The sequence below is a fragment of the Deinococcus aquiradiocola genome (assembly GCF_014646915.1).
Lineage (GTDB): Bacteria > Deinococcota > Deinococci > Deinococcales > Deinococcaceae > Deinococcus > Deinococcus aquiradiocola.
The window spans coordinates 57,672-112,361 of record NZ_BMOE01000012.1 but is presented as its reverse complement, the minus strand read 5'-3'; the positions used below and the strand labels follow the sequence as shown (position 1 = coordinate 112,361).

Sequence of the window (54,690 nt, the reverse complement as noted above, 5' to 3'; positions counted from 1 at the left end):
TCGTGCCGACGCTGGAAGCGTATTTCGCCCGCTGAGCGGCCTGAGGGCGTGAACCCCGACGTGCTGGCGTGGCTGTTCGCCCGTCAGCGCTTCGGGGTTCATCCTGGCCTGGAGCGCGTGCGCGATCTGCTGAGGCGTCTGGGTGACCCGCAGATCGCATTCCGGACGGTGCTGGTCGGCGGCACGAACGGGAAGGGCAGCGCGTCCGCCTCACTGGCGGGCATGTTCCGGGCGGGCGGTGTGCGTGCGGGCCTGTTCACCAGTCCGCACCTGACGCGCTTCTCGGAACGGTTCGTGGTGGACGGACGGGAACTGGACGGCGCCACGGTGGAGGCGGCCCTGGCGCGCGTCCGGCCGCACGCGGAGGCGGTGCAGGCGAGCTTCTTCGAGATCGTGACGGCCACCGGCTGCCTGCTGTTCGCGGAGGCGGGCGTGACGTGGGCCGTGATGGAGGTGGGGCTGGGCGGACGACTGGACGCCACGAACGCGCTGCAGCCGCACCTGAGCGTCGTCACGAACGTCGGCCTGGACCACACGGCCATCCTGGGCGGCACGCGGGAGGAGATCGCGGCGGAGAAGTCCGGCATCCTGCGGGCGGGCCTTCCGGCCGTGACGGGGGTGAGTGCTGCGCTGCTGCCCATCCTGGACGCGGTGGGTGCGGACCTGTGGGCGCTGGACCGGGAGTTCGCGGTGCGGGCCGAGCCGCTCGGCTGGGACGGCTGGGACGTGCACCTGAGGTCCCCGCTGGGAGAGCTGAGCCTGCGTACCCCGCTGCTCGGTACGCACGGTGCAGGCAACGCGGCCCTGGCGGCCCTGGCAGCCCTGCGCCTCGGCCTGCCCGAGCAGGCCGTGGTGACGGGCGCGGCAGGCGTGCGGTGGCCTGGACGGCTGGAGCGGGTGGCGTGGCGGGGCGGGACGGTGCTGCTCGACGGGGCGCACAACCCGGACGGCACGAAGGCCCTGCGTGACGCGCTGCGCGGCCTGGGGGTGGAGCGTGTGCCGGTGGTGTTCGGCGCGGCGCAGGACAAGGACGCGGGCGAGATGCTGCGCGACCTGACGCCCGTGATGTCGTCGCTGATCCTGACGCGCGCCGCCCTCAGCCCGCGTGCGGCCCTGCCGGACGACCTGCTCGCGCACCTGAAGCCCGGCCTGCCCGTCATCGTGACCGACTCGCCCGCCGAGGCGCTCGCCCGGCTGCCGGACGGCGCCCTGAGCGTCGTGTGTGGCAGCCTCTACCTGATCGGCGAGGTGCGCCCGCTGCTGCTCGGCGAGGCGGGCGAGACGCACGAACGCTGGCAGTGACGCCCGACGCCCGTTGCCGGAGCAGTCCGGACGGAATCCGTATCAGGCGCTAGGCTGAAGGCATGACCTCCACACCGGACCCGAAGGCGACTCCCGGCGACCTCACCGAACTGAAACGCGTGCTGCATCAGGTCTCGGACCTGAATGCTGCCGCGAGCCTGATGTCCTGGGATCAGGAGACGCAGATGCCGCCCGACGCGGCCCGCGTGCGCGGCCTGCAGATGTCCACCCTGGCGGGCCTCAGCCACGAGCTGTTCACCGCGCCGCGCGTCGCCGAGCTGCTGGACGCGGCGGCCGACCCTGCGGACGAGACGGACGCGGCCCTCGTGCGCGTCACGCGCCGCGACCATGCCAAGGCGACGCGCCTCCCGACCGAGTTCGTGGAGGAACAGTCCCGCGCGGCCAGCGAGGCGCACCACGCCTGGATCGAGGCGCGGCAGACCGGGAGCTTCGCGACGTTCGCGCCGCACCTGGAACGCATGATGGACCTCGCGCGCCGCTACGCCGACCACCAGGGCTACGACGAGCACCCGTACGACGCGCTGCTCGACGACTACGAGCCGGGCATGAAGGTCGGACAGGTGCGCGCCACCTTCACGGATTTGCGCGACCGCACGCTGCCGCTGCTGCGCCGCATCGTGGCGGCCGGGGACGCCACCGACTACAGCGTCCTGACGCGGCCCTTCCCGGTGGACGCGCAGCGCCGCTTCGCGCTCAGGATCGCGGAGGAGGCCTTCGGCCTGAACCCCGGCTTCTCGCGGCTCGACGAGTCCGCGCACCCCTTCCAGACGAACTTCAGCCGCGACGACATCCGCGTCACGACCCGCTTCGACGAGCGGTACTTCCCGATGAGTCTGTTCGGGACGTGGCACGAGACGGGGCACGCCATGTACGAGCACGGCGTGGCGGCCCGCCTGGAACGCACGCCGCTGTCGCGCGGCGCGAGCCTCGGCGTGCACGAGAGCCAGTCGCGGATGTTCGAGAACCTGCTGGGCCGCAGCCGTCCCTTCTGGGAGCGGTACTTCGGCGTCTTCGCGCAGGCGGCGCCGGACGTGGCGGCCGGTCAGGACGCCCTGAGCCTGTACCGCGCCGTGAACCGCGTGCAGCCGGACCTGATCCGCGTCGAGGCGGACGAGGTGACGTACAACTTCCACATCATGCTGCGCTTCGAGCTGGAACTCGCGCTGCTGGAAGGGACGCTGCAGGTGCGTGACCTGCCGGACGCCTGGAACGCCCGCATGCAGGAATTCCTGGGCGTCACGCCGCCCGACGACGCGCAGGGCGTGCTGCAGGACATCCACTGGTCGGCGGGCCTGATCGGGTACTTCCCGACGTACACGCTCGGGAACCTGCTGAGCGTGCAGCTGCTGGACGCGGCCCGTCAGGACCCCGTGATCGCGCAGGAGGTGGACCGCGCCGAGTACGGTCGCCTGCGCGAGTGGCTGGTGCAGCACGTTCACCAGTACGGCCGCAGCCGCACGCCCGCCGAGATCACGCTCGCCGCGACCGGGAAGCCCCTGAGCGCCGACGCGTACGTGGCGTACCTGGAAGGCAAGTACGGCGAGATCTACGGCCTGAACTGAAACGGCACACGCGAGCGGCCCGGACCTCACCTCGGGGTCCGGGCCGCTTCTGCGTTCAGGTCAGGCGACGCGTTTCAGTTCGGCCTGCGCGATCAGGTAGGCGCGCGTGGCGTTCAGCCAGGCCTGCGCGAGGCCGCTGTGCGGGTGGGCGCGGGCGGCGAGGGCGGGGGCGCTCATGCTCAGCTGCCGTTCGATCCGGCGGACGGTGCCGAGTCCGCCGGCGTTCTCTGCTTCGATCAGGGTGTTGAGGACCGTGGTGGGGTGGGCGTGCCCCACGCGGATGCTTTCGGCGATGGTGCCCATGATCGTTTCGAGTACGCGCATACCTGCCTCCAGAACAAGGAATCTGTCTAAAATGCTCTCTTGATTACGAAGATAGCGTAGATCTTCCTGAAAATCAAGAAGTGGAGACCTGTATTCTGTATTGACCAGAGCGGAAGCGGGTGCTACACTCCGAACACATGACCGGGATTCTGCCACCAGACAAGCCGACCCCCCGGGCCGCAACGCCACGGACCGGAGTCATCTGGCGCTGGGACTTGTCTTGTAATTCACAGAACAGGAGGTGGAGATGAAATTACACGAACGGTTGCGCGAACTGCGCAGTGAACGGGGTCTGCGGCTCAAAGACATCGCCGAGACGGCCGGGATCAGCGTCCCGTACCTCTCCGACCTGGAGCGCGGACGCACCAACCCCAGCCTGGACACCCTCCAGACCCTGGCCGGTGCCTACAGCATCTCGGTGCACGACCTGCTCGAAGGCGTGGAATTCTACGGCCAGAACAGCGAAGGCGCCATGCCCAAAGGCCTGTCGGACCTCGTCGCAGACCCCGTCCTCGGCGCGCAGATCACGCCGGACTGGGTCCGGACCCTCTCGCGCATCGAACTGCGAGGCAAACGCCCCCGCGACAAAGGTGACTGGTACGAAATCTACCTGCACCTGAAACGCATCCTGGACTGAACACCACGGTCCGCCCCAGAAGCCCCGTCCCCGGACGGGGTTTTCTGCTGCTCCCTGAAGCACGACAGATGAGGCCCGGCGATCCGCCAGGATGTGCTATGCCTGAGAGCGACATGAAGCACCTTCACCTGCCCCTGCTCCTGACCCTCGGCCTCACCCTCGCCGCCTGCGCGCCCACCGTGCGCGGTGCGGACACCTACGCGCCCCTGCTCGCCACCTCGGCCTTCTCACCGGCGGAAGTTGCCGTGGGCAAGACCACGTACGTGCGGTACACCTACCCGCAGAGCTACGTCGGGGTGAGTGACGAGCGGTTCGACGCGCTCACGATCGATTTCGACAAGCGCAACGTGACCGGCGACGTCAGCTCCAGCAGCATCGACGCGCCCTGGCTGAAGATGAACGTCAAGGACGCCCCGAACGGCTGGACCGTGGAACTCGCCCGCGCGGAACTCGCCAAGGACATCGTCAGGACCACCGAGAAGAGCGCCAGCATCAACGTGTCGTACTACGACCGCGTGCGCGTCACGTACCGCATCACTGCCGCGCCGGGCGCGCGGAGCGGGACCGCTCACCTGCAGTTCCTCGACAACGGCGCGCCGCTGGAAGACGTGTCCCTGATGCTCATGGCGAAATGACGGGAGGTCCGGCGTCCGGCCGGACAGGGGAGGGGGCAGCCACGCACGCGGCCGCCCCCTCTGCCGTTCACATGATCTGCTGGCCGAGCAGGCTGGCGGCCATGCCGACCATGACGTCGGCGGTGGTGTTGCGCGTGTCGAGGGTGGGGTTGACCTCCACGATGTCCATGCTGGTCACGCGGCGCGACTCGGCGAGCAGTTCCATGAGCAGGTGGCCTTCGCGGTAACTGAGGCCGCCCAGCACGGGGGTGCCCACGCCGGGGCAGAGGGAGGGGTCGAGGGCGTCCGCGTCGAAGGAGACGTGCAGGCGCTGCACGCCGCTCAGGCGCTCCATGGCCTCCTCGGTGATGCGGGAGATGCCGAGCGTGTCCACGTCCTTCATGGTGTACACCTTGATGCCCGCTTCCTTCACGAGGTCGCGTTCGGCCGCGTCGACGCTGCGGATGCCGATCATCACGATGTCTTCGGGCCGCACGCGCCAGTCCTGGCCGCCGATGCGGCTGAGGTCAGGGTCGCCGAGGCCCGTGAGGTGCGCGACGGGCATGCCGTGAATGTTGCCGGAGGGGCTGCTGCCGGGCGTGTTGTAGTCGGTGTGCGCGTCCACCCAGATCAGGCCGGTGCGCTGGCCCTGCGAGGCGCCCGCGACGGTGCCCATGCTGACGCTGTGGTCCCCGCCGATGCTGATGGGGAAGGTGTCGGGACTCAGGGCGCTGAGGCGCCGGTACGCTTCGCGGCAGGCGTCGAGGATGCTGTCCCGGAAGATCAGGCCGCCCTGTTCGAGCTTGTCGATGGTTTCGGGAATGGTGACGGGCACGTCGCCGAGGTCGGTGACGTGGTGCCCGAGGCCGCGCAGCGTGGCGTTGAGGCGGGCGTTGCGGAGCGCGCCGGGGCCCATGTCCACGCCGCGGCGGCCTGCGCCGAGATCCATCGGGATGCCCAGAATAGAGATGTCCATGGTGTCCAGCGTAGTGCGTGAGGCGGGGTATGCCTCAGCCGCTCATCAAGTTGCACGGCAGGGCGCGGCGGGCCGGTGCGGCGGCTGGGCGGCACGTCAGGGGCCGGTCAGCCGCGTGCATAATGCCGTGAATATTCACACCTGCGGTGCATACCGGGCCGGTATGGTGACCTCCGGCCGGTGCGGGCGGTGTCAGCGCCCTATCATGGACGCATGAACGACGATGCCCCACGCATTCACCTCGGCAGCCTGCTGCGCGCGCCCGGCGATGTCAGCACCAGCGGCGAGGTGACCGAACTGCACTACGAACAGGCCGGCCGCCCGCAAGTCCTGCGTTTCGCGGAACCCGCCCCCTACGAGATCGACGTCAACAGCCTCGAAGGCAACGAATTCTGGCTCCAGGGGTACTTCGAACCCGTGCTGGAACAGGAATGCTCCCGCTGCCTGCGGCCCGTCACGGTCCCGCTGGAACTGAAGCTCGGCACCCTCATGCAGTACCGCCCGGCCGTCCCGGAATCCTTCCTGGAGGAGGCCGACACCGGCGAGGAACTGCTGGTGTTCGGGAACCCCGACCTGAACCTCTCGCACTACCTCGCGGAAGTCACGCTGCTCAGCTCGCCCCTCAGCGTGCTGCACGACCCGAACTGCAAGGGCCTGTGCCAGGTGTGCGGCCACGACCTGAACGACGGCCCCTGCGAGCACAGCGCCGCCGTGCCCATCGAGGACGAGACCTCGCTGCACCTCGGCGTGCAGGAGGGCAGCCAGCACGCCCGGCAGAATCCCTTCGCGGCCCTGGGCGGCCTGAACCTCCCGGAAGACTGAGCCGTGCCGGACACCCCCACCCTCACGCACTTTCAGGACGGGCAGCCGCGCATGGTGGACGTGAGCGCCAAGACCCCCACCATGCGCGCCGCGACCGCCGAAGGCTGGGTGCTGCTCCCGCCCGAGGCGCGCGCCGCCCTGGAAGGCGGCCGGAACGCCAAGGGCGACCCGCTCACCGTGGCGCGCCTGTCCGGCATCCTGGGCGCCAAACGCACGAGCGACCTCGTGCTGCTGTGCCACCCGCTCCCCATCAGCGGCGTGGACCTGGAGGTGGACCTGATGCCGCGCGGCGTGCGCGTGCGCGCCACCGTCCGCACCGCCGGACCGACCGGCGTGGAGATGGAAGCGCTGACGGCCGTGACGGTCGCCGCCCTCAACGTGTACGACATGCTGAAGGCCGCCAGCAAGGCCATCGAGATCACGGACGTGCGCCTCCTCGCCAAGAGCGGCGGCAAGAGCGGCGACTACAGCGCCCCGACCCGCGAAGACTGAGCGCCGCTGGACCCGAACGCCAGGCGGACAGCCGGGCGGCACGCGCCGCCACCGCCCGGCCGCGAGCCCCGGACCGGTGACGCGGACTCCGGGTGCGGGACCGACCGGACGCGCCCCGCCGGGAGGGGTCTCATTTCTCCCGCTCCGGACCTGTAGACTGTCCGGGTGAAGGTTGGCCTGATTGGAATGTCCGGCGCGCGCCCCCTGCAGTTCTGGGAGGCGTTTCTGCGCGAACTGGGGGTAGAGGTGGCGTTGCCCACCCTGCCGCCGCAAGAACTTTATGCCCTGGGCCGCGAGAGCCTGCCGACCGAGGCGGCCCACATCCAGTACCTGCTGGGCCGCGTGCTGGAACTGCAGCGCAGCGACCTGATCCTGCTGCCGCGCCCCCTGCCGGTCGCGCAGGACGCTTGGGGCGAGGCGCTCGACGAACTGCTGCCGCGCCGCATCAGCGGCCTTCCGGCCCTGCAGCTCATCCCGGACGACGGGGCGGCCGCCCTGGCGAGCGCCGCGGAACTCGGGCAGCGGCTCACGCACAACCCCGGCCTCGTACGCCTCGCGCTGGACCGCGTGCGCCCCCTGAGCGCGCCGCTCAAGGAAGCGATGCCGCGCCTGAACGTCGCGTCGCGCCCCACCGTCGCGGTCCTCGGGCCGCCCGCGCTGCTCGCCGACCCCTTCCTGAGCGGCCCGCTGCGCGAACGGCTCGACGCGCTCGAACTGAACGGCGTGTTCGGCACGGACCTGCCCGCCTCGCAGGTCACGGAACGCGCCGAGCGCTTCGGTGACGCGCCCGCCGGACAACGCTGGCTGAACGGCACCCAGGGCCTGCTGGAAGGCAAGAGCGCCGTCGCGGGCCTGCTGTACGTGCACCCCGAACGGGACGTGGCGTGGCAGCAGGCCCTCAGCCGCATGGCCCGCAAGGCCCGCAAACCCGCCGCCGTGCAGGGCATCGAACCCGGACAGGACCACTGGACGGCCCTGGATGACCTGCAGCGCCGCCTGACCGCCCCCACCCCCGCCGCCCGCGCCCGCGACGCCCAGCCGGGCAGCGACGAGGACACCGGGAGCGACGCGTGAACGTCTGGCGCTGGCTGACCACGCCCGACCCCACGCCCGGCTACCCGCCCCGCAAGATCGCGCGGATCGCGGCGCGCTTCCTGCTGTTCCTGCTCGTCGTGACGCTCGTGCAGACCCTGCTCGGCGCGACCCCCCTGCGGCCCTTCGTGGCGAGCTTCTGGGGCAGCGCCGTCGTGGTGTTCCTGCTGTACATCCCCTTCGCGCGCATCCTGATCCTCGACACGCCCGGCGCGTCCCGCCAGGGCCAGGGCCTGCTCGGCGGCCAGCAGAAACCCAGCGCGAGCGCCGTGCGCCGCAAGGAACGCAACCGCTACGCCGGCGTCAAGAAAGGCCCGCCCGGCGGTGGGCGCGGCGGCCGCCGCTGACCCGACCATCCGCCCTCCCCCCACGCGCCTGCGCGGCAGGTGTGCTATCATTCCCCCTGTTGCCTCGCTTCAGGCTCCAGCCGGAGTAGAGCGTAGACGCCCGCAGGGCCAGCCGAACCCTCTTCAGGACTCAGCCGGACCATGCTGGAGCGCACAGGAGAACCCACATGTCCAAGCACCCCGTCCCCAAGAAGAAGACCAGCAAGAGCAAGCGCGACATGCGCCGCAGCCACCACGCCCTCACCGCCCCCAACCTGGTCGAGTGCCCCCACTGCCACGCCAAGAAGCTCCAGCACCACGTCTGTGGCAGCTGCGGCTACTACGACGGGCGCCAGGTCCTGGAAGTCGCCAGCGACTGAGCCGTACCCCCACCCTGCAGGCCGGACCGCGAACAGCGTCCGGCCTGCAACTTTTGCGCCCCCCACACCGCACCCCCTGACCGGGCGCGGGCCGTGACCCGTGCAGGCCCGGCCACTCGGGTATCATGACCGCATGTCCATCCTTGCCCGTATCGTGGCGCTCCTCGGCCTGATCCTGATCGTGGTGGCCGCCGTGTTCCTGGCGAAGACCGTGATCGACATCAACCAGCTGCACGCCGTGGCCTCCGCCAACCGCAGCACGAACTTCTTCAACCCCGTGTACAACGTCGTCTGGACGGCAGGCATCGCTGCCCTCGGCGGCCTGCTCGCCGGCGCGGGCCTCGGCATGACGACGCGCCGTCGCCAGCCCACCCTGCCCCGCTGAACGCCCCCAGCAGACGCGCGCCCCGGAACCTGTCTCCGGGGCGCGCGTCTGTTCAGGTGGGACGACCGGAACCCGGCTCATACGGTGTTGATCCGATTCCAGGGATGACGGAAACAGCACCGACATCCTTTCTTGGGCAGAACAGCGCCCATGAGGACGCTTGCCCGCTTCTTGGGCAGAACGGACGCCCTGCAGGACGCCTGCCCGCTTCCATCTCCTCAACACCGTACTTGTTGGCACTCGCTTCGCTCGGCTGAACTCCAGAAGTTCAGCTCAACACCGGATCAGATCTCCTGCAGTTCCCGCTCGGCCAGCCACGCGGGCACCTCGTCCGGCGCGAACGTCTCGAAGTACAGTTCCTTCAGGCTCAGCAGCGGGTACCCCGAGAGCGGCCCCGGCACCTCGCGCCGGTCGATGATCACCGCGACGCCCAGGCACGCCGCACCGTACCGCTCGGTGGCCCGCACGGCCTTCAGAACGCTGCCGCCTGTCGTGAGGACGTCCTCCACCGCCACGAACGACTGCCCCTCGCGCACCGTGAACGCCTCACGGATCTTCATGCCGCCCTGCCCGTCCTTCTCCGCGAAGATCGCGCGCACGTCCGGCAGCGTCCCCACCAGGTTCCGCGCCACCTCGTACGCCAGCACCACGCCGCCCATCGCGGGCCCGATCACGAAATCCGGACGCAGGCCCGCCTCCAGCACCTTCTGAGCGAGCGCCGCCCCGATCTGCTGCATGGCGGCCGGATGCTGCAGCAGCGTCGTGGACTGCAGGAACTTCGGCGAGTGACGGCCCGACGCGAGCAGAAAGTGCCCCTCGTGATACGCGCCCGCCTGCTGGTAAAGGGAAAGAACATCCATGAGGTCAGTATAGAAGGATAGGTGATTGTGCCCATGTCCCGCGCGGCCCGCTGACCTATGCTGCTGCACATGAACCACGCGTACGTGGACGGCAGTTACAGCGCCCCGCAGGACGCGAACGGCCCGGACCCCCTGCCGCTCGGCGCGGGCTGGGGCATGGTGTTCCTGCAGCCCGGCCACCCGCCACGGCGCCTGCAGGGCCGCATCGACCCCGGCAGCACGCCCGGCCCCAGCGGCGCCGAGGACAACAACGCCGCCGAACTGCGCGCCGTGCTCGAAGCGCTGAGGCACGCGCCGCCCGGCGAGCCGCTCACCGTGCACTCCGACAACACCAGCACCCTGCGCAGCATCCGCCTCGGGAGCCTCAGCGCCCCGCAGGACAACCTCGCGGCCCGCATCCGGCAGGAAGCGCAGGCGCGCGGCACGGCCCTGCACCTCGTGCGCGAACGGCGCGACCGCAGGCACATGCGCGCCGCGCACGACCTCGCCAACGAAGCGCGCCGCGCCCCGCCCGGCACGCCCCTCCCACCGGAAGGAACCGTGCAGATCAGCGCGGAAGCCGTCATCACGCAGGCGCACTGGCGGGCCGAGGCGACCATCCACCTGCGGCGCGCCGGGGAACGCGTGCGCCTCGACCTGCCGCTCGACCCGGCCGCGCCGCTCCCCCCGAGCGCACAGGCGCTGCTCGGCGCGGTCAGCCTCGCGCAGCAGGACGAGGTGCTGCTCCTGCGCCGCGCGTCCGCCGTCGCGCAGGCCATCTGGACGAAACCCCTCCGCGCCCTGGAAGGCGAGGCGCGCGACGCCGTGCAGGCCGCCCGGCAGGCCGCGCAGGCGCTCAACGTCACCGTCCTCTTCGACGCCGTCTGAGCCGGACGCCACACCAACCACACGCGGCGGGGCGGGCCTGGGACACACTCCAGGCCCGCCCCCGTACTCACCGCCTTCCTCAGCTGCCGTTCTTGCTCAGGATCCGCACGCTCAGGATCTTGTCGGGCGTCGCCCCCTCGATCGGCACCTCCTGCCCCGTGCTCTGATCCGGGTTCGCGGTCCGCGTCAGCTTCGCCAGCACGTCTTCACCCTTCACGACCTTCCCGAACAGGTTGTACTTCCCGTCCAGGAAATCCGCAGGCGCGAACGTGATGAAGAACTGCGACCCGTTCGTGTTCGGCCCGCTGTTCGCCATGGCCAGCTCACCCGGCGCGTCGAACTTCAGGCTCTGCCGGATCTCGTCCGGGAAGCTGTACCCCGGCCCGCCCTGCCCCCACGTCTCCTTCTTTGCGGCGTCCAGCGTGTTCGGGTCGCCCGTCTGCCCCATGAACCCGTCCAGCACCCGGTGGAACAGAATCCCGTCGTAGTAGTGGTTGCGGGCCAGCGTCACGAAATTGTTCACCGTGACGGGCGTCTTGCCCTCGTACAGGTCCGTCAGGATCTGCCCCTTGCTCGTATCGATCAGCGCGTAGTAATCCACGCCGTCCTTCAGGGTCCGCGCGGGCTCCGACGTGAACTTGTGCACCGGCTGCGCACTCACGAACGGCACCAGCGTGAACCCGGCCGGAATCGCGCCCGGCGTGCTCACGGTCGCCGCTGCGGGCTTCGCGGGCGTGGCCGCCGCATCGGCGGGCTTGGAGGTGTCGGCGGCAACGGCATCCTTCTTGCATGCCACCAGAGAGAGGGTCAGGACGGCCATGAGGGCAGTGACAGCGGCAGGTTTCACGCCCCCCAGTCTAGCGAACTCCGGTGAGCGTTCACCCGCGCCGCCCGCACCCCCCCACCCGACAGAAACACCCCGCCAGGGACGGGGTGGAAGGTGGTGCACCCTGCAGGATTCGAACCTGCGACCGACCGCTTAGAAGGCGGTTGCTCTATCCAGCTGAGCTAAGGGTGCGGGGTGGGCCGGGTGGCCGTGAGCATGCTAGCAGGTGGGGGCGGGGGTGAAAATGGAGCGGGCCTCCGGGTGGAGGCCGCTGCTGGAGCGAGATCACGGATTCGAACCGAGGCCAGAAGCTTGGAAGGCTGCTGTGCTACCACTACACCAATCTCGCGGGTTGTGTCCGGGGCGCGGGTGCGTCCGGGTGGGTTGTTGTGGTCGAGGCGACTGGATTCGAACCAGCGACCCCTTGGTCCCAAACCAAGTGCGCTACCAAACTGCGCTACGCCTCGCCTTGCAGTGCAGCCGTCACACGCCGGTCCAGTATAGGCGAAGTGGGGGGTGCTGGCAAGCTCGGGTGTTCAGCGGCGGCGGGTGCGGGCGCTGCCGTAGCGGTTCAGGAGGTCGCTGCGGGTCATCCAGATGATTTCGGGTTCGCGGACGTGTTCGCCGGCGTTCTTGGCGCCGTACAGGATGCGGAGCAGGTTGAAGAACACGGCCATCACGCGGGCCTGGCGGCGGTCGGGGAGCGGCTGGCTGCGGAAGCCGAGCGGGCCGAGCACGCCTGCGAAGATGGTGAGGGCGTACACGAGTTGCGCGTCCCGGTAGTCGGGGTGCGTTTCGAGGGTGTGTGCGACGTCGTGCAGGGAGGTCTGCACGGCGCGCAGGCCGGTCAGGGCGCTCAGTTCGGCGATCGCGACGAGGCGTTTGCTGTAGATGTGCAGTTCGGCGGCGGGCGTGCCGGGCGGGATGGCGGGCGCTTCGGGCCGCTGGATGGCGGGGCCGTCGTAGGGTCTGGCGCTGACTCGGAAGAGCGCGCGGGGGCGTTGCGTGAGGGGGAGGGTGTGGTGCTGCCGGTCGAAGTGCGCGTCGAAGGTGCGGCGGTACAGGCGTTGCAGCAGGCCGCGCGGCGTTTCGCTGCGCAGGGCGTTCAGGTCGCTGATGGGGGAGGGCTGGTACCCGCGGGCGCGCAGTTCGGTGGTCAGGGCGCGGACCTGGTCGGGCATGAGGCCGTCGAGGTTCAGGAGGCCGCCCGGTTCGGCCGCGGCGAGCAGGTCGTCTGGCGTGCCGGTCGGGCCGCGCCATACGGGCCGGAGCTGGGCGTGGCGGGCGCGGCGGGCGGTGGTGGGCGTGTAGGTGTCCGGCCGCAGCAGCGTGACGGGCCGGTCCGGTGAGCGCTGCTGGAGGGCGTGCCGGGCGCGTGGCAGGTCATGCCGGGCGGGCGCGCCGAGCGCCAGTTCGTGCGGGGTGCCGGGCCGGGGGTGGGCCTGCAGGGCGCTCAGGTCGCGGGTGTGCACGAACAGCGTGACGGGCGTGCCGTCCAGTGCCGCGAGCAGCGCCTCGCGGGCGGCGGGCGCGGCGGGCAGGGTGACGCCCAGCCCGATCTTCACCTGCCCGCCCTGTCCCTCGCGGAGCACGCCGAAGTGCGCGCGGCTCTGCGCGGTCACGGCGAGCTGCCACGCGAGCCACGTGCCCACGCCCAGCAGCGGCAGGGTGAGGACGCGCAGGGGATGGCGGGACGCTGACAAAACAGCCGGAGTATAGAGCGGCACGCCCCGGCCCGCGCGGGGTGAGACTTCTCATGTTGGCCTGCGAGACTGGGCCAGGAGCGATGCACTGTCCGTCCCCACCCCCCATCATGACCCGCCTGACGTTCCTTCCCGTGGTCGGCCTGCCGCTGCAGGCGGGGCCGCGCCTGCCCGCCGGGACGGGCCGGGAACGCCTGCGCGTGCAGGTCCGGTGCCGGAACCTGTATTCTGGGGGCCTGTGTTGATGTCGCGCCGACTTGATGTTCTGCCGGTCCCAGTGTGGGAGGACCGTGGCCCGGCCGGAAGTGCCCCGGCCCGGCCGGCCCTGCAGGGCCGCGCCTCCAGGAGGACCGCCATGGGAAGTGCAGCATGAGAAGCCTCCGGATCGGCCTGCTGACGGACGTGTTCCTGCCGGACCCGAACGGCGTGTCCACCAGCGTGCTGCTGCTTCAGCGCGAGCTGCGCCGACGCGGGCACCGTGCGGTGATCGTCGCGCCGAGATTCCCGGATTACCTCGACCCGGAGACGCTGCACGGCGTGGTCCGGCTGCCGAGCATGGTGAATCCCGCCCTGCCGCGCCAGCGCCTCGCCTTCCCGACGCGGCGCCGCCTGTCCGGGCAGTTCGATCTGGTGCACACGCACACGCCCGGCGCGATCGGATTCTGGGGCGCGCGGCTCGCGAAACGCTGGGACATCCCGCACATCTCGACCTTCCACACGCACCTGGAGCATTACGCGCACTACATTCCCGGCATGAGCACGCTGGAGCGGCACGCGGGCGTGCTGACGCGCATCGTGCGGCGCTTCTACGAGAAGGCGGACCTGGTGGTGGCGCCCACCGAGGCGAGCCGCGACATGCTGCCCAGTTACGGCATCTACCGCCCGAGCGTGGTCCTGCCGACCGGCATCGACGAGTCGCTGCTGCAGGACGCGCCGGACGTGGCGTCGCCCTGGCCGGCCGGGAAGCGGCGCCTGCTGAGCATCGGGCGGCTCGGTTTCGAGAAGCGGCACGAGCTGGTGTTCCAGGCGCTCGCGCGGGTGCGGGAGCAGCACGACGCGCACCTCGTCCTGATCGGTGAGGGGCCGCAGCTGGAGTACCTGCGCGAGCAGGCGCGCGGCCTGGGGCTGGCGGAGCACGTCACGTTCTACGGGCCGGTGCCGCTCGCGACGATCGGCGCGTACTACCGGCAGGCGGAACTGTTCCTGTTCGGGTCCGACACGGAAACGCAGGGGCTGGTGCTGGCCGAGGCGCAGACGATGGGCGTGCCGGTCGTCGCGGTGGGCGCCGAGGGCACGCTGGGCGGCGTGGAGCCGGGCGTCAGCGGGCAGCTCGTCGCGAGCGGCGACTGGGCGGCCCTCGCGGCGCACACGTCTGCGCTGCTCGCGGACCCGGCGGCCCTGGCGACCATGTCGGCGGGCGCGCGGCAGTTCGCGCGGCGCTTCAGCTCCAGCAAGATGGCCGAGCAGATGCTCGACATCTACCTGCAGTCGCTGTCGCAGCAGGGCTGGCGTTCGGCCGGCGCGGATTACGGCGGGCTGCTGGTGCCGGACGGCACGTACGCTAAGGCGAACGGTCGAAATACCCGGAAGTACGGCCTGCGAGGTTTCTGATGTGCTGCCACAGGAACGCCGCCCAGCCGCGACTCAGGCGACGGGCCGACGTGTGAACCCACGCACCCGCCACGTACTCCACCCGTCCCAGCCGCTTCAACGCCAGCCCCAGCAGGATGTCCTCGCGCGCCTCGACGGCCGGGTACCCGCCCGCGAGCAGCGCGGCCTCCCGCGTGAACGCCATGTTCGCCCCGCCGCAGTTCGGCTGCCCCAGCAGCGACATCACCCGCAGGAACGCCCGGTACCCCACGCCGCTCAGGCGGGCGGCGCGCACGCTGACGCGCCCCGGCAACGGCAGGAACTGCATCGGGCCGTACAGCGCCACCGTGCCGGGCCGCACCGCCGCGTCCAGCGTCGCCAGCCACGCCGCGTCCGGTTCGGAGTCCGCGTCGGTCGTCGCGACCCACTCGCCATGCGCGGCCTCCAGCCCCGCCTGCCGCGCGAACGCCACGCCGGGCCGCGCGCAGTGCAGCACGCGCGCCCCGTGACGGGCGGCCACGTCGGCCGTGCCGTCGGTGCTGCCGTTGTCCACCACGATCACCTCGTCGGGCGGGAACGTCTGCCGCTGAAGGGCCGCCAGCAGGGCGGGCAGCACCTCCTGCTCGTTGCGGGCGGGAATCACGACCGTCCATCTGCGCTTCACGCGGTCAGGGTAGCGCGCCCGCACGGCACCGGAGCGCCACGGTGCTGAAGCGCCTGCAGGCGAGCCTCCCGTGGGGGCCGGGCCGCAACGGCCTGATGCTGCGCGCCCTGCTGCTGCTCGGCCTGTGCGAACTCGTCCGTACGGGCCTGTACGTGGGGTTCCTGCCGCAGCAGCTCGCCGCCGAGAAGCTGCCGCTCACGGCGGCGGGCCTCGCGTGGACGGTGCACTACGGCGCGGACACCCTGTGCCGCTCGCCGGGCGGGCACCTCGTGGAACGCTTCGGGCTGCGGCCCGTGCTGGCCGTCGGGGCGCTCGTGAGTGTCCTGACGGTGTTCGCCATGCCGTTCGCGCCGACCACGCTGGCCCTCGTGGCGCTCGCGGCGCTGCACGGCGCGGCCATCAGCCCGCTGTGGCCCGCCGTGATGACGCTCTCCAGCGTCCTCGCGCCGGAGGACGCGCAGCCGCGCGCCGTGTCGCTCGTGAGCGTCGCGGCTGGCCCCTTCACCGGCATCGGCTTCCTGGGGATCGGCGCGCTCGCCAGCGTGCACTTCGCGGACAGCAACTCCGCGTCGCGGCTGCACGACATCGGCGGGTGGCCGCTCGCGGTGCTGCTCGCCGTGCAGGGCCTCGCGTTCCTGCTGAGCTTCACCCTGAAGGCCGGACCGCTGCGGCCCGACACGCCGCGCCGCGCGGCCGCGCCCGTCAGTCTGCGCCGCACGCTCGCCTTCCTGATCCCGGCGGCCCTCGTGCAGACGCTCGCGCTGAGCCTGCTGGGGCCCGTCATCACGCCGTTCACGGAACACATGGGGCTCGGGCAGTGGGGGCTGGGCGGCCTGCTGGTGGCCGGGGCGGGCACCGCGTACGCGCTGCTGGGCGTCACGGGCCGCCTCACCACGCGCTACGGGGCGCGCCCCATGTTGACCCTGGGCCTGCTGCTCGCCGCCGCCGGACTGGCCCTGATGGCGACCATGCCGCCCCTGTGGATGTACTTCGTGCTGGCCGCCGTGCTCGGCGTGGGGTACGCGTGCCTGCTGCCCGGCTGGGGCGGCCTCGTCGCGGGCCTGCTGCCGCAGGAGGGACGCGCGGCCAGCTGGGGCGTCGTGATGACGGCCGAGAACGTCGGCATGGCGAGCGGACCGCTGCTCGGCACCTTCGCCTGGGACCGCCTCGGGATGAGCGCGCCGTTCCTGGTGGGCGCGGGCCTGTTCGTGCTGACGGCCAGCGTGTACCTGTGGCCGCGCCGCGCGGCGGCCCCGGAGTGACGCGCCGCGCGGCCGCGTGGGGCCTGCTCGGCCTGCTGGGCGGCAGCGTCCTTGCCGCCGACCTGCTCGGACGGCAGCTGGGCCTCGGCGCGCTCGGTGCACGCCCGGAGCCGGGCGCGCCGCGCGTCGCCCTGACCTTCGACGACGGCCCCAGCCCCTTCACGCCCGACCTGCTCGACCTGCTCGCCCGGCACGGCACGCAGGCCACCTTCTTCCTGACCGGCGAGCGCGTCCGCCGCGACCCGCACGCCCTGCAGGCCATGCGGGACGCCGGGCACCAGCTGGAATCGCACGGCCTCACGCACCGCCACGCCCTGACCCTCACGCCCTGGCAGGAGGCGCGGCACGTCTCGTGGCACCCCGACCCCGCCCGGCCCGGCCGACTGTACCGGCCCCCCTGGGGCGGGCACTCGCCGTTCACGCGCCTCCTCACGCGCCTCGCCGGGGCGCGCGTCGCCCTGTGGAGCGCCGAGTCCCGCGACTGGCTCCCGCAGGACGGCCACACGCTCGCCCTCGACCTGCTCCGCACCGTCCGGGCGGGCGACGTGATCCTGCTGCACGACGGCCCGGACGCCGGACGCGCCGAACGCACCCGCGCGCTCCTCGTGACGCTGCTGCCTGCCCTGCAGGAACGCGGCCTGCGGCCCGTCCTGCTGAACGACCTCCCGCCCGGCCGTATCGGCCTGCGGGACGGCTGGCGGCGCCTGCACGCCATGTGGCGCGCCCCCACCTCACGCTGACACGCCCGCCGCCACCAGGGCACAGCGGGGAAGCGAGCGGGACGCGCCGGAAGGTGTTAGCATCCCCCTGAACACCCGTTCCCGCACCGGGACTGCCCCGGCAGGCCCCACCCCACCACTCGGCGTCCCGTGACGCAGGAGGTTCCCATCAGCGTTCCAGCCAGCAGCGAGACGACCCCCACGGCCGAGGACCACCAGACGGCCGGGCCGCACGAGACGATCTTCACCATCGAGGCGACCCCCGTCAAGTTCGGGGCGGGCGCCGCCCACGACGCCGGATGGGAACTGCGGCGGCTCGGCGTGACGCGCGCCTTCGTGGTCGTGGACCCCGAAGTGCGCGCGCGCGGCGTGGCCGACCCCATCCTGCAGCGCATGCGGGACGCGGGCGTCGACCTCGTCGAGTACGACGACGTGGACACCGAACCCAGCATCCACGCCTTCGCGCGCGCCGTGCACGCTGCCCGCGAGGCCCGCGTGGACGGCTTCGCGGCCATCGGCGGTGGGAGCGCCATCGACACCGCGAAGGTCGCGAACCTCGTCAGCACGCACGGCGGCGAGATCATGGACTACGTGAACCCCCCGGTCGGCGGGGGCCGCAAACCGCCCTCCGCGCTGCGGCCCCTGCTCGCCATTCCCACCACGCCCGGCAGCGGCAGCGAGGCCACCACCGTCGCCATCCTCGACATTCCCGAACTGCACCTCAAGACCGGCATCAGCCACCGCACCATGCGGCCCGCGCAGGCCATCGTGGACCCCGAACTGACGCGCACCGCGCCCTCCGCCGTGATCGCCTCGGCGGGCCTGGACGTGGTGTGCCACGCCGCAGAGAGCTTCCTGAGCCGCCCGTACACCACCCGCCCCCGCCCCGCCACGCCCGACGACCGACCCCCCTATCAGGGCAGCAACCCCGTCGCGGACCTGTGGTCCAGTCAGGCGCTCCGCTACGGCGGGCAGTACCTGCGGCGCGCCGTCGCCAGCGACGACGACGTGGAGGCGCGCGGCTTCATGATGCTGAGTGCCACCATGGCCGGCGTCGGCTTCGGCTCGGCCGGCGTGCACATCCCGCACAGCTGCGCGTACCCCATCGCGGGCCTGCGGCACACGTACCGCCATCCCGGCTACCCCGGCACGAAGCTGTTCGTCCCGCACGGCTTCTCCGTGATCGTGACGGCGCCCGCCAGCTTCCGTTTCACCTTCGACGCCGCGCCCGAACGGCACCTGCAGGCCGCGACCTGCCTGACCGGCGAGACGTACGCGCCCGGCGACCGCGACGCCCTCCCGAACGCATTGATCGCCCTGATGCGCGACATCGGCGCGCCGAGCGGCGTGGCGGAACTCGGGTACGGCGAGGACGACCTGCCCGCCCTAGTCGAGGGGGCCCTCAAGCAGCAGCGTCTGCTGGCCGTCGCCCCGAAGATGCCGACCGCGCAGGACCTGGAAGGCATCCTGCGCGACTCCATGCACAACTGGTGATCCGACCTGCGCTGCCGGGCGGTGGGGTGTGGTCCCCGCCCGGCACGTCTGCGAGCGGGGAAGAGGCGATCAACAAGAAGGGCCGGAATCCATGATTCCGGCCCTTCTTCTTCTTGGTGGAGCCAAGCGGGATCGAACCGCTGACCTTCTGAATGCCATTCAGACGCGCTCCCAGCTGCGCCATGGCCCCGCTCAAGCTCAGATAGAGTATCAGCGCTTCCCTGTTCTGTCAACTGCCCGCGTGTGCTGCACGCGTCCCATGACCTGCCGCGCGGCCCACAGCAGCACCGGCAGCAGCGCCAGCGGCCACCAGCCGCCCATCAGCCGCAGCGGTCCACTCGGCGCGAAGCGTGCCTCGCCGCGCAGGTAGGCCGCCAGTGCCCGCTCGTCCTCCCGCCACGCCGGGTCATCCATGCCCCCCTGCGGCAGCGAGGCGGGCGGCGGGGGAGGGGACGGCAGGTGCAGGTCGGCGTGCAGCACGCCCGTCACGTACCCGTTCTCACGCGCGTCGCCGCTCCCGGCCCGCAACCGCTTCCCCAGCGCCCGCAGCGCGTCCCGCGGCCCGTCCGGCGTCACCCACGGCATGAGCGCCAGGAACCCGGGCCGGGGCGGCGTCATCACGTACCCGCGCGCGGCGGGCGCCTCGTCGGCCGGGCCGGTGATGGCGCTCTGCCCGTCGAAGGTCAGGTCCAGCAGGTTCCCGACCACCATCGGATTCACCGCGTACCGGATCTGCCGGGACGTGGCCGTCACCTGCCAGGCGCTCTCCAGCCACGCGAGCGGCTGATCGCGCGGCGCCTGCCCCTCCGGGTAGATGCCTTCCAGGCCCGTCCACGGGCTGCCGTTCGCGTCCGGCTGCAGCAGCACCGTGCACCCCAGCCGCTCCAGCCGCGAGATCACGTCCGCGCGGAACGCGTCCAGGCTGATCGCCACGCCCAGCTCGCCCGCCGGGGTGCCGTACACGCGCACGTCCTCCAGACGGCCGGGCGACAGGTCCACCCCGCCGCCCTCCTCGTCCGGCGTGAGGTGCACCTTGCTCGTCGCGCCGACCAGTGACCCGTCCGGCGCGAGCATCACCGTCTGGTTGCGCAGCGCCGACCCCGCCCGCCGCACCCGCCCGCCCCGCACGCGGTACTCCGGCATGGGGACGCTGCCGCACACGAGATACACGCCGTACTCGCGCGCCAGGTCCCGGCAGGTGTCGAGGTACAGGGCGACGTTCGCGTCCGCGCCCGCCAGCTGCAGGGCCCGCACGGGCGACACCCGTTCCCGCAGCATGAGGGGCAGCACGCTCGGCAGGTGATGCACGAACAGCAGCGCGGCCGCCCACTCGAAGCGGCCCGTGCGTGCCGCCAGCCACCCGCCGCGCAGCACCAGCGGCAGGCCGTTCAGTTCCGTCAGCACCACCAGGTTCGTCCCGCCCGGCCGCAGGTGAGGGCGCGCCGCCACCAGCTGCCCGGACATCCACGCCCGGAACCGCGCGCCCGTCAGGAACGCGTCCGCGCTCCACTTCGGCTGTACCGCCACCGCCCGCACCTGCCGCGTCCCGCCGCCCGCCGAGTCAGAAGTCACGCCCAGAGCGTACCCGACACCACGCCACAAAAAACACCACCCCCGGAGGAGTGGTGCGGGCAGAACCTGTCCGGACGACCTGAGGTCGCGGTGGGGTTACTTGACGATGCGCTGGCCGCGGCGGATGGAGAGCTTGTCCGTCAGGGCGATGTAGCCGTCGTAGTCGGTGCGCTCCATGTACTTCAGCAGACGGCGGCGCTGGCCGTTCATCAGCTGCAGGCCGCGCTGGCCGTGCTTGTCCTTCTTGTTGGTGCCCAGGTGACGGGCGAGGTTCTGGATGCGCTCGGTGAGGAGGGCGATCTGCACGGCGGTGCTGCCGGTGTCGCTGTTGCCCTTGGCGTGCTCCTTGATGATGCCGCCCTTCTTGTCCTGGTATCCCTGGTTGTAGCTCATGTTGTGCCTCTCGTGTTGCGTAGTCTCGCGCGCCAGAGCCAGAGAAGACCTCGACCCTCGGCGGCGGCAAGAGGAAGTGTACCACCCGCGACCCGGTCAGGGCAATTGACAAAACGCCCGACCGACCCTAAACTTTTCTGGCCCTCTTACCAGGGGCCGCGCGCCGGAAGGTGCTGCGGGTGTGCTGAGGTGGCGGAATTGGTAGACGCACTAGCTTGAGGTGCTAGCGCCGCGAGGCGTGTGGGTTCAAGTCCCATCTTCAGCACCACACCACGATTGCAGGGTCACGGCTTCGGCAGTGACCCTGTAATCGTCTTGTTTCCCCGCCCATAGGTCCGGGCTGCCGCGCATTCTTGTACCGGGTCCACCGGGCCGGGGTACACTCCGGGTATGAACTTCGAGACGCTCCGTCTCACCCGCGAGGGTGAGGTGGCCACCCTGACCATCGTGTCCAAGAAAGGCAGCATGGGCCCCACCTTCTGGCCCGAACTGCAGCGCGCCACCGCCGCCCTCGGGGACGCCCGCGTCCTCATCCTGCGCGGGCAGGAACTCTTCAGCGCGGGCCTGGACGTCAAGGCGTCCGCCGCCGGGCTCGGCGAGGCGCTCGGGAACCGCGACCTGTTCCGCGCGCAGGTGGCCCCCATGCACGCCGCCTTCGAGGGCGTCGCCGCGCTCCCCATCCCGGTCATCGCGGCCGTGCACGGCTGGTGCATCGGGGCGGGCACGGAACTCATCAGTGCCGCCGACATCCGCCTGTGCAGCGAGGACGCCCGCTTCAGCCTGCCGGAAGTGCGCCTCGGGATCGCCGCCGACCTGGGCGGCCTGCAGCGCCTGCCCGGCATCGTCGGCCAGGGCTGGACGCGGCAGCTCGCGCTGACCGGCGAACCCATCGGCGCCCGCACCGCCGAACGCATCGGCCTCGTCACCGAGGTGCACGCCACCCCGGACGCGCTGTTCGCGCGTGCTGCCGCCCTCGCGCAGCACCTCGCGGCCCTGCCGCCCCGCGCGCTCGAAGGAACCAAACGCGTCCTGAACGCTGCCCTGCCGCACCACGAGAGCCTGATGCAGGCCGTCGACTGGAACGCCGAGCACATGACGGCCGACGCCATCACCGCCCTGCTGCGCCGCTGACCCCACCCGCCCCACTCAGCCCCCTCCGGAGAACGCCATGACGAACCCCACCCGCACCCCCAACAACCAGCCGCACCCCGCCTCCAGCACCTTCCGCCCGGACCTGCTCGCCGGGAAGCACGCCCTGATCACGGGCGGCGGGAGCGGCATCAACCTCGGCATCGCGCAGAGCTTCGCCGCGCACGGCTGCGCCGTCACCATCCTCGGGCGGAACCTGGAGAAGGCGCAGCGGGCCGCGCAGGGCATCGTGGACGCGGGCGGGCGCGCCATCGGCGTGTCGGCCGACGTGCGCGACTTCGCGGCCATGCAGGCGGCCGCGCAGGCGGGCGTGGACGCGCACGGCCGCTACGACATCGTGCTGGCGGGCGCCGCCGGGAATTTCCCCGCCCCGGTGGACGGCATCAGCCCCAACGGGTTCAAGACCGTGATCGACATCGACCTGCTCGGCACGTACCACACCATCAAGGCGTGCGCGCCGCACCTGGCCGTGCCGGGCGGCAACATCCTGAGCATCAGCGCGTACGGCGTGCCGGTCCCGATGCAGGCGCACGTGGTGGCCGCCAAGGCGGGCGTGGACGCGCTCACGCAGACGCTCGCCATCGAGTGGGGCCTGCGCGGCGTGCGCGTGAACGCCATCATTCCCGGCCCGATCGACGGGACGGAAGGCATGGCGCGCCTCGCGCCGGACGAACGGACCCGCGCGCAGTTCACGCGCACCGTGCCGCTCGGGCGGTTCGGCGTGCCGCAGGACATCGCGAACGCGGCGCTGTTCCTGGTGAGCGACGCGGCCAGCTACGTGACGGGCGTGATCCTGCCGGTGGACGGCGGGCAGAACATGCTGGGCGGCGCGCCGCAGTACCAGATGATGCTTGGCATGCAGGAAGCGCAGGCGAAACAGGCCGCCCAGGAATCGCAGGCCGCTCAGAAACCGGACTGATCCGGGAGAGGCGCGCAGGAAGCAGCCACCCGCCCGGGACAGGGCGCGGCGGGACTGAAGTGCATCTTCAGTCCCGCCGCTTCTTTGCTGGGGTCCGGTTGTTCCCGGGTTCCGGGCGGGTCAGGAGGGGGTGGGTTCGCCGCTCAGGCGTCCGGCGGCCGTCTCGCGTCGCCCGGTGGCCGGGACGAGACGGCCCGCGCGGCCCAGTCCGGAGGCGGGCATGTCCACGTACACGGCCTCGTACTGACCGGCCGCGACGCGGTACGTCTCGTGCCAGATGCCGACCGCTCCGGCCGCCGCGCGCGCCTTGAGGTTGAAGGCGCGCCACGCGGGAAGGTGCTGGTGCTCGCGGGCGCGGGCGTAGGCGTTCAGGTGCTCGGTGCTGCGCCAGTACTGGATGAGGGTCAGGCCCGCGTTCTGGCCGCCCAGCAGGCCGAGTTCCGGCTGGCGGGCCAGTTCCGTCAGCATCCTGGGCATGGCGAGGAACACCGGCAGCCACACGTCCAGGCGCCACCACTGCCGGATGCGGAAGCCAATGATGAACACCACGAAGTCCCCGTCGATCTCGGCGGCGAGCCGGACGGGGCGGCGGGCGTGGCCGGGGAGGGCGGGGGTCTGGGGGGCGGCTGTGGTGTCCGGGGAGGGGGCCGTGGGGGAATGGGTCATGCTGCGCTCCTGGCCGCCGACCATTCAACTCGAATGGTCCAGTCTGGACGGTCTGAAGTGAGTGTATACTCCCTGCGTGACCGCCGCAAGCCCCGCCCCGCCCCCCGAACCGGCCCTCGGACCCTCCGCGTACATCGTGCTGGGCCTCCTCGCCCAGAACGGCCCCGGCACCTCCTACGACCTCAAACGCTGGGCGGACGAATCCGTCGGCTTCTTCTGGACCTTCCCGCGCTCGCAGCTGTACGCCGAACCGCAACGCCTGTCGGCCCTCGGCCTGCTGCAGGAGGCGCAGGAGGACGGCGGGCGCCGCCGCCGCACGTACCACGTCACCCCGGCGGGCCTCGTCGCCCTGCGCGCGTGGCTGGCCCAGCCCGCCGACTTTCCCGAACTGCGCGACCTGGGCCTCCTGAAACTCTTCTTCAGCGCGCACGGCGAAGCGCACGCCGTGACCGCCCTGGCCGCCGAGCAGCTCGCCCTGCACCGCGCGCGCCTCGCGGAGTACGAGCGCCTGCACGCCCACCTGACCTCCTGCCTGCCCGGCCCTGAGCAGGTCCAGCCGCTCCGTATGGGCCTGCTGTACGAACGCGCCAGCATCGCCTTCTGGACCGAAGTGCAGGACGGCAGCGCCGCACCCGCCACACCGTCCTGACGCCGACCGGACCACCCTCCGGACCCGCTACACTGCCCGCGTGAGATTGCACACGCTGCGGCAGGACGGCGCCCACCACCGGGCCTGGGGAGACACGGACGTACTGGAACTGAGCTGCGCCGCGCCCGGCGTGCTCCGTATCCGCCTCGCGGCCGGCGCCAGGGACGCCTACATGACGTACCCGCACCTGCCGCCCAAGGTGAGCGCCATGCTCGCCCCGAACCGCCCCGCGCCCCTGCCGCTCACGCCCGGCACGGCCCAGCCGGGCGAGTGGTGCCTCACGGGCGGCGGCCTGAGCGTCACCGTGACGCAGGCGACCGGGCATATTCGCGTGCAGGAACTCCACGACGACGGCACGCCCGGCCGCACCCTCGCCGAACTGCACGACTGGACGACCACCCCGGACCCCGTCCGCCGCCGCACCGCCGCCCTGCACGCCCCGCCCGCGCACAGTTACCTGGGCTTCGGGCAGAAGGTCGGGCCGCTCGACAAGCGCGGCATGCACCTCACCTTCTGGAACACCGACTGCTTCCCGCACCACCTCGACACCGACCCCATGCACCTCACCGTGCCGTTCACGACCGTCCTCACCCCGCAGGGCCAGGCGCACGGCCTGTTCATGGACGAATCCTGGCGCAGCGAGATCGACGTCGCCCGCCGCGACCCCACCCGCCTCACCCTCACGAGCGCCGGACAGGAACTCGACCTGTACGTCCTGCAGGGCCCCACCCCGCAGGGCGTCCTGCGCCGCTACGCCGACCTGACCGGCCACGCGCCCCTCCCGCCCCTCTGGTCGCTGGGCGCCGGGCAGTCCCGCTGGGGCTACAAGTCCGCCGACGAGATCCGCAGCATCATCGCCGCGTACCGGGAGCACGACCTGCCGCTCGACAGCGTGTACCTCGACATCGACTACATGGACGCCTACAAGGTCTGGACCTGGGACAACAGCCGCTACCCCGACCCGGCCGCCCTCGTGAAGGAGGCCCGCGAGGCCGGCGTGCACCTCGTGCCCATCGTGGACCCCGGCGTGAAGGCCGAACCCGGCTACGACGTGTACGCGAGCGGCACCGCCGCCGACCACATGGTCCGCACCGCGCGCGGCGACGTGCTGCTCGGCGAGGTGTGGCCCGACCCGGCCGCCTTCCCGGACTTCACGCGCCCGCCCGTGCAGGACTGGTGGGCGGACCTGCACAAACGCTTCACGGACCTCGGCATCACCGGGCAGTGGAACGACATGAACGAACCCGCCAACTTCAGCCTGCGCGGCACGCCCAGCACGCTCGGCATCACGGGCTTCAACGTCGGCCAGCAGTACACCGAAGGCAAGACCCTCCCGTACGACGCGCGGCACGGCAACCGCACGCACCTTGAAATGCACAACGTGTACGCCAACGGCATGGCCGAAGCGGCCCGCACCGGCTACGCCCGCCACGCGCCCGCCGTGCGGCCCTTCATCCTCACGCGCGCCGGCGCGGCAGGCATCCAGCGTTCCGCCGCCGTGTGGACCGGCGACAACGCCTCCCGCTGGTCGCACCTGCAGCTCAGCCTCCCCATGCTGATGGGCCTCGGCCTGAGCGGCATTCCCTTCAGCGCGCCGGACGTGGGCGGCTTCGACCTCGACAGCAGCGGCGAACTGCTCGCCCGCTGGTACCAGGCGGCCCTCGGGTACGCCTTCCTGCGCAACCACGCCAGCAACTTCACCGCCTACCAGGAACCGTGGCGCTTCGGGGAACCGTACCTCAGCGTGATCCGCGAGGCTCTCCAGATGCGTTACCGGCTCCTGCCGCACCTGTACACCCTGACGCACCAGGCCACCACCGGCGCCCTCCCGCCCCTGCGGCCCCTGGCCCTGCACCACCCGCAGGACCCGCAGGCCCGCACCGAGGCCAGCAGCTACCTGCTCGGCGAGGGCCTGCTCGTCGCGCCCGTCCTGCACGCCAACACCGCGCAGCGCCAGGTGTACCTGCCCGGCACGGACCGCTGGACCGAGACCTTCAACCTCTCCGCCTTCGGCGACACGCACGACGGCCAGCGCAGCGTCACGGCGCACGCGGCCCTCAACACCCTGCCCATCTACCTGCGCGCCGGGCACGCCGTGCCGCTCACCGACACCGCGCCGCACACCACGCACGCCCGCTGGGAGCGCCTCTCGTGGCTCGCGCACGCCGGACCGGACGGCCTGCAGGGCACACTGTACGAGGACGACGGCGAGGGCCACGGCCCGCACCGCCTGACGCGCCTGTGGGCGGAACGCAGCGGCACGCGCCTCGTGATCGGCCGTCAGGAGGAAGGCGACCTGCCCCGCACCGTCCGCACCGAACAGCTGCACCTGACGGGCCTGGACGCCGTGACGGACGTGCAGGGCGCCCGCAGCCACCGCTTCGAGGACGGCCTGCTGCGCGTCACGCTGCCGGAAGGCTGGACCGAGATCAGCATCCTGACGGGCGAGCGGTAAACCCGGCGTCCGGGCAGATCATACGGTTTTGAGCTGAACTTGTAGAGTTCAGCCGAGCGAAGCGAGTGCCAACAAATACGGTTTGGAGGAGATGGAAGCGGGCAGGCGTCCTGCAGGGCGTCCGTTCTGCCCAAGAAGGGATGACGGTGCTGTTTCCGGCATCCCTGGAATCGGATCAAAACCGTAATCAGGTGTCCGGGCAGACCGTCAGGCCGGGCGTCCCGCTCAGTCGAGGGCGTTCTGCAGGTGCGTGAGCGGCCCGCTGCGTTCGTCGCCCTGCACGACGATCACGTCGAAGCGGCATGGCAGGTCGTCCCGGCCGTGCTCGCGCGTCAGGTACGTCAGGGCCGCGCGGCGCAGCAGCGCCACCTTGCGCGGCGTGACGCTCTCCAGCGCGCTGCCGTGCGCCACGCCGCGCCGCTGCCGGACTTCCGTGAACACCGTGACCGGCCCGTCCAGCGTCACGAGGTCCAGCTCGCCGCCCGGCACGCGGTAGTTGCGGGCGAGCAGCGTGTGGCCCGCCGCGAGCAGGTGCGCGAGGGCGCGGTCCTCGGCGTGCGCGCCCTTCACGGCCGCGTGTGCCTGCCGGTCAGCGGCCGAGCCACGCGCGCCACGCCCGGAAGTCCGGCACGACCTGCGCCGCGCCCGCCGCGATCAGGACCGGCTCGGCCTGCGTGGTGCTGAGCGCCACGACGCGGCACCCGGCCCCGGCGGCGCTGCGGACCCCGTTCACGGCGTCCTCGTGCGCGAGGCAGTCGCGCGGGTCGAGGTTCAGGAGCTGCGCGCCCATCACGTACGGCTGCGGGTCGGGCTTGCCGCGCTGCACGCTCTCGCCCAGGATGCGTCCGGCGAAGAAGTGCGCGATCTCCAGCGCGCCGAGCGCGAAATCGGTGTTGACGTGGTCGGCGCTCGTCACGATCACGGCCGGGATGCCCAGGTCACGCAGGCCCGTCAGGTACTCCGCGAGGCCCGGTATCGGCTGCAGCTGCCCTTGCGCGAGCTGCCGGTAGCGGGCCTCCTTGGCGTGATGGAAGTGCTCCGCGAGGTCCGCGTCCGGCACCTGCCCGGTGAGGCGCTCGATGATCTCGGGGTTGCGTCCGCCGTCCACCTTGGTGTCGAGGTCGTGTTCGCTGAGGTCCAGGCCCAGCAGTTCCAGCGCGAGTTCCTTCCACGCGAGCCGGTGGAAGTGGTTGTTGTCGGTCAGGACGCCGTCCATGTCGAACAGGACGGCGCGCGGGGCGGGGGTGGGGGTCACGGTGTCTCCTGGGGGTCCGGTGCGTGTCCGAGCGCGGCGAGCAGCTGGCAGTACAGGGCGGCGGCGTCCCGCGCGACGTCGGCCAGGGGGCCGTCCTCGTTGCGTTCGTGCGCGACGAGCAGCGCCTGGGACAGCACGTCCGCGTACACGGGCCAGCGCGTCACGCTCGCCGCTGCGGGCGCGGTCACTGCGGGTACTGTTGCTGCGGGTACGTTCGCTGCGGGTCCGGTTGCCGGAGGCACGGCGGCGGCAGGTGCGCGGCGGTCGTGCCGCTCGCCCTGCAGGACGCCGAGCGCCTCCAGGCTCGCGGCGCGTTCCGCGTCCCGCTTGCTGCGGCCCGCCCCGCGCCCCAGCACGCGCTCGCCCACCAGGACCGTCGTGCGGAAGGACGGCGCGTGACCGGGACCGTCCGCCTCGTTCACGAAGCCGGGGTCCGGCAGGCCCAGCGTGCGGCACGCCGCGATCAGGTCCCCCTTGGCGTTGCTGTCGCGCGCCGCGTCCGGCTGGCCGTTCACGCTCACACGTCCCGGCGGTCGAAGGCGAAGATCGACAGCAGGCAGAAGCCGACCGTGTAGATCACGAGCAGGATGATCGACTGCGTGATGTTGCCCTGACGCAGGAACAGGTCGAGGTGCGTGGTCAGCAGGATCTGCTGGAAGCCCTCCGGGAACACCGTCAGCAGCCGCATGATCTGCAGGGTGGCGATGGTGGCGAGCGCCGCGGCCGCCGTGTTCAGGAACGCCACGCCGAACAGCATGGCGAGCGCCGCGATGGGCGCCATCACGAGCGCGCCCAGCAGGTACCCGCGCAGCACCTGCGCGAACGCCACGCCGGACGACAGGGCGCCCTGACCGATGAAGCCGCCCGGCCCCAGTCCGCTGCCGCCCACGAAGTCCCCGTACCCGAGCCGCAGGCCCGCCAGGAAACTCCCGACGAGCAGCACCAGCAGCAGCAGCGCCGGGTACACGAGCGCCGTGAGGAGCTTCGAGAGGATCACGCGGTTGCGGTCGATGGGGCGCAGCAGCAGCGGCGCCAGCGTGCCCTGCGCGACCTCCGTGCCGATCATCTCGGCGCAGCTGAGCGCCACGAACAGCGGCAGCACGAACTGCACGCTCGTGATGAGCGAGATGGCGGGGACCTGGAAGCCGCTCGTGAGGACCAGGCCGTACACCTGCTGCAGTCTCGGCGCGAGCGACCAGATCCACGGGAGCAGGAAGCAGATCACGATGGCGATCCGGACGCTGCGCGCGCCGAGCAGTTTGCGCAGTTCGAGCGTGAGGAGCGTCAGCATGCCGTCACCGCCGGGCGCGCGGGCCGCAGGGGAGGGAAGGGCTGGGTCTGGAGGGGTCGGTGCTTCGTCATGCCTGTTCCACCCGTTCGCGGTAGTACTCGTAGAGGTCGAAGTGGTCGGGGGTGGCCTCGTACACGCGGATGCCGCCCTGATGCAGCGCCGACAGCGCTTCCGGCACGCGCGACTCGCCGCCCAGGTGCGCCACCGCGTACGGCGTGCGCGACGTGGCGCGACGCACGAACGGCAGGCGCTCCAGCAGTTCCGCCGCGCCCTGCGGGTCGTCCACCCGGAAGCGGTACGCGGCCTGACGGCTGCGCAGGTCCACGTGGTCCACCATGCGGCCGCCCGTCAGGATGCCGACCGTGTGCGCGTACGTGGAGATCTCCCGCAGGTGGTGCGTGGACAGGATGACGGCGCAGCCGCTCGTGGCGAGGCTCGTCACGATGCGGTGGATGAGGTTGATGCCGAGCGGGTCGAGGCCGCTCGTCGGCTCGTCCAGGATCAGCACCTTCGGTTCGGCCAGCATGGCGGCCGCCACGCCCAGCCGCTGCCGCTGCCCGAGCGAGTACTCGCCCACCTTGCGGTCTGCCATGCGCGTCAGTTCCAGCAGGGCCAGCACCTCGCGGATGCGGTCGCGGCTGACGCGCACGCCGTTGGGCGCCATCGCGGCCAGCTGCGCGTGCATGTTGAGGTTCTCGGTGCCGCTGAACTGCGGGTAGAACCGTGCGGGCGCCTCCACCACCGCGCCCAGGTACGCGCGGGCGCGCGGGCCGTCCTCGTGGACGTTGCGGCCCATCAGGAACACCTTGCCCCGGGTGGGAAAGGCGAGGCCCGTCAGGGTACGGATGAGGGTCGTCTTGCCCGCACCGTTCGGGCCGGTCAGGGCGTACACCTCGCCGGGCTTGACGCTGAGATTCACGTCCTCCAGCACCACGGCGTCGCGGTATCTCTTGTGGAGGCCGCGCACCTCGATGGCGCTGGGCGCGGGAGCAACGGTCTTGGTCACGCCGTACAGCCTAGCGCACCTTGAGCTTCGCTCACATTACACATCGGCCCCCGGCCGGGGGGGACGGGGGGCTGCCGCGTCAGGCGGGGCGCACCTCGTGGAAGGTCTCCTGCGTGATGCGGTCGGCGGCCTTGCGCATGAAGTCCACCGTGCTGAGCGCCTGCGTGCGGTGGCACGCGATGGCCGTCAGTTTCCGCGTCACGTAGCGGGTCACGTCGCGCGTCACGTTGGGCGGCAGGTACTCGGCCAGCAGCGCCTCGTTCTCGGGCGGGGTGGGGCTCGCGTAGTACCACAGGGCCGGGCGTTCCGCCTCCGGCAGGAGGTCCCACGCGGCCTTCACGGCGCGGTGCGTGGTCACGTGGTCCGGGTGGCCGTTGCTGCCGTTCGGGGGGAAGGTCAGGACCGTCTGCGGGCGGTGGCGGCGCATCGCGTCCAGCGCCACCTGCACCAGCGGCCCGAACGGCTCGTCCTTCAGGTACTTGTCGGGGAAGCTCATGTGCTCGTGGATCTGCACGCCGATCACGTCCAGGCACGCGCGCAGCTCCACCTCCCGGATCCGCCCGAGTTCCTCCGGGCCGTCCGCGAGGCCCAGCGTGCGGCCCGCCTCGCCCTTCGTGAGCGTGACCAGGCCGACCGTGTCGCCCGCCTCCACGTACTCCATCAGGGTGCCGGACGCGCCGTACACCTCGTCGTCAGGGTGAGGAACGATGAGCAGCAGCCGGGGACGCGGGGTCGTCATGCCGGTCAGGATACGACGACCCCGCCCGCGCGAACCGGGACGCGGCTCGCCTTCCACGCCAGATGGCGGATGCAGCGCGGGCCGGTCCCGGCGCACCATGAGGCATGACGCCCGACCTCCTCATCCGCCCGGTGCGCTTCCCGGACGACTACGCGGCCGCCGCTGCCGTCCTGAGCGCCAGCAACCCCGAATGGCCCGTGACGGCCGAACTGCTGCGGCACGAGCACGAGCACCGCGACCCGGCCCTGTACTTCACGTCGCTCGTCGCCGAGCGCGGCGGGCACCTGCTGGCCGTGATGGGCGTCGGGCACGACGACTTCGCCTTCGAACCGTGGCGGTACTGGGCGAACCTGCAGGTCCACCCGGACGCGCGCCGCCAGGGCGTGGGGGCCGCCCTGTACCGCGACTTCCTGCAGATCGTGCAGGAGCGCGGCGCGCGTGAGGTCCGCACCATGCTCAGCGAGACGGACGCGCCCGGCCTGGGCTTCCTGCAGGCGCGCGGCTGGCAGGAGACGTGGCGGCGGCACGAGTTCCGGCTGCACACCGCGCACGCCGACCTGACTGCCATGCCAGACCTGGGGCACCTGCGCCTGGAGACGCTCGACGCCCTCACGCGCGACCCTCAGCGAGACGCGCGGCTGCACGAACTCGACTGGCTGCTCTTTCAGGACGTGCCGATGGGGCAGACGCTCACGCGCCGCCCGCTGGAGGCGTGGGTGCAGCAGGAACTGCAGGACCCGGCCGTGCGGCCGCACCTGTCGTTCGTGCTGCTCGACGACCGCCGGGACGACCCGCTCACCGGCCCGTACGTGGGGTACACCACGCTGGGAGAGAATCCCGGCGGGTTCCACTACATCGGCATGACCGGCGTGCTGCGCGAGTACCGCGGGCGGGGCCTGGCACGCGCCCTGAAGCTCGCGTCCATGCGGGCCCTGCAGGCGGCGGGAGGCGGCGAGATCCGCACCTTCAACGACCCGCCCAACACCGCCATGATCCGCATGAACCGCGCGCTCGGCTTCCAGCCGCAGCCCGACCGGCTGCGGCTGGAACTGCGCCTGGGGACGCCGTGACCTTCACGGTGCGTCCCGCCACGCCCCAGGACCTGCCGGGCGTGGCGGACCTGTACAGCGCCGACCGGCCCGGCAACCCCGCCACGCCCGCCATCCTGCGCGGCATGGACGAGGCGCAGGCCCTTGCGGGTGCCGCGCACGCCCGCCTCGTCGCGGTGCGGGACGGGCAGGTGATCGGCGCGGCCGAACTGCTCGAACCGCTCGGCGCCCGCGCGCCCGGCAGCTTCTGGCTGGAACTGGTGGTGCGGCAGGGCGCGCGCGGCCAGGGGGTCGCCACGCGCCTCGCCTCGGCACTGCGCGCCGCGCTGGAACCGCACGCCCCCACCCGCCTGAAGGTCGTGGTGAGCGAGGCGAACCCCGTCGCGCTGAGGTTCGCGCAGCGGCACGGCTTCCACGAGACGGAACGCTACTGGGACCGCACCCTGCCGCTCGCGCACTTCGACGCGGCCCGCCACGCCCGGCCCCTCCCGCCCGGCATGACCGTCACCACCCTCACCGAGTACCGCCGCAGCGTCCCGGACGCCGACGCCCGCCTGCACCCCCTGTATGAGGAGGCCCGCGCCGACCTGCCGCGCGACCCCGGCGAGACGTACACGCCGCTCCCGCTGGAGCACCTGACGGCCTTCCTCGCGCCGCTCGACCCGGACCTCGTGTTCGTCGCGCGGCACGGACCGGACCCGCTGGGCTTCACGGCCCTCGAAGCGTCCGGCGCGCTCCCACCCACCCGCACGGGCCTGCTCACGCCCGCACCCGCCGTCCCGAACGCCGACCGGTACGAACTGATGATCGCCATGACCGGCGTGCTGCGCGCGCACCGCGGACAGGGCATCGCCCGCGCCCTCAAGCTCGCCAGCATGACGGCCGCGCGCGACGCGGGCTGGGCCGTGATCCGCACCAGCAACCACAGCGGCAACCTCGGCATGCTGCGCGTCAACGACGCGCTCGGCTTCGGCCGCGAACCGGCCCGGCTCGGCCTGCTGCGCACACTGCCCGCCGCACACCCCGCCCTCTCGGTGCCCAGCCAGGAGCGCCCATGACACCCCCCGACCTCACGGTCCGTCCCGCCACCCCGGACGACCTGCCCGCCGTGGCAGGCATCCTGAGCCTCGTGTGGCCCGACGACCCCGTCACCGTGCAGACACTCACGCTCGAGGACGACATCCAGCGCGCCGCCACGCTCCCCCTGCGGCACGGTCGCCTGCTCGCCCTGCGCGACGGGCACCCCCTGGGCTTCGCGGGCTACACGCAGCACAGCGGCATGTACCACCCGCAGCACTTCCACGTCACCGTGAACGTCGTCCCGGACGCGCGCGGGCAGGGGACCGGCCGGGCCCTCGCGGCCGCGCTGCACGCCGAACTCGCCCCGCACCACCCGACCGCGCTGCTCGCCATCACCCGCGAGGACCACCGGCGCGGCCTGGACTTCCTGGCGCGCCAGGGCTTCCGGGAAGGCGCGCATTACTTCGAGTCGCGCCTCGCCGTGCCGACCTTCGACCCCGCCCCCTTCGCGGACCGCGCCGCGCTGCCCGCCGGGTACACCCTGCACAGCCTCGCGGACCTCGGCCTGACGGACGACGTGCTGCGCGCCGTGTACGACCTGTGGAGCGAAGTCCGGCAGGACGTGCCGCGCCCGAAACCCGCCACCCCCATGCCCTACGAGCAGTTCACGTCGCGCTTCCAGGACCGCCACAGCCTGCTGCCGGAAGGGTTCCTGCTCGCCCGGCACGAGGAGAGCGGCACCTTCGCGGGCCTCAGCGAACTGTGGCGCTCCGACGGCCCGCACCTGTACACCGGCCTGACCGGCGTGCGCCGCGCCCACCGCAGGCACGGCCTCGCCCTCAGCCTGAAACTCGCCGCGCTCCGCGTGGCCGCCGCCCTGAACGCCCCCGAGATCCGCACCGAGAACGCCAGCAGCAACGCCGGCATGCTCGCCCTGAACGACGCGCTCGGCTTCCGCCGCGAGGTCGCGTGGATCGAGCACCACCGGGGTGGCAGGCGCGTGTAAGAACCGCCCCGGTACACTGACACCGTGATCCCCGACACTCTCGTCACCGTCATCGTCGCCGTGCTCGGCCTGCTGATCGGCTCGTTCTCCAACGTGCTCATCTGGCGACTCCCGCGCCGCGAGAGCATCAACTTCCCGCCGTCCCACTGCCCCAACTGCGACCACGCCCTCGCCCCGCTCGACCTCGTGCCCGTCCTCTCCTGGGCCGCGCTGCGCGGCCGCTGCCGCTACTGCAGGGCCCCCATCAGCCCCCGCTACCCGGTCGTGGAACTCGTGACCGGCGCCGGGTACCTGATCCTGAGCCTGATGTTCCCGTACTCGCAGGTCGGCGCGAGCCTGCTCGGCCTGTGCCTGCTGTTCACGCTGCTGCTCGTCGCGTCCGTCATCGACCAGGAGACGTACAGCATCCCCGACGAGGTCAGCCTGCCCGGCGCGGGCATCGGCCTGCTGTTCGGCCTCGTGAACGCCCGCACGCACGCGGACGGCCTGCCCGTCTTCGCGGAAGCGCTGCGCGGCATGCTGCTCGGCGCGGGCCTGCTCATCGTGATCGACCTGTTCGGCTCGTGGGTCATGCGCCGCGCCCGCGAACGCAGCTTCCCCGAAGCGCCCCTCGGGTACCAGCAGATCGCGCTCGCCCTGCTGGCCGGCACGTGGCTGGGCGCGTGGGCGGGCATCGCGGTCGGCGCGGTCAGCGTCGCCGTGAACCTCGCCGCGCGCCGCGCCGTACGCGTCCCCGAATGGCTCACGCTCGGCGGGACACTCCTGAGCCTCGTGCTCGGCACCAGCGGCTACGGCCCCGGCCTGATCCTGATGGTGCAGGGCGGCCTCGCCGCCGCGGGCGGCATGGCCCTGCTGTGCGGCCTGTACTGGTGGCTGCACCCCATCGTCACCGGACAGCAGGAAGACGACAGCGACGACTACGACCCGGCCGCCATGGGCTTCGGAGACGTGAAGCTCGCCGCGATGATCGGCGCGTTCCTCGGCTGGGAGAACCTGATCGTGGCCGTCGTCGTCGCCATCGTGGCGGGCGCCGTGCTCGGCGTCCTGCAGCTGCTGATCCTGAAGGAGAACCGCCTGAAGTTCGGCCCGTACCTCGCGCTCGGCGCGCTGATCGCCCTGATGTTCGGCGCGCCGCTCGTGGAGTTCTACCGCCGCCTCTTCGGCCTGTAGGCACACCGAGGGCGTGCATCTCCACTGCACGCCCGGCCGGGACAGAAGCGCGCCGCCCGACTCGTTCAGTCGGGCGGCGCGCTGTGTGTCCTGAGGTGCGGTTACTTCACCAGGCCGAGGTCGCGCACGGCGTCGCGTTCCTCGGTGAGTTCCTTGGCGGTGGCGTCCATCATGCGGCGGCTGAAGTCGCTGACGGGCAGGCCCTGCACGATGCTGTACACGCCATCCTTGACGGTGACGGGGAAGCCGTAGATCAGGCCTTCGGGCACGCCGTAGCTGCCGTCGGAGGGGATGCCCATGCTGACCCAGTCACCCTCGGCCGTGCCGAGCGCCCAGTTGCGCATGTGGTCGATGGCGGCACTCGCGGCGCTCGCGGCACTGCTCGCGCCGCGCGCCTCGATGATGGCCGCGCCGCGCTTCGCGACGGTCGGGATGAAGTCGCCCTCGTACCACGCCTGATCCACGAGGTCCAGGGCGGGCGTGCCGTCCACCGTCGTCTGCGACAGGTCCGGGTACTGGGTGCTGGAGTGGTTGCCCCAGATGGTCATCCTGCGGATGCCGCTGACGGGCTTGCCGGTCTTGGCGCTCAGCTGCGACAGGGCGCGGTTGTGGTCGAGGCGGACCATGGCCGTGAACTGCTCGGGCTTGAGTTTGGGGGCGTTCTGCTGCGCGATCAGGGCGTTGGTGTTGGCGGGGTTGCCGACCACGAGGACCTTCACGTCCGGACTGGCCACTTCGCTGAGCGCCTCGCCCTGCGGCTTGAAGATGCCGCCGTTCGCGGAGAGCAGGTCGCCGCGCTCCATGCCGGCCTTGCGGGGCATGGCGCCCACCAGCAGGGCGTAGTCGGCGTCCTTGAAGGCGACCATGGGGTCGTCGCTCGTGACGACGCCCGCCAGCAGCGGGTACGCGCCGTCCTGGAGTTCCATGACCACGCCGTTCAGGGCCTTGAGGGCGGGCGTGACTTCCAGCAGCTGCAGGATGACGGGCTGGTCGTCGCCGAGCATCGCGCCGCTCGCGATACGGAAGAGCAGGCTGTAACCGATCTGACCGGCAGCGCCGGTGACGGCGACACGTACGGGGTTCTTCATGAATTCCTCCTGGGGGGTGGGTGTGACTTTCGGGTCATGCTACCCCACCGGGCCGGGCCAGCGGGGCGCGGCCGGGTTACCTGCCGGGTGACGCGCACGGGCGCAGGTACGGGGGGTGCGGGATGCAGCAGACGCCCCCCGGAGTCGCGGGTCTCCGGGGGGCGTGCTGAACCTGAGGGTGTGGGGTTATTCGGCGCTGCTCTCGGCGCTGGCGTCCTGGGCGGGCGCTTCGGCGGGCGTGGCCTTGTCGGCGGCAGCCTTGTCGGCCGCGTCCTGCTTGGCGCGCTGGGCGCGGGCGGCGTCCTTCATCACGCGGCCGCGGTCGTTCTTGATGCGGGCGGCCTTGCCGCGCAGGTCGCGGAGGTAGTACAGCTTGGCGCGGCGGACCTTGCCGCGCTCCAGCACGGTCACCTTGGCGACCAGGGGGCTGCTGAAGGGGAAGACGCGCTCCACGCCCTCACCGAAGCTGATCTTGCGGACGGTGAAGCTCTTGCGGCTGCCGGAGCCGTTGATGGCGATGACGACGCCCTCGAAGGCCTGGTTGCGGGTGCGGGCGCCTTCCACGACCTTGGTTTCCACGCGGACGGTGTCGCCGGGCTGGAAGTCGGGGAGGTCGGTCTTGATGTGGGGCTGCTCGATGGAGCGCAGGATCGCGCCCTTGTTGATTCGCATGGTCATGTTCACTCCTGGCTGGCGGACGGCCCCAGTCGGTGCGCGTCCCACCCGCGTGGGTGCCGCGCCCGTAAAGAGACCTTCACAGCTCCTTACTCGCTCCCGGATTCACCGGGGCAAACTCTTCCAGTGTACAGGTGATCCCCTTGGCCCTCAAGTCCCCCGGCGGGGAATGTGTGGGAACCACCACGCGCGGCTGCCCTCACGCGACATCATGGAGCCCACATGAGCGACGCCGTCACCGCCACCCTGCAGGACTCGACCACCCAAGCTCTGGAGCAGCTGAACGCCCGCACGGTCGAGCAGCAGCGCCGTCTGAACGAGGCGCGTGCCCGCGAGCACGTCGGCGCGGCCGGGTGGCTGCAGAGCAGCCTGCTGGAGGAGATCATCCGGGTGGGCCGTGAGCAGTTCGCGAGCACCGACGCGCTGCGGCAGGTGGTGCGCGTCACGACCGAGTCGCTGCGGCAGCTGCCGATCTCGGCCGGACAGGAGAGCCGCGACGGGCAGCAGCGCGCCCTGGAAGGCATCGTCGCTTCCGGCAGCGAGCAGATCACGGCCGCGCACGAACTGGAAGGCGTGATCCGCGAGGCGCTCGCCGGGATCGTCGCCACGCCGCTCGACGACCTGAACGCCCGCCGCCTGGAGCGCGTGCTGGAACGCGTCCGCGACCAGATCAACAGCCTGCACCTGATGATCGAGGCGGCCCGGGCGCAGGTGGGCACGCTGGAACAGCTGCAGGAACTCGACCGGGTGAGCGCCTCGTACCAGGCGCGCCTGGGCGAACTGCACAACCTGAGTGCCGAGGAGGAACTCGACCTGCTCGGCAGCATGGGTGAGCAGGTGGTGGAACGCATCACGGACCTCGACGCCGAGGGCGGCCAGCAGCTCGAAAAGCTCGGCAGCATCGGCGAGGCGACCATCAAGCAGGTCTCGGAGACGGCCGCCACCCGAGGCGAGCAGATCCAGGCGCTCGAAGAACTCCAGGCCGCCGCCGAACGCGAGACGGAACGCCTGCAGCAGCAGGACTGAGCCCCGGTCGGGCTGGACCCGTGGAGTCCGGCCGGGTGGAGCGCGAAGCCGCCGCCCGGCCCCGAGCAGCGACCCGCATGCCTCCCCACGCCGCTGCACGCCGGGACAGACGCTGCCCGGCCCCGGCGCTATGCTGCCTGCATGCCCGCCGCCCGTGTGCGCCTCCTGCTGCTCGCCCTGCTCGTCCCCACCCTCGCCGCGTGCGGCGGGAAGTCCCTCACCCAGGTGCGCGGCGAGGTGCGCGGCTGGACCTACGGGGCAGGCAGCGCCGAATTTCTCAGCGACGACCTCCAGACCCTCACGAGTGCCGACCTGGACACCGTGGGCCGCTTCACCCTCAAGCTGCCGGACGACGCCACCATGCAGCCGCTCCTGCAGGACAGCCTCGTGCCGGACCTGCCCGCCGGGTGCAGCAGCACCGTCAAGTCCAGCGGCAACGCGAAGTTCTACAGTCTGGGCGACATCACCGCATACCCCGCCGGCGGCGCGCGCAACGCGTACACGCTCGTCAGCGAGGACCGGGGCGGCAGCGACCCCGTGCGCGTCACCAAGCGCCTCTTCGTGTACGCGAGCGACGCCGCCCAGGTGAACGGCACCCTGAGCTGCACCGTGCGCGGGCAGCAGGCGAACGCCACGTACGGCCTGGACCTGCGGCGCGGCTGGAACCGCGTGGCGAGCAACCAGACCGTGTACGCGAGCGGCGCGAGCAGCACCACCGTCAGCACCACCGGTGAGGACGGCTTCGACCGCTGGACCGCCACCCCCTGAACCGCCCTGCCGGGCACCCGGCCGTCGGGGGCGGTCCGGCCGCCTTCATGGGTTGGGCGCGCTGACGAAGGTGTCGTCTGAGGGTGTGACGCTGCCCCGCCCGGTCTGCTGATCGAAACGCACTCCGGCGTTCATGACGTTCCGCGCGGCTGTCAGGGTGTTCGCGGCACTGACGGCCCCGCCGGGCGCGAAGCTCGCGGACCACAGGTACCAGCGCGGCGCGACGCTGTGCTTGCGGGCCAGGCCCGTCGCGGGATTGAGGTCCAGCACGTACTCCGGGAAGATCTCGGTGCGCGACACGATGCCCGCCAGTGCCGTGTTGTTGTCGCCGCCCAGGTCGTTCACGCGTGACGATTTCAGCCACTCGACCGTCAGGCCCTGCGGTTTGAGGGCCGTCACGATCCGCACGGCGCGCGCGGCGGGACTCGCGTCCGGAGCGAGGAATCCGTACGTGTGTCCGTACGCGGGCGTGGCGGGCGTCCAGTACGGGTCCGCCAGGATCAGCCGGGCGGGGCGTTCACGGGCGGGCAGGGCCGGGTCCGCGTACGCCTGCTGGCTGAGCGACAACGCCATCTGCGCGCCCAGCGAGTGCCCCATCACCCGGACGCCCTCCGCGCCCGTGTAGTTCCAGCGGCTGAGGGCACTCCTGTACGCCGTGTAGAAGAGGCTGCCCGCACTGACGGTCGGCATGTTGAGGGTGCTGTACGCGCCGCCCGCGACCCGGTACCGCATGCGGATGTCCTGCGTGCGGCCCAGGGTGTCCACGTACGTGTAGCCGGGCGTCCAGATTTTCGCCTGCGCGTGGTACGGGGCCGAGACGGTGCCCTCGTCGTCCGCGAGCTGCGTCCACTGGTACAGCGCGACGTTCCAGCCGCGCGCGATCCAGGCGTCCGCGACGTCCGTGCCGCTCTCCTGGAAGAAGAAGTTCTCGCGGGCGGTGGTGCGGGTGCTGCCGCTCACGAGGCCGGACTGCACGCTGCCGTTCTGCCAGCCGTGCACGAACACGATCACGGGGCGGGCGGGGTCGTAGTAGCCCGCGATGGCGGCCCCGTCGCTGCGGGCCTTGCAGCCGACTCCTCCGGGCGCGCCGGACTCCGACGGTGCGTACCAGTACAGGCCGGTGTCGAGGGTGCTGGCGTCGTAGGGGGCGGCGAGGGTGGTGGGGCAGGCGAGCGCCTGCGTGCCGAGGGCCGTCCCGGTGGTGCGGGCGGACGTGGCGGTGAGCGCCTCGCCGAACCCGGCCGGGAGGCCCGGCTGGGCGGCCCCCGTACCGACGGCAGGTGCGGTGGTGGCGGGCGTGGTGGCGGTGAGGGAGGGCGTGGTCGTCCCGCAGGCAGCGAGGAGGACCGCCAGGGCGAGGGCCGGACACCAGGTGCGCATGTTGACTCCTGTCTGGGTTCCTGTGATCTGGGTTGCTTGAACCGGATTCAAATTGTGTGTGCCCGTCCAGGGTAGCGGCTGCCTTTGCGCGGGGCAAGTCGCGGGGGCAGGGGTACCTGTGCGGCCATGACGGCACAGGGCATTCGGGTTGCGGTCCTCATCCGTGCGGTGCGTCTGCCAGACCGCCAGGAGGCGGGACCCGGCTCAGCCGGTCGGCACAACTGGCGTGGCCTCCGCGCGCTGCCCCAGCAGGTGCAGGTCCCGGGCCAGGGCGGCGGGTCCGGCCGGGCCTTGCGGGTGGGCGTCCGCGTGCAGGCCCATGTACTCGTGCGTGAGCCATGCCGCGTGCGGGGTGCGGGGGAGCGTCCAGTCGAGCAGCGCCCAGTCTTCTGCCTGCAGCGTGAGGTGCCGGTCCCGCAGGCCGTCCGGGCCGGTGCGCGGTCCGGAGACGTGCAGTTCGCGGACGCGGTGCAGCGGCAGGGCGGCGAGGTACGCGCGGGGGTCGGTGCGGCGGTGGTGGGCGGCCACGCGGGCGTGCGCGAGGTCGAGGAGCAGGTCGGCGCGGGCGGCGTCCAGCGCGGCCCGGATGAAGTCCGGGTCGGTGCCCCAGCGGGGGCGGCCGGTACCGGGACGCCAGGGGACGTTCTCGAGCAGGAGCGGCAGGCCGCTCAGGGCGCGCAGCCGGTCGGCCTGCCGGGCGATGCGGCCGAGCAGCGCGGCCTCGTCGTGGCCGTCGTCGTGGCGCGGGTCGAGGTGCACGGACAGGGTCGGCGTGCCGCTCAGCGTGACGAGCCGCGCGAGGAGGGCCTCCTCGGGCACGGTGTCGTCGGTGACGCTGTACCCGGGCGGTCCCCAGCCGTGCAGCAGGACCGGGCGGTGCTGGCGGGCGCGCTCGACTTCCGGGGTGCTGGTGGGGGAGAGGGGCGCTTTGATGGCGTGGATGGGGAGGTCCGGGTGGGTGCCGAGCAGGGCGTACAGTTCCGGAACGCCGTTCACCGCCAGTTTTATACTCATATGATCATTTTACTCAAAAGAGTATAGATATGGCCCGAGGTCTGGAGCAGTCCGGGTCGCCCCGCTGGACACACCTGCAGCCTGGGTCCTATTGCGGTGGCGTGTCGGGGTGCATAATCGCTTCATGTTAAACCTTCTCGGCCTCCACCACCTCACCGCCGTCTCCTCACGCATCCGCGACAACAAACGCTTCTACACCGAGGTGCTCGGCATGCGCCTCGTCAAACGCAGCGTCAACCAGGACGACACCAGCGCCTACCACCTCTTCTACGCCGACGGCGAAGCCAGCCCCGGCACCGACCTCACCTTCTTCGACTGGGACGTCCCCCAGGAACGCCGCGGCAACCACACCGTCACCCGCACCGGACTGCGCGTCAACGGCCGCGCCGCCCTCGACTGGTGGCACGCGCACCTCAGCGCCAGCGGCGTCACCGTCAGCGACGTGCACGAACAGGACGGCCGCCTCACCCTCACCTTCGACGACCCCGAAGGACAGCGCCTGATGCTCGTCGACGACGGCGGACACGGCCCCGCCCACCCCTGGGAAGCCAGCACCGTCCCCGCCGCCCACCAGATCCGCGGCCTGGGACCCGTCACGATGAGCGTCCCCAACCTGTACCCCACCGACGTCATCCTGCAGAAACTCCTCAACATGACGCCCCTCCGCACCTACCCCCACCCCGACGACGCTGCGCACACCGTCCACGTGTACCGCATCGGCCGCGAGGACAGCGCCCAGGCCGGACCCGGCAACGAACTGCACGTCGCCGTCCGCCCCGGCCTGCCCGTCGCGCAACCCGGCGCGGGCGGCGTGCACCACGTCGCCTTCAACATCCCCGACGCCGACTACGACGCCTGGGTGGACCGACTGCAGCACCTCGGCGTGCAGAGCAGCGGCCCCGTCGACCGCTACTACTTCCGCAGCCTGTACTTCCGCGAACCGAACGGCGTCCTGTTCGAGCTCGCCACCGAAGGCCCCGGCTTCGCCGTGGACGAGGACGCGGGCACCCTCGGGGAGAAGGTCGTGCTGCCCCCCTTCCTCGAACCGCAGCGCGCCCAGATCATCGCCGGACTGAAACCCATCGACTGATCCTCCGGTCCCCGGCCCGCCCGCGCAGGGAGCGCTGGCGGGCCGTCGTCATGCACCCTTCAGGCTCTCCCTCCGATTGTGCGGCGCGCACACTCGCGGGCCTCGCCGCCGCCCGACACTGGAGCATGACCAGCACCCCCACCTCCAGCCCGGACGCCAACGCCAGCCAGGCCCACCCCAGCCACGAGGGCCGCCCCACCCCCATGCACAGCATCGACCCCACCACCGGCGAGACCTTCGCCACCTACGACACCCTCACGCCCGAACAGATCGAAGACCGCCTCCAGCGCGCCCAGACGGCCTTCGGCACGTACCGCCTGACCACCTTCGCGCAGCGCGCCGAATGGATGGCCCGCGCGGGCGAACTGCTGCACGAACGCAAGCACGAACTCGCGGCCCTCGCCACCCGCGAGATGGGCAAGACGCTCGCCGCCGCCCTCGCCGAAGTCGAGAAGTGCGCCAAGAGCTGCCAGTACTACGCCCAGAACGCCGAGAAGTTCCTCGCCGACGAACACGTCACCACCGAGGCCGAACGCGCGTACGTCACTTACCAGCCGCTCGGCGTGGTCCTCGCCGTCATGCCCTGGAACTTCCCGTACTGGCAGGTGTTCCGCTTCATCGGGCCCGCCATCATGGCCGGTAACGTCGGCCTCCTCAAGCACGCCTCCAACGTCCCCGGCTGCGCCCTCGCCATCGAGAGCGTCATGCAGCAGGCCGGATTCCCGCAGGACGTCTTCCAGACACTCCTCGTCGGCAGCCGCAGCATCGAAGCCATCCTCAAGGACGACCGCGTCAAGGCCGTCAGCCTCACCGGCTCCGAAGGCGCCGGACGCAGCGTCGCCGGGACCGCCGGAGCCGCCATCAAACCCAGCGTGATGGAACTCGGCGGCAGCGACCCCTTCATCGTCATGCCGAGCGCCGACCTGGACCTCGCCGTCAAGACGGCTGTCACCGCCCGCACCATCAACAACGGCCAGAGCTGCATCGCCGCCAAACGCTTCATCGTGCACGAAGCCATCTACGACCGCTTCGTGAACGGCTTCGTGGACGGCCTCGCCGCCCTCACGCTCGGCGACCCCATGCAGGACACCACCGACATCGGCCCGCTCGCCACGCCCGCCATCCGCGACGAAGTGCACGGCCTCGTGCAGGACGCCGTGCAGAAGGGCGCCACCGTCCTCCTCGGCGGCCAGATCCCGCAGGGGCAGGGCAACTACTACCCCGCCACCGCCCTGAGCGACCTCACGCCCGACATGCAGGTGTACGGCGAGGAGGTCTTCGGACCGGTCGCCCTCATCTTCCGCGTGCCGGATCAGCAGGAAGCGATCCGCGTCGCGAACGCCACCCGCTTCGGACTGGGCAGCAGCGCCTGGACGAACGACGACGCCGAACGCGCCCGCTTCGCCCGCGACCTCGAAGCCGGGTCGGTCTTCATCAACAGCATGGTCGCCTCCGACCCCCGCCTGCCGTTCGGCGGCGTGAAGGCCAGCGGGTTCGGCCGCGAACTCAGCCGTCACGGCATCCACGAATTCGTGAACACCAAGACCGTCAGCATCGGCGCCGCCCCCGACGCGCACAAGAGCAAGACCGAGTGACCCCGCCCGCACCGCATGACGCCTGACCTGACCGGCGAACTCGAAACGGCCGACTCGCTCCACCAGGCGCTGTACGGCGGTCAGGTCGCCACCTTCGGCCCGGTCCGCGCCGTGTACGCCGGACCCGGCCTGCCCGTCAACGCGGCCAGCGGCTTCGGCAGGCACGCGGACGCGCAGGTGCTCGCGGCCGTGGAGGACTTCTACGCCGGGCACGGCCTGCCGTCCCGCCTCTCGGTGTACTCGCACTTCACGGACCATGCCACCCTGGCCGCGCGCGGGTACCGGCTCACGCAGATGCTGCACCTGCACGCCCGCCCCGTCCTGCCGGACGACGTCCCGGTCACGCCCCCCGGCGAGATCCGCACCCGGCACGCCACGCCCGACGAGTTCGCCCACCTCACCACCCTCGCCTTCGGTCCCGGCAGCGAGGCCATCATGGCCCGCACTGCCGCGCGCCCCCACACGCAGTTCCACCTCGCCGAACGGCACGGCCGACCGGTGGCCGCCGCCGCCCTGACCGTCCTCGGGCACGTCGCGTGGCTCTTCAGTGCCGCCACCCTCCCCGGCGACCGCGGCCGGGGCGCGCAGACGGCCCTGCTGCACGCCCGCCTGCACGCCGCCGCCGAACGCTGCGCCACGCACGCCGCCCTCCTCACCGTCCCCGGCAGCGCCAGCGAACGCAACGCGCACCGCGCGGGCTTCACCCTCACCGCCGCCCGCCTCACCCTGGAACGCCCGGCCGACACGCACTGATAGACTGCCTTATGTCTCCACGAGGCCGCACGCTGCTGAGCATCCCGCTGCCGCCGGACGTGCAGGCCCGCTGGGAATCGTGGTTCGTGCCAGACGTGCAACCGTTCCTGCTGTCGGATGCATTGGCCGCACGGTTACCGCACTTGGCGCCATGGAAGCGGCATGAACTGCACACGCACCACATGCCATTGTCCGTGATCGACACCTTCGGCCTGTATGCCTCCCCTCCGGACGCCACCTGGACGGTTCAACTTGACGAGTCCGGCTGGCACACCCTCTCGGAAGACCTGCAGCAGGAGGTGCTGCGTGAGCAGCGCAGCTTCCGGCGCGGCAGAGTCACAGAGGATCCATGCACGGGCCTCCTGCACAACGAATGGCCCCTCACGTGGTGGGCACGGACGCCACAGGACCGCTGGCAACGCCTGCAGGCGTTTGTGGAGGACGACCGGCTCCCGTGCAGGCGGCAGGAATTAACAGATTCACAACGGCAGGCCCTGCGGCAACACTTCCCGGCACTGGAGGCCCTGATGGGGACGTTCGCCGCAGACAGCGGACCTAACTGCCTGGGGACCGTCATGGCGGCCTGTGGGGTCACGGGCGTGGCGCGCGTGTGGATGCACGGCCCGCCCTTCCAGCGCTGGCTCGACGCACGGACCCGCCCGGCAGACGACCTGAGCGGCCATGGAACGATTCTCGTATGGAGAGACGCAGACGGCGCCGTCCAGCACGCGGCACTCTCACTCGGGGACGGATGGGTATTCCATAAGGAGTCGCAGGCGTGGTTCGCACCGAGACAGGTGGCGGACCTGAACGAGGTACTGGTCCGTTGGGCGGAAGTCGGCTGGACCACGACGGGGTATCTCCTGCGACCGACCTGAGCAGCACGAAGAAAAACGCGGTCCCGGCGGGTGTTCAGCCGGGACCGCGCGTCATGCTGAGGTTCAGGTGGGCTGCGAGAGGCGTTCGAGGACCATCTTGCTGACGGCCTTCAGCGTCTCGAAGACGCCCCGGCCTTCGTGGGCGCTCGCTTCGGTCATCATCAGTTCGTTTTTCGGGTCGATGACGGCGCGGATCATTTCCATGGGGAGGGCGTCGGGCAGGTCGCGCTTGTTGACCTGCAGGATCATGGGAATGGTCTTGATGTCCAGGCCGTGCTCGAGGAGGTTCTCGCGCAGGTTGCGCATGCTTTCGGCGTTGGCGCGCAGGCGGTTGGGGGCGCTGTCGGCGACGAACACGATGCCGTCCACGCCGCGCAGGATGAGTTTGCGGCTGGCGTTGTAGAACACCTGTCCGGGCACGGTGTACAGGTGGAAGCGCGTCTTGAAGCCCTGCACGGAGCCCAGGTCGAGCGGCAGGAAGTCGAAGAACAGGGTGCGTTCGTCCTCGGTGGCGAGGCTGATCATCTCGCCGCGCAGGTGGTCCGGCACCTTCGAGAAGACGTGCTTGAGGTTGGTGGTCTTGCCGGACATGCCGGGACCGTAGTACACGATCTTGCAGTTGATTTCGCGTGCCGCAAAGTTGATGGTGCTCATGAACGCTTCTCCATTGGGCCTGTACCTCAGCCGAGCAGGTCGTCGAGCAGGGCCGAGGCGCTCTGGCTGAAGCTCTGATCGAAGGAAACGGCGGGCACGTCCTGCAGGGTCTTGAGCAGGCCGGCCACGACGGCGATGGTCTTCTTGGCGTACACCTTGACGCGGCCCAGCGGGACGCTGGAGTCGAAGATCAGGGTGAGGAGGGCGTTGTCGCCGACCGATTCCACGTACAGCACGCCCTTCTCGCCCTGGTGGATCTGTTCGGAGAAGGTGCTCTCGCCGAGCATGTTGGCGAGCGCGCCGGTCGCGGCAGCGTTGCCGGCCACGAGGGTCGCCACGCTGTCCAGCGCGGGTGGGCGGGGCGCCCACAGCGCCTCCTTGTGGGAGAGCACGAAGCCCTTGCGGTCCACCAGCAGGCAGTAACGCACTCCGGTGGCCGCCAGGAGCTCGTCCAGGTGCTGTTCCACCTTGTCGAAGGTTTCACCGTAGAGCGCGAGGGAGGGTTCGATCATGTTGGAACGAGTATAGTCCCCGGCACCTCCGGGCGTTGACGGATATCTCACGGCCCACACATGCCTCACCCGCCCTGGTGGGGGGGGCCGCTACACTGCCCCGCGTGAAGCGCCCCGTCGTCCCCTTCCGTCCATCGCTGCTGAGTGCCGTCCTTTCCGTGGGTGTCCTGCTGCCGGGCATGGCGGCGGCCCGTCCGGTCGCGCTGGCGGGCGTGCTGACCAGTCCGAGGATCGAGACGAAGCCGCTGGACGGGAACGTGGAGGGCCTGCCGGTGTGGTTCCTGCCGCGCCTGGGCGTCACGGTACGGAACACGGACGGGCTGCTGTCGCTGTCGTACGGGGGTGCCGTCCTGAGCTTTCAGGGAGGGCGCTGGGCGGCGTCGGGCCTGAGTGCCGTGCCGCCGGTCCTGCCGGTCCCGCAGTCGTACAACGGGAGCGTGCACGTGGCGGTGTCGGTGCTGCTGGCGCTGGGCGTGCGTCCGCTGGCAGACACGCCGGACCTGCTGGATTTCGTGCCGCTCGCGTCGTCGGTGGCGGGGACGGTCCCGGCCGCGCCCGCGTCGGCGCTGCCGGTCACGCCCGGACTCCAGCCTGCCGTGCCCCTGCCCACCACGCCCCTGCCGACCACTCCGCTTCCGACCACACCCCTGCCCGCCACGCCACCACCGGTCGCGCCGCAGCCCACCCCGGCACAACCCACCCCGCCCGCGCCGCCCGCCCTGCCGTTCACGCCCGTCGCGACCCTCGCCAGCGTCCGCAGCAGCCGCACCCTCGACCGCAACATCGAACTGCAGCGCGTCGTGCTGGAATTCAACGCGCCCGCCACGTACACCGTGCAGCGCGACCGCAGCGGCCTGACCCTCACCCTGCCCGGCGTGAGCGGCGCCCCGCAGACCCAGAAGCTCGAATCCGGCGACGACCTCGGCGTGTCGCTCGGCGCGACCGGCAGCAGCGTCCGCCTCGACACGTCCGGCGGCGCGAGCGAGATCTTCACCCTGCAGGACCCGTACCGCGTGGTGATCGACACCACCACCAACATCGACACGAGCGTCCCCCCGCCCGTCCGCACGGACGCCCTCCCGGACGGCGTCACGCTCCGCCGCCTGGGCGGCCTCAGCCTCCTGACCTTCGACGACCGCTACGTCCCGAAAGTCGTCACGGCCCCCCTCGGCCGCTCGTCGGGCGTCGCGGACCTCGTCCGCACGAGCGGCGGGGTGGCCGGCGTGAACGGCGGGTACTTCGACCCGGCCAGCAGCCTGCCGGTGGACCTCGTCGCGCAGGGCGGCCTGATGCTCGCCCCCAGCCTCGAGCGCCGCGCCACGCTCGGCCTGGACGCGCAGGGCACGCCCCGTCTCGGCTACCCCCGCCCGCGCTACGTCCTGAACGGCAGCGGCGTGCAGCTCACCGTGAACAGCGTCAGCGCCCGCCCGAACCCCGCCTGGGTCACGGCCTTCGTCGGTGACGGCCGTACCGGCGTCGGCGCGGACTCCCTCACCACGCTGGTGCTGCGCGGCGGCACGGGCCTCGGCGGGACGGGCGCGGGCGGCACGGTCGCGCGCGCCATGACGGGCCGGTTCACGCCCGGCGTCGGCGACTTCACCGTCACCTTCGACCCCGCCCGCTACCCGCAGCTGACGCTGCCCAGCGGCAGCCCCCTGACGTACACCCTCAACTGGCAGACGCCCGGCTGGGACGGCATGCAGGAGGCGCTCGCCGCCGGGCCGCTGCTGGTGTCCGCCGGGAAACTCGTGCTGGATCCCGTCCGTGAGGGCTTCGACACGTCCGGCGGCATCTGGCGCGCCACCCGGCAGGTGGCCTTCGTGACGGTCGGCACGCAGAGCGGCATCGCGTTCCTGAGCAGCGGCACGCCGGGCGACTTCGCGCGCGCCCTGCTGAACGCCGGCGTGAGCAGCGCCATGCGCCTCGACAGCGGCAGCAGCGCCACCGTGTACGTCACGGGCGGCTACCTGAACGCGGGCGGGTACCTGAACACCGTCTGGAGCCGCAGCGTCCCCAACGCCCTCGTGTTCGTCCCGAAACCCACCGCGCAGAAAGGCGCGTCCCGGAGCCGCTGAACGGGCGGCAGCAGGAAGCGCGGCGACCACTGAAGGGTCGCCGCGCTCTGCTGGACGCTGCCCCGGCGCGCGCTTCACTCACGCATGTCGGGGGTCGGCTGGATTACTCCTCGCCGTCTTCGGGCATCAGGCTGCTGGGCGGATCGCTGGTGATCATGCTGCCCTGCAGCGCCACGTCGAGGGCGTCCTCGCCGCGGTTCTGCGCCGTTTCGGGCGCGGACTGCAGGTTCGGCGTCTCCTCCGGCACGTTCACGTCCTGCTGCTGGCCCTGACGCTGGGGTTCGGCGGTCTCGGGGATCGTCTGCTGCGTGCGTTCGGTATCGCTCATACCTGACGCTAACCTGCCGGGCGAGTCCCTGCGTGAACGGCGCCGCAAGAAACGTTTACGGCCCGCCGTCCGCGCGGCCCCTACCCGAGCCGCAGGACGCTCATGTCGCCGCGCAGCACGTACACCAGCACGCCCGCGCCCGCCAGGATGCCCGCCTGGCGTTCCAGTTCGCGGACCGTGTCGGGCAGGCCCACCCACTGCCGCCGGGGCGACTCGCCCGGCTCCAGGTAGAAGCCCTCCGGTACCGCCACGATCACCACGCGGCTCGCGCGGGCGCGGGCACGCACGGCCGCAGCGAGCAGGTCCGGGTGCGCACTCTGCGTGACGACGATCAGGTTGCTGCCCGCGCGCGGCAGGGCGAGCGCTGCGGGCGGCCCGGACGTGGCGCGCACCTCGGCCAGCACCCTCAGCGCGTGCCGGAGCGCTTCGGGCGTGCTGCCGGACGGACTGCTGCCTGCACGGTCCCCGCTGCTCACCGCGACCGGCAGGTGCAGCGTGAGCGCCTCCTGCACGAGGCTCGCCGCGAGCCGCACGGCGCTCTCCACGTACACGCCCGAACCGCAGGTGTCGAGGTGCAGGTGCAGGCTGCTGGACGCGGTGCGTTCCAGTTCGCGCACCATCAGGTCGCCCGTCCGGGCCGACAGTCGCCAGTGCACGCGGCCCGGCGGGTCTCCCGGCAGGTACGGTCGCGCGCCGCGCAGGCTGATGGGGTCGTCCAGGCCCAGCGTGCGTGTGAGCGTCCCCTCGGACAGCAGGGGGCGCAGCAGGTTCGGGAGGCGCAGGCCGTGCGTGCCAGGGTACACCTCCAGCGTGGTGGGGTGCGGGAGCGTCACGCTGCGCCAGAACAGCCCGAACGGGTCCGCCCACTGCAGGCGCGCGCCCTCCCAGCGGTACACGCCGCGCCGGTTGAGGGTCAGTTCCGTCGGGAAGACCGTGCTCGTCTCGCCCCACACCAGGCCGCCCGCGCTGAACGGCACGTCCGGCACCACCGTGAGCGGCGCGGGGTCCTCCAGGCGCACGCGGGTGGGGAGGGCGGCGCGCACCGTGAGGTGCGTGGTGAGCGGCACGCGGTCGTCCGCGAAGCCCTGGCCCGGCAGGTCGCGCCGCAGGGTGACGTGCGGCGGGATCCGCCAGGCGCTCCACGTGCCCCACACGAGCAGCAGCAGCAGCAGCGCGAAGCCCAGCCCGAGCGCGCTCAAGGGAGCGGCCCGCCCGCCGGGGCGGCGGGGACGGGCGACTCGACCGGGACCGGCAGGTCCATGAGGACCTGCGCGACCACGTCTTCCGGGCGCACGCCCGTCAGGCGCGCCTCGGTGTGCAGGCTCAGGCGGTGCGCGAGCACGGCGGGCGCGGCGAGTTTCAGGTCGTCGGGCGTCACGAAGTCCCGCCCGTCCAGCAGCGCGAGCGCCTGCGCGACCGCCTGAAGCGCGAGGCTGGCGCGCGGCCCGCCGCCCAGCGCCACCTGCGGGTGCTGCCGCGTGCGCGCGGTGAGGCCCGCGATGTACGAGCGCAGTTCAGGCGCGACGCGCACGCCGCGCACGCGGGCGCGGGCCTGCAGCAGGTCCTGCGGTCCCGCGACGGCCTGCAGCGTGCCGATGGGGTGGCGTTCCTGCAACCGTGCCAGCATCTGCGCCTCGTCGTCCTGCGACGGGTACCCGACCGACAGGCGCAGCAGGAAGCGGTCCAGCTGCGCTTCCGGCAGGCGGTACGTGCCCTCGAACTCGATGGGGTTCTGCGTGGCGACCACCACGAACGGCTGCGGGAGGGTGTGCGTCACGCCGCTCTCCGACACCTGCCCTTCCCCCATCGCTTCCAGCAGCGCCGACTGCGTCTTGGGGGTGGCGCGGTTGATCTCGTCGGCCAGCAGCACGCCCGTGAAGATCGGGCCGGGCACGAACACGAACCGTCCGTCCTGGTACACGCTCACGCCCGTCACGTCGCTCGGGAGGAGGTCCGGCGTGAACTGCACGCGCTTGAAGCCCAGCCCGAGCGACACGGCGAGCGCGCGGGCCAGCATGGTCTTGCCGGTGCCGGGCGCGTCCTCCAGCAGGATGTGCCCGCCCGCCAGGATGCCTGCCAGCGCGAGGCGCGTCACGCCCTCCTTGCCGACGAGGACGGTCGAGACGTTGCGCAGCACGCGCTCCTGAAAGGTCGCCCGGGCGGAAGGGTGCGGGCTGGCGGGGTGCTGGGCGTGCGGGGTCAGGTCAGACTGCGTCATGGGAACTCCGGGGGAACGGTCAGGAATGAGGGCAGGGACGGGGCAGGGGAGGGGCGGCGGGGAGCGTGGACGGTCAGGGGAGGGCGTGCCGCACGGCGCTCACCGCCTCCTCGGCCGTGCCCGCGTCGCGCTCGCTGAGCTGCCCGCCGTACCGCACGGGCGCGTACAGGGCCGCCAGCGTCGAGAGCGGTCCGGACAGGTCCGGGTGCCGGACCGTCACGCGCCGCGCGTACTCGTGCGGCGTCTCGCTCGGCAGGCGCGGCAGGCCCACCTCGCCCAGCGCGTCCTCCAGCGCCCGCCACGCCAGCCGCACCCGGTGCAGTGGCGGCAGCGGCGGCGCGCTGCCCCCGGCGGGCATGCCGTCCGGCACGGCCGAACTGCGGGAGGCGCGGTTCAGGTGCGCGTCGTGCAGCAGGTACAGGGTCGCCGCCGCCAGGAACACCGCCGACGCCACGATCCCCACGTTCATGAGCAGCACCGCGGGATTCAGGCGCGCGGCCCCGTCCTGCCCTGCGGAAGCCTGCTCCCTGGTGTGTGCCCGGCCCGCCGGGTCCTGCCCGGCCTGCGCGCCGGGAGGGGCGGCCAGCGTGCCGGACCGTGTGCCCGCCCCGTACACGCCCACCATCAGGAGCGCGCCGAGCAGGCCCAGGAGCGCGGCCGCGTCCAGCCACGTGCTGCGCCGCCCGCCGCGCTTCACGCGCGCCCGCTGCGTCAGCAGCACCAGGCACACCGCCGCCAGCAGGCCACTCACCGGGACCAGCGCGCGCAGCAGCGGCAGCTCCTCCGGCATCGGGCGGCGGGCTGCTCCACCGGACCTGGCGGCCCGGGTGATGGGTGCGGGGGCACGCTCCTGCGGTGCGGCCTGCGTCCGGGCGCCTGCGGGCGCGGGCGGCAGCCGCACGGTGCTCCCGGCGCTCAGGGCGGGCGGCGGGCCGGGCAGCACGCCCGCCAGCAGCGCGCCCGCCACGCCCACCACGGCCAGCAGGACCAGCACCGGACCCGTCACGCGGCGCGCTGGCCACAGGGAGCGCGTCACGCTGCCCCGCCCGCCGCCCATGCCGAGCGCCGAGAGCACGAACGCCAGCAGGCCCGGCACGCTCGGCCACACCAGCAGCACCAGCAGGCCCGGCAGCAGCGCCCGCCGCTCCCCGACCGCCATGCGCCGCATGGACCACAGGGCCGCGCCGCCCAGCAGCGCGCCCGCCACGAACCACTCCCCGGCGCGCGGCAACCGGTCGGGCGACGTGCCGAACAGCACCGGCAGCGTCGCGGCGGTCGCGGCCAGCAGCACGAGCGCCCCGCCCAGTGCCTCCGCGTCCTCGTTGACGCGCGACACGGCCAGCGCCACGCTCAGGGCCAGGCACACCGTCCACGGCAGCGCCCCCAGCGCCACGAACGGCAGCAGCACCGGCAGCCACGACACCCACGACCCGCGCGCACCGGACAGGACAGCCGTCATGCCGCCCAGCGTAGCGCCCGCCCGGCCCGCCCGCACCGGAAGATGCCGCCGGGCCGCCCGCCGTGCGGAGGGCACGCACGCGCCCCGCCGCCCCCGGTCAGTCCGGCCCTTGCCCCGGCCCCGGCCCCCCGCGTCACGGGCACGGTAGCACCCCTTCCCCTTCGTCCCGCCCGGCAGGCGTAGCATGAAGCCATGACCAGCCACCACACTCCCGCGGTCCCCGGCACCGACGTGCTGGACGGCGCCGCGATCCTCGACCGCGCCGCACGCGGCGAGCGCCTCAGCCACGCGGAGATCACCGCGCTGTACGACCTGCCGCTCCCCGACGTGGCCGCCGTCGCACACGAACTGCGCCTGCAGCGCAGCCCCGCCGACACCGTCAGCTTCCTGATCGACCGCAACATCAACTACACCAACGTCTGCAACGTCGGCTGCAACTTCTGCGCCTTCTACCGCACGCCCCGCCAGAAGGACAGCTACACCCTCGACTACGACCAGATTAGCGCCAAGATCACCGAACTCGAAGCGGTGAACGGCACCCGCATCCTGATGCAGGGCGGCGTCAACCCCGCCCTCGGCCTGGACTACTACACGGGCCTGCTGCGCCACATCAAGGCGCACCACCCCAGCATCCGCATCGACGCCTTCTCGCCCGAAGAGGTCCTCTTCATGGAGAAGACCTTCGGGCTGAGCCTCGACGAGCTGCTCGACACCCTGATCGATGCGGGCCTCGACGGGCTGCCCGGCGCGGGCGGCGAAATCCTCGAGGACGACGTGCGCGCCAAGGCCGCGCCCGCCCGCATCCGCAGCGACGACTGGTTCCGCATCCTGGACGCCGCGCAGCGCAAGGGCCTGTACACCATCAGCACCATGGTGATCGGCTTCGGGGAGAGCCACGCGCAGCGCGCCAGCCACCTCCTCAAGATCCGCGACCAGCAGGACAAGGCCCTCGCCGCGTACGGCGGGAACGGCTTCTCCGGCTTCGCCATGTGGACCCTGCAGACCGAGAACACCCGCCTGCACGGCAAGGCGCCCGGCGCGAGCGCGCACGAGTACCTGCAGCAGCTCGCCATCGCCCGCATCGCCCTCGACAACATCCCCAACATTCAGGCGTCATGGCCCGCGCAGGGCTTCAAGGTCGCGCAGGCCGCGCTGTACTACGGCGCGGGCGACCTGGGCAGCACCATGCTCGAAGAGAACGTCGTGAGTGCCGCCGGGAACCACAACCGCCACCACGCCACCGTGCGCGAACTCGTGCGGATCGCGCACGACGCCGGGTTCCGGCCCGCCATCCGCAACAGCCGCTTCCAGATCATCGAGTACCCCGACGTGACCGCCGTCCTCGACCACGGACTCGGGGCCGAGCTGGAAGAGGACCGGGCGGTCGGCGCGAACTGATACGGTTTTGATCCGATTGCAGGGCTGCCGGAAACAGCACCGACATCCCTTCCATCTCCTCAACACCGTACTTGTTGGTGCTCGCTTCGCTCGGCTGAACTCCAAGAGTTCAGCTCAAAACCGTATGACCCGCAGCTGCACGGCGCGCCGCGAGTTTCGGCGATGAATGACCCCCCCAGGCGCTCGCCGGGGGTTCGTTCGCGTTCAGGGGGTGTCGGGCGGCGCGGGGTCCGGCGTGCCCGGAGGGTCCGGCCGCGCTGTCTCGTCCGGGGTGGGCGTCTGCGCCTGTTCGCGGACGGCGTCCGGCAGGTCCGGCCAGCGTGCCCGCAGGTGCGCGAGCAGGTGAGGGTAGATCTGCCCGTGGCTGCTCGCGTAGCGGGAGCGCGGCAGGTCCGGCGCGAGCGGCAGGCGCAGGTGCTCGCCGACCACGCTCGACTGCAGCCACGCGTTCCCGATGGTCGGCACGGGGTCGCCCGACAGGGCCACCGACCGCACCTGTCGCCGCACGCGCGCCGGGTCGTT

At 71.8% G+C, this 54,690-nt stretch carries 59 protein-coding genes and 5 tRNA genes (2 of these 64 running past the window's edge); 34 read left to right on the top strand and 30 right to left on the bottom strand.

Annotated elements, in window-relative coordinates; all coding sequences use genetic code 11:
• From IEY33_RS15270 to IEY33_RS15260, 3 genes are all read left to right on the top strand, one after another.
• A protein-coding gene (locus IEY33_RS15270) for a manganese-dependent inorganic pyrophosphatase (protein WP_188964142.1) crosses the window boundary here: on the top strand, positions 1-35 show its end. It extends 892 nt beyond the left edge of the window; the window shows 35 of its 927 coding nt (coding positions 893-927); the start codon falls outside the window, past its left edge; its stop codon occupies positions 33-35.
• Between the two features lie 13 nt (positions 36-48).
• A complete protein-coding gene (locus tag IEY33_RS15265) occupies positions 49-1,302 on the top strand; it encodes a bifunctional folylpolyglutamate synthase/dihydrofolate synthase (protein ID WP_229671056.1) in 1,254 nt (417 codons plus the stop codon).
• Positions 1,303-1,364: 62 nt separating this feature from the next.
• Positions 1,365-2,885 (top strand): carboxypeptidase M32, encoded by a 1,521-nt coding sequence (locus IEY33_RS15260; protein WP_188964141.1) that lies wholly within the window; start codon positions 1,365-1,367, stop codon positions 2,883-2,885.
• A gap of 60 nt (positions 2,886-2,945) precedes the next feature.
• Here the strand turns inward: IEY33_RS15260 and IEY33_RS15255 are convergent, their stop codons facing one another.
• Positions 2,946-3,209, bottom strand: a complete 264-nt coding sequence (locus IEY33_RS15255) for a hypothetical protein (RefSeq protein WP_188964140.1) — start codon at positions 3,207-3,209, stop codon at positions 2,946-2,948.
• Positions 3,210-3,456: 247 nt separating this feature from the next.
• On the opposite strand from IEY33_RS15255, the gene IEY33_RS15250 reads away from it, so the two are divergent.
• Positions 3,457-3,846 carry a helix-turn-helix domain-containing protein gene (locus IEY33_RS15250; protein WP_188964139.1) on the top strand — a complete coding sequence of 130 codons (390 nt, stop codon included), beginning with the start codon at positions 3,457-3,459 and terminating at the stop codon, positions 3,844-3,846.
• Between the two features lie 113 nt (positions 3,847-3,959).
• A complete protein-coding gene (locus IEY33_RS15245; protein ID WP_188964138.1) occupies positions 3,960-4,481 on the top strand; it encodes a hypothetical protein in 522 nt (173 codons plus the stop codon).
• Between the two features lie 67 nt (positions 4,482-4,548).
• Here the strand turns inward: IEY33_RS15245 and rocF are convergent, their stop codons facing one another.
• Positions 4,549-5,436 (bottom strand): arginase, encoded by an 888-nt coding sequence (rocF, locus tag IEY33_RS15240; protein WP_188964137.1) that lies wholly within the window; start codon positions 5,434-5,436, stop codon positions 4,549-4,551.
• A 213-nt stretch (positions 5,437-5,649) separates the two neighbouring features.
• Here rocF and IEY33_RS15235 point away from each other — a divergent pair, with 213 nt between their 5' ends.
• The 6 genes from IEY33_RS15235 (at position 5,650) to IEY33_RS15210 (ending at position 8,933) form a co-directional block, all read left to right on the top strand.
• On the top strand, positions 5,650-6,258 hold the full coding sequence (locus IEY33_RS15235) for a YceD family protein (protein WP_188964136.1): 609 nt from the start codon (positions 5,650-5,652) through the stop codon (positions 6,256-6,258).
• Positions 6,259-6,261: 3 nt separating this feature from the next.
• Positions 6,262-6,750, top strand: coding sequence for a cyclic pyranopterin monophosphate synthase MoaC (gene moaC / locus IEY33_RS15230; RefSeq protein ID WP_268238843.1), 489 nt, complete (start codon positions 6,262-6,264; stop codon positions 6,748-6,750).
• A 165-nt stretch (positions 6,751-6,915) separates the two neighbouring features.
• The gene (locus tag IEY33_RS15225; RefSeq protein WP_188964135.1) at positions 6,916-7,824 is read left to right on the top strand and encodes a hypothetical protein; all 909 of its coding nucleotides are present in this window, start codon (positions 6,916-6,918) and stop codon (positions 7,822-7,824) included.
• Positions 7,821-8,189: a hypothetical protein gene (locus IEY33_RS15220; protein ID WP_188964134.1), complete on the top strand. Its 369-nt coding sequence runs from the start codon at positions 7,821-7,823 to the stop codon at positions 8,187-8,189. The genes IEY33_RS15225 and IEY33_RS15220 overlap by 4 nt, the downstream gene beginning before the upstream one ends.
• Before the next feature lie 167 nt (positions 8,190-8,356).
• On the top strand, positions 8,357-8,548 hold the full coding sequence (rpmF, locus tag IEY33_RS15215) for a 50S ribosomal protein L32 (RefSeq protein ID WP_188964133.1): 192 nt from the start codon (positions 8,357-8,359) through the stop codon (positions 8,546-8,548).
• 133 nt (positions 8,549-8,681) lie between these two features.
• On the top strand, positions 8,682-8,933 hold the full coding sequence (locus tag IEY33_RS15210) for a hypothetical protein (protein ID WP_188964132.1): 252 nt from the start codon (positions 8,682-8,684) through the stop codon (positions 8,931-8,933).
• A gap of 284 nt (positions 8,934-9,217) precedes the next feature.
• On the opposite strand, the gene pyrE is transcribed toward IEY33_RS15210, so the two are convergent.
• The gene (gene pyrE, locus IEY33_RS15205) at positions 9,218-9,793 is read right to left on the bottom strand and encodes an orotate phosphoribosyltransferase (RefSeq protein WP_188964131.1); all 576 of its coding nucleotides are present in this window, start codon (positions 9,791-9,793) and stop codon (positions 9,218-9,220) included.
• Between the two features lie 69 nt (positions 9,794-9,862).
• Between pyrE and IEY33_RS15200 the strand changes: the two genes are divergently transcribed.
• The gene (locus IEY33_RS15200; protein WP_229671055.1) at positions 9,863-10,660 is read left to right on the top strand and encodes a ribonuclease H family protein; all 798 of its coding nucleotides are present in this window, start codon (positions 9,863-9,865) and stop codon (positions 10,658-10,660) included.
• Positions 10,661-10,739: 79 nt separating this feature from the next.
• On the opposite strand, the gene IEY33_RS15195 is transcribed toward IEY33_RS15200, so the two are convergent.
• From IEY33_RS15195 to IEY33_RS15175, 5 genes are all read right to left on the bottom strand, one after another.
• Complete coding sequence (locus tag IEY33_RS15195) at positions 10,740-11,507, bottom strand: peptidylprolyl isomerase (protein WP_229671054.1); 768 nt, start codon at positions 11,505-11,507, stop codon at positions 10,740-10,742.
• Between the two features lie 94 nt (positions 11,508-11,601).
• A tRNA-Arg gene (locus IEY33_RS15190) sits at positions 11,602-11,678 on the bottom strand.
• An 83-nt stretch (positions 11,679-11,761) separates the two neighbouring features.
• Positions 11,762-11,835, bottom strand: a tRNA-Gly gene (locus IEY33_RS15185).
• Positions 11,836-11,876: 41 nt separating this feature from the next.
• Positions 11,877-11,953 (bottom strand) — tRNA-Pro (locus IEY33_RS15180).
• A 69-nt stretch (positions 11,954-12,022) separates the two neighbouring features.
• The gene (locus tag IEY33_RS15175) at positions 12,023-13,189 is read right to left on the bottom strand and encodes a YkoP family protein (RefSeq protein WP_188964130.1); all 1,167 of its coding nucleotides are present in this window, start codon (positions 13,187-13,189) and stop codon (positions 12,023-12,025) included.
• Between the two features lie 110 nt (positions 13,190-13,299).
• Between IEY33_RS15175 and IEY33_RS19495 the strand changes: the two genes are divergently transcribed.
• Positions 13,300-13,434 (top strand): hypothetical protein, encoded by a 135-nt coding sequence (locus IEY33_RS19495; RefSeq protein ID WP_268238842.1) that lies wholly within the window; start codon positions 13,300-13,302, stop codon positions 13,432-13,434.
• A gap of 124 nt (positions 13,435-13,558) precedes the next feature.
• The gene (locus tag IEY33_RS15170) at positions 13,559-14,800 is read left to right on the top strand and encodes a glycosyltransferase (RefSeq protein WP_188964129.1); all 1,242 of its coding nucleotides are present in this window, start codon (positions 13,559-13,561) and stop codon (positions 14,798-14,800) included.
• Here the strand turns inward: IEY33_RS15170 and IEY33_RS15165 are convergent.
• A complete protein-coding gene (locus tag IEY33_RS15165; RefSeq protein WP_188964128.1) occupies positions 14,751-15,443 on the bottom strand; it encodes a glycosyltransferase family 2 protein in 693 nt (230 codons plus the stop codon). The genes IEY33_RS15170 and IEY33_RS15165 overlap by 50 nt on opposite strands.
• Before the next feature lie 41 nt (positions 15,444-15,484).
• Between IEY33_RS15165 and IEY33_RS15160 the strand changes: the two genes are divergently transcribed.
• The 3 genes from IEY33_RS15160 (at position 15,485) to IEY33_RS15150 (ending at position 18,918) form a co-directional block, all read left to right on the top strand.
• Positions 15,485-16,705 (top strand): MFS transporter, encoded by a 1,221-nt coding sequence (locus IEY33_RS15160; protein WP_188964127.1) that lies wholly within the window; start codon positions 15,485-15,487, stop codon positions 16,703-16,705.
• Positions 16,675-17,445 carry a polysaccharide deacetylase family protein gene (locus tag IEY33_RS15155; protein ID WP_229671053.1) on the top strand — a complete coding sequence of 257 codons (771 nt, stop codon included), beginning with the start codon at positions 16,675-16,677 and terminating at the stop codon, positions 17,443-17,445. Before IEY33_RS15160 ends, IEY33_RS15155 begins: the two co-directional genes overlap by 31 nt.
• A 129-nt stretch (positions 17,446-17,574) precedes the next feature.
• Positions 17,575-18,918 (top strand): hydroxyacid-oxoacid transhydrogenase, encoded by a 1,344-nt coding sequence (locus tag IEY33_RS15150; protein ID WP_229671052.1) that lies wholly within the window; start codon positions 17,575-17,577, stop codon positions 18,916-18,918.
• A 114-nt stretch (positions 18,919-19,032) separates the two neighbouring features.
• Here IEY33_RS15150 and IEY33_RS15145 read toward each other — a convergent pair.
• From IEY33_RS15145 to rpsO, 3 genes are all read right to left on the bottom strand, one after another.
• Positions 19,033-19,108, bottom strand: a tRNA-Ala gene (locus tag IEY33_RS15145).
• Positions 19,109-19,128: 20 nt separating this feature from the next.
• Positions 19,129-20,490 (bottom strand): nitrilase-related carbon-nitrogen hydrolase, encoded by a 1,362-nt coding sequence (locus IEY33_RS15140; RefSeq protein ID WP_229671051.1) that lies wholly within the window; start codon positions 20,488-20,490, stop codon positions 19,129-19,131.
• A 96-nt stretch (positions 20,491-20,586) separates the two neighbouring features.
• On the bottom strand, positions 20,587-20,883 hold the full coding sequence (gene rpsO / locus IEY33_RS15135; RefSeq protein WP_188964126.1) for a 30S ribosomal protein S15: 297 nt from the start codon (positions 20,881-20,883) through the stop codon (positions 20,587-20,589).
• A gap of 183 nt (positions 20,884-21,066) precedes the next feature.
• Here rpsO and IEY33_RS15130 point away from each other — a divergent pair.
• The 3 genes from IEY33_RS15130 (at position 21,067) to IEY33_RS15120 (ending at position 22,951) form a co-directional block, all read left to right on the top strand.
• Positions 21,067-21,151: transfer RNA gene (locus IEY33_RS15130), tRNA-Leu, on the top strand.
• 122 nt (positions 21,152-21,273) lie between these two features.
• Entirely contained in the window at positions 21,274-22,014 is a 741-nt protein-coding gene (locus IEY33_RS15125; protein ID WP_188964125.1) for an enoyl-CoA hydratase-related protein, read from the top strand.
• Positions 22,015-22,051: 37 nt separating this feature from the next.
• A complete protein-coding gene (locus IEY33_RS15120) occupies positions 22,052-22,951 on the top strand; it encodes an SDR family oxidoreductase (RefSeq protein WP_188964124.1) in 900 nt (299 codons plus the stop codon).
• A 120-nt stretch (positions 22,952-23,071) separates the two neighbouring features.
• Here IEY33_RS15120 and IEY33_RS15115 read toward each other — a convergent pair whose 3' ends face one another.
• Positions 23,072-23,617: a DUF4188 domain-containing protein gene (locus IEY33_RS15115; protein WP_188964123.1), complete on the bottom strand. Its 546-nt coding sequence runs from the start codon at positions 23,615-23,617 to the stop codon at positions 23,072-23,074.
• A 76-nt stretch (positions 23,618-23,693) separates the two neighbouring features.
• Between IEY33_RS15115 and IEY33_RS15110 the strand changes: the two genes are divergently transcribed.
• The gene (locus IEY33_RS15110) at positions 23,694-24,266 is read left to right on the top strand and encodes a PadR family transcriptional regulator (RefSeq protein ID WP_229671050.1); all 573 of its coding nucleotides are present in this window, start codon (positions 23,694-23,696) and stop codon (positions 24,264-24,266) included.
• A 40-nt stretch (positions 24,267-24,306) separates the two neighbouring features.
• Positions 24,307-26,721: a glycoside hydrolase family 31 protein gene (locus tag IEY33_RS15105; RefSeq protein WP_188964121.1), complete on the top strand. Its 2,415-nt coding sequence runs from the start codon at positions 24,307-24,309 to the stop codon at positions 26,719-26,721.
• Between the two features lie 225 nt (positions 26,722-26,946).
• Here IEY33_RS15105 and IEY33_RS15100 read toward each other — a convergent pair whose 3' ends face one another.
• The 6 genes from IEY33_RS15100 to IEY33_RS15075 all read right to left on the bottom strand — a co-directional run bounded on the left by IEY33_RS15100 (position 26,947) and on the right by IEY33_RS15075 (position 31,012).
• On the bottom strand, positions 26,947-27,291 hold the full coding sequence (locus IEY33_RS15100; protein ID WP_188964120.1) for a YraN family protein: 345 nt from the start codon (positions 27,289-27,291) through the stop codon (positions 26,947-26,949).
• Between the two features lie 19 nt (positions 27,292-27,310).
• Positions 27,311-27,976 carry an HAD family hydrolase gene (locus IEY33_RS15095; protein ID WP_188964119.1) on the bottom strand — a complete coding sequence of 222 codons (666 nt, stop codon included), beginning with the start codon at positions 27,974-27,976 and terminating at the stop codon, positions 27,311-27,313.
• Positions 27,973-28,491: a putative dsRNA-binding protein gene (locus IEY33_RS15090; protein ID WP_188964118.1), complete on the bottom strand. Its 519-nt coding sequence runs from the start codon at positions 28,489-28,491 to the stop codon at positions 27,973-27,975. Before IEY33_RS15090 ends, IEY33_RS15095 begins: the two co-directional genes overlap by 4 nt.
• Before the next feature lie 2 nt (positions 28,492-28,493).
• Positions 28,494-29,267, bottom strand: coding sequence for a DUF2705 family protein (locus IEY33_RS15085; RefSeq protein ID WP_188964117.1), 774 nt, complete (start codon positions 29,265-29,267; stop codon positions 28,494-28,496).
• 67 nt (positions 29,268-29,334) lie between these two features.
• Positions 29,335-30,273 carry an ABC transporter ATP-binding protein gene (locus IEY33_RS15080; RefSeq protein ID WP_188964116.1) on the bottom strand — a complete coding sequence of 313 codons (939 nt, stop codon included), beginning with the start codon at positions 30,271-30,273 and terminating at the stop codon, positions 29,335-29,337.
• A 79-nt stretch (positions 30,274-30,352) separates the two neighbouring features.
• A complete protein-coding gene (locus tag IEY33_RS15075) occupies positions 30,353-31,012 on the bottom strand; it encodes a PIG-L deacetylase family protein (protein WP_188964115.1) in 660 nt (219 codons plus the stop codon).
• Positions 31,013-31,116: 104 nt separating this feature from the next.
• Between IEY33_RS15075 and IEY33_RS15070 the strand changes: the two genes are divergently transcribed.
• From IEY33_RS15070 to IEY33_RS15055, 4 genes are read left to right on the top strand one after another with little or no spacing between them, the layout of a single operon-like run.
• Positions 31,117-32,082, top strand: coding sequence for a GNAT family N-acetyltransferase (locus IEY33_RS15070; RefSeq protein ID WP_188964114.1), 966 nt, complete (start codon positions 31,117-31,119; stop codon positions 32,080-32,082).
• Entirely contained in the window at positions 32,079-33,119 is a 1,041-nt protein-coding gene (locus tag IEY33_RS15065; RefSeq protein WP_188964113.1) for a GNAT family N-acetyltransferase, read from the top strand. Before IEY33_RS15070 ends, IEY33_RS15065 begins: the two co-directional genes overlap by 4 nt.
• Entirely contained in the window at positions 33,116-34,087 is a 972-nt protein-coding gene (locus IEY33_RS15060; RefSeq protein WP_188964112.1) for a GNAT family N-acetyltransferase, read from the top strand. Before IEY33_RS15065 ends, IEY33_RS15060 begins: the two co-directional genes overlap by 4 nt.
• A gap of 24 nt (positions 34,088-34,111) precedes the next feature.
• Positions 34,112-35,257: a prepilin peptidase gene (locus IEY33_RS15055; protein ID WP_188964111.1), complete on the top strand. Its 1,146-nt coding sequence runs from the start codon at positions 34,112-34,114 to the stop codon at positions 35,255-35,257.
• Positions 35,258-35,358: 101 nt separating this feature from the next.
• Here the strand turns inward: IEY33_RS15055 and IEY33_RS15050 are convergent, their stop codons facing one another.
• Together IEY33_RS15050 and rplS are read right to left on the bottom strand one after the other, a co-directional pair.
• The gene (locus IEY33_RS15050; protein ID WP_188964110.1) at positions 35,359-36,345 is read right to left on the bottom strand and encodes a malate dehydrogenase; all 987 of its coding nucleotides are present in this window, start codon (positions 36,343-36,345) and stop codon (positions 35,359-35,361) included.
• A gap of 186 nt (positions 36,346-36,531) precedes the next feature.
• Positions 36,532-37,017 (bottom strand): 50S ribosomal protein L19, encoded by a 486-nt coding sequence (rplS, locus tag IEY33_RS15045; protein WP_188964153.1) that lies wholly within the window; start codon positions 37,015-37,017, stop codon positions 36,532-36,534.
• Between the two features lie 225 nt (positions 37,018-37,242).
• On the opposite strand from rplS, the gene IEY33_RS15040 reads away from it, so the two are divergent.
• The gene (locus tag IEY33_RS15040) at positions 37,243-38,046 is read left to right on the top strand and encodes a hypothetical protein (protein ID WP_229671049.1); all 804 of its coding nucleotides are present in this window, start codon (positions 37,243-37,245) and stop codon (positions 38,044-38,046) included.
• A 141-nt stretch (positions 38,047-38,187) separates the two neighbouring features.
• Positions 38,188-38,814: a hypothetical protein gene (locus tag IEY33_RS15035; protein WP_188964109.1), complete on the top strand. Its 627-nt coding sequence runs from the start codon at positions 38,188-38,190 to the stop codon at positions 38,812-38,814.
• A 45-nt stretch (positions 38,815-38,859) separates the two neighbouring features.
• On the opposite strand, the gene IEY33_RS15030 is transcribed toward IEY33_RS15035, so the two are convergent.
• Both IEY33_RS15030 and IEY33_RS15025 read right to left on the bottom strand, forming a co-directional pair.
• The gene (locus tag IEY33_RS15030) at positions 38,860-40,194 is read right to left on the bottom strand and encodes a hypothetical protein (protein WP_188964108.1); all 1,335 of its coding nucleotides are present in this window, start codon (positions 40,192-40,194) and stop codon (positions 38,860-38,862) included.
• Between the two features lie 204 nt (positions 40,195-40,398).
• Positions 40,399-41,208 carry a multinuclear nonheme iron-dependent oxidase gene (locus IEY33_RS15025; protein WP_188964107.1) on the bottom strand — a complete coding sequence of 270 codons (810 nt, stop codon included), beginning with the start codon at positions 41,206-41,208 and terminating at the stop codon, positions 40,399-40,401.
• A gap of 124 nt (positions 41,209-41,332) precedes the next feature.
• On the opposite strand from IEY33_RS15025, the gene IEY33_RS15020 reads away from it, so the two are divergent.
• The 4 genes from IEY33_RS15020 (at position 41,333) to IEY33_RS15005 (ending at position 45,524) form a co-directional block, all read left to right on the top strand.
• The gene (locus IEY33_RS15020; protein WP_188964106.1) at positions 41,333-42,298 is read left to right on the top strand and encodes a ring-cleaving dioxygenase; all 966 of its coding nucleotides are present in this window, start codon (positions 41,333-41,335) and stop codon (positions 42,296-42,298) included.
• A 125-nt stretch (positions 42,299-42,423) separates the two neighbouring features.
• Entirely contained in the window at positions 42,424-43,893 is a 1,470-nt protein-coding gene (locus IEY33_RS15015) for an NAD-dependent succinate-semialdehyde dehydrogenase (RefSeq protein ID WP_229671048.1), read from the top strand.
• Between the two features lie 15 nt (positions 43,894-43,908).
• Positions 43,909-44,646: a GNAT family N-acetyltransferase gene (locus tag IEY33_RS15010; protein ID WP_188964105.1), complete on the top strand. Its 738-nt coding sequence runs from the start codon at positions 43,909-43,911 to the stop codon at positions 44,644-44,646.
• Positions 44,647-44,657: 11 nt separating this feature from the next.
• Complete coding sequence (locus IEY33_RS15005) at positions 44,658-45,524, top strand: hypothetical protein (protein ID WP_188964104.1); 867 nt, start codon at positions 44,658-44,660, stop codon at positions 45,522-45,524.
• Positions 45,525-45,587: 63 nt separating this feature from the next.
• On the opposite strand, the gene mglA is transcribed toward IEY33_RS15005, so the two are convergent.
• Together mglA and mglB are read right to left on the bottom strand one after the other, a co-directional pair.
• Positions 45,588-46,178: a GTPase MglA gene (gene mglA / locus IEY33_RS15000; RefSeq protein ID WP_188964103.1), complete on the bottom strand. Its 591-nt coding sequence runs from the start codon at positions 46,176-46,178 to the stop codon at positions 45,588-45,590.
• 26 nt (positions 46,179-46,204) lie between these two features.
• Positions 46,205-46,690 (bottom strand): GTPase-activating protein MglB, encoded by a 486-nt coding sequence (mglB, locus tag IEY33_RS14995; RefSeq protein WP_188964102.1) that lies wholly within the window; start codon positions 46,688-46,690, stop codon positions 46,205-46,207.
• Positions 46,691-46,794: 104 nt separating this feature from the next.
• Between mglB and IEY33_RS14990 the strand changes: the two genes are divergently transcribed.
• Positions 46,795-48,765: a phosphodiester glycosidase family protein gene (locus IEY33_RS14990; RefSeq protein WP_229671047.1), complete on the top strand. Its 1,971-nt coding sequence runs from the start codon at positions 46,795-46,797 to the stop codon at positions 48,763-48,765.
• 103 nt (positions 48,766-48,868) lie between these two features.
• On the opposite strand, the gene IEY33_RS14985 is transcribed toward IEY33_RS14990, so the two are convergent.
• From IEY33_RS14985 to IEY33_RS14970, 4 genes are all read right to left on the bottom strand, one after another.
• Complete coding sequence (locus IEY33_RS14985; protein ID WP_188964101.1) at positions 48,869-49,093, bottom strand: hypothetical protein; 225 nt, start codon at positions 49,091-49,093, stop codon at positions 48,869-48,871.
• A gap of 80 nt (positions 49,094-49,173) precedes the next feature.
• The gene (locus IEY33_RS14980) at positions 49,174-50,292 is read right to left on the bottom strand and encodes a DUF58 domain-containing protein (protein ID WP_188964100.1); all 1,119 of its coding nucleotides are present in this window, start codon (positions 50,290-50,292) and stop codon (positions 49,174-49,176) included.
• The gene (locus IEY33_RS14975; protein ID WP_188964099.1) at positions 50,289-51,311 is read right to left on the bottom strand and encodes an AAA family ATPase; all 1,023 of its coding nucleotides are present in this window, start codon (positions 51,309-51,311) and stop codon (positions 50,289-50,291) included. The genes IEY33_RS14980 and IEY33_RS14975 overlap by 4 nt, the downstream gene beginning before the upstream one ends.
• A 73-nt stretch (positions 51,312-51,384) precedes the next feature.
• Positions 51,385-52,770, bottom strand: coding sequence for a DUF4129 domain-containing protein (locus tag IEY33_RS14970; RefSeq protein WP_188964098.1), 1,386 nt, complete (start codon positions 52,768-52,770; stop codon positions 51,385-51,387).
• A gap of 192 nt (positions 52,771-52,962) precedes the next feature.
• On the opposite strand from IEY33_RS14970, the gene mqnC reads away from it, so the two are divergent.
• Positions 52,963-54,168: a cyclic dehypoxanthinyl futalosine synthase gene (gene mqnC, locus IEY33_RS14965; RefSeq protein WP_188964097.1), complete on the top strand. Its 1,206-nt coding sequence runs from the start codon at positions 52,963-52,965 to the stop codon at positions 54,166-54,168.
• A gap of 204 nt (positions 54,169-54,372) precedes the next feature.
• Here mqnC and IEY33_RS14960 read toward each other — a convergent pair whose 3' ends face one another.
• Positions 54,373-54,690 carry the 3' portion of an alpha/beta hydrolase family protein gene (locus IEY33_RS14960; RefSeq protein ID WP_188964096.1) on the bottom strand. The gene runs 708 nt beyond the window's last position, so only the last 318 of its 1,026 coding nucleotides appear in the window; its start codon lies beyond the right edge, outside the window; it ends in the stop codon at positions 54,373-54,375.

Coding starts and splice junctions, on each gene's coding strand:
- IEY33_RS15250 (WP_188964139.1), top strand. CDS start 3,457: ATGAAATTACACGAACGGTTGCGCGAACTGCGCAGTGAACGGGGTCTG.
- IEY33_RS19495 (WP_268238842.1), top strand. CDS start 13,300: ATGACCCGCCTGACGTTCCTTCCCGTGGTCGGCCTGCCGCTGCAGGCG.
- mglB (WP_188964102.1), bottom strand. CDS start 46,690: ATGATCGAACCCTCCCTCGCGCTCTACGGTGAAACCTTCGACAAGGTG.
- IEY33_RS15170 (WP_188964129.1), top strand. CDS start 13,559: ATGAGAAGCCTCCGGATCGGCCTGCTGACGGACGTGTTCCTGCCGGAC.
- IEY33_RS15260 (WP_188964141.1), top strand. CDS start 1,365: ATGACCTCCACACCGGACCCGAAGGCGACTCCCGGCGACCTCACCGAA.
- IEY33_RS15030 (WP_188964108.1), bottom strand. CDS start 40,194: ATGCGCACCTGGTGTCCGGCCCTCGCCCTGGCGGTCCTCCTCGCTGCC.
- IEY33_RS15245 (WP_188964138.1), top strand. CDS start 3,960: ATGAAGCACCTTCACCTGCCCCTGCTCCTGACCCTCGGCCTCACCCTC.
- IEY33_RS15025 (WP_188964107.1), bottom strand. CDS start 41,208: ATGAGTATAAAACTGGCGGTGAACGGCGTTCCGGAACTGTACGCCCTG.
- IEY33_RS15085 (WP_188964117.1), bottom strand. CDS start 29,267: ATGCTGACGCTCCTCACGCTCGAACTGCGCAAACTGCTCGGCGCGCGC.
- IEY33_RS15020 (WP_188964106.1), top strand. CDS start 41,333: ATGTTAAACCTTCTCGGCCTCCACCACCTCACCGCCGTCTCCTCACGC.
- IEY33_RS15255 (WP_188964140.1), bottom strand. CDS start 3,209: ATGCGCGTACTCGAAACGATCATGGGCACCATCGCCGAAAGCATCCGC.
- IEY33_RS15040 (WP_229671049.1), top strand. CDS start 37,243: ATGAGCGACGCCGTCACCGCCACCCTGCAGGACTCGACCACCCAAGCT.
- IEY33_RS15005 (WP_188964104.1), top strand. CDS start 44,658: ATGTCTCCACGAGGCCGCACGCTGCTGAGCATCCCGCTGCCGCCGGAC.
- IEY33_RS15010 (WP_188964105.1), top strand. CDS start 43,909: ATGACGCCTGACCTGACCGGCGAACTCGAAACGGCCGACTCGCTCCAC.
- mqnC (WP_188964097.1), top strand. CDS start 52,963: ATGACCAGCCACCACACTCCCGCGGTCCCCGGCACCGACGTGCTGGAC.
- pyrE (WP_188964131.1), bottom strand. CDS start 9,793: ATGGATGTTCTTTCCCTTTACCAGCAGGCGGGCGCGTATCACGAGGGG.
- IEY33_RS15125 (WP_188964125.1), top strand. CDS start 21,274: ATGAACTTCGAGACGCTCCGTCTCACCCGCGAGGGTGAGGTGGCCACC.
- IEY33_RS15235 (WP_188964136.1), top strand. CDS start 5,650: ATGAACGACGATGCCCCACGCATTCACCTCGGCAGCCTGCTGCGCGCG.
- rpmF (WP_188964133.1), top strand. CDS start 8,357: ATGTCCAAGCACCCCGTCCCCAAGAAGAAGACCAGCAAGAGCAAGCGC.
- IEY33_RS15200 (WP_229671055.1), top strand. CDS start 9,863: ATGAACCACGCGTACGTGGACGGCAGTTACAGCGCCCCGCAGGACGCG.
- IEY33_RS15035 (WP_188964109.1), top strand. CDS start 38,188: ATGCCCGCCGCCCGTGTGCGCCTCCTGCTGCTCGCCCTGCTCGTCCCC.
- IEY33_RS14970 (WP_188964098.1), bottom strand. CDS start 52,770: ATGACGGCTGTCCTGTCCGGTGCGCGCGGGTCGTGGGTGTCGTGGCTG.
- IEY33_RS15075 (WP_188964115.1), bottom strand. CDS start 31,012: ATGACGACCCCGCGTCCCCGGCTGCTGCTCATCGTTCCTCACCCTGAC.
- rpsO (WP_188964126.1), bottom strand. CDS start 20,883: ATGAGCTACAACCAGGGATACCAGGACAAGAAGGGCGGCATCATCAAG.
- mglA (WP_188964103.1), bottom strand. CDS start 46,178: ATGAGCACCATCAACTTTGCGGCACGCGAAATCAACTGCAAGATCGTG.
- rplS (WP_188964153.1), bottom strand. CDS start 37,017: ATGCGAATCAACAAGGGCGCGATCCTGCGCTCCATCGAGCAGCCCCAC.
- rocF (WP_188964137.1), bottom strand. CDS start 5,436: ATGGACATCTCTATTCTGGGCATCCCGATGGATCTCGGCGCAGGCCGC.
- IEY33_RS15015 (WP_229671048.1), top strand. CDS start 42,424: ATGACCAGCACCCCCACCTCCAGCCCGGACGCCAACGCCAGCCAGGCC.
- IEY33_RS15050 (WP_188964110.1), bottom strand. CDS start 36,345: ATGAAGAACCCCGTACGTGTCGCCGTCACCGGCGCTGCCGGTCAGATC.
- IEY33_RS15060 (WP_188964112.1), top strand. CDS start 33,116: ATGACACCCCCCGACCTCACGGTCCGTCCCGCCACCCCGGACGACCTG.
- IEY33_RS14985 (WP_188964101.1), bottom strand. CDS start 49,093: ATGAGCGATACCGAACGCACGCAGCAGACGATCCCCGAGACCGCCGAA.
- IEY33_RS15210 (WP_188964132.1), top strand. CDS start 8,682: ATGTCCATCCTTGCCCGTATCGTGGCGCTCCTCGGCCTGATCCTGATC.
- IEY33_RS15070 (WP_188964114.1), top strand. CDS start 31,117: ATGACGCCCGACCTCCTCATCCGCCCGGTGCGCTTCCCGGACGACTAC.
- IEY33_RS15115 (WP_188964123.1), bottom strand. CDS start 23,617: ATGACCCATTCCCCCACGGCCCCCTCCCCGGACACCACAGCCGCCCCC.
- IEY33_RS15120 (WP_188964124.1), top strand. CDS start 22,052: ATGACGAACCCCACCCGCACCCCCAACAACCAGCCGCACCCCGCCTCC.
- IEY33_RS14975 (WP_188964099.1), bottom strand. CDS start 51,311: ATGACGCAGTCTGACCTGACCCCGCACGCCCAGCACCCCGCCAGCCCG.